At 66.8% G+C, this 57,671-nt stretch carries 46 protein-coding genes and 1 pseudogene (1 of these 47 running past the window's edge); 18 read left to right on the forward strand and 29 right to left on the reverse strand.

What is annotated here, in order from left to right:
• Nucleotides 1–186: 186 nt before the first annotated feature.
• From CVV68_RS15055 to CVV68_RS15075, 5 genes are read right to left on the reverse strand one after another with little or no spacing between them, the layout of a single operon-like run.
• Nucleotides 187–1,638 carry an aldehyde dehydrogenase (NADP(+)) gene (locus CVV68_RS15055; protein WP_110501830.1) on the reverse strand — a complete coding sequence of 484 codons (1,452 nt, stop codon included), beginning with the start codon at nt 1,636–1,638 and terminating at the stop codon, nt 187–189.
• A 13-nt stretch (nt 1,639–1,651) separates the two neighbouring features.
• The gene (locus CVV68_RS15060) at nt 1,652–2,734 is read right to left on the reverse strand and encodes a mandelate racemase/muconate lactonizing enzyme family protein (protein ID WP_110501831.1); all 1,083 of its coding nucleotides are present in this window, start codon (nt 2,732–2,734) and stop codon (nt 1,652–1,654) included.
• A gap of 13 nt (nt 2,735–2,747) precedes the next feature.
• Entirely contained in the window at nt 2,748–3,671 is a 924-nt protein-coding gene (locus CVV68_RS15065; RefSeq protein WP_110501832.1) for a 5-dehydro-4-deoxyglucarate dehydratase, read from the reverse strand.
• Between the two features lie 9 nt (nt 3,672–3,680).
• On the reverse strand, nt 3,681–4,616 hold the full coding sequence (locus CVV68_RS15070; protein WP_110501833.1) for an NAD-dependent epimerase/dehydratase family protein: 936 nt from the start codon (nt 4,614–4,616) through the stop codon (nt 3,681–3,683).
• Nucleotides 4,617–4,619: 3 nt separating this feature from the next.
• Entirely contained in the window at nt 4,620–6,056 is a 1,437-nt protein-coding gene (locus CVV68_RS15075) for a Gfo/Idh/MocA family protein (protein ID WP_110501902.1), read from the reverse strand.
• A gap of 229 nt (nt 6,057–6,285) precedes the next feature.
• Here CVV68_RS15075 and CVV68_RS15080 point away from each other — a divergent pair, with 229 nt between their 5' ends.
• Entirely contained in the window at nt 6,286–7,368 is a 1,083-nt protein-coding gene (locus CVV68_RS15080; RefSeq protein WP_110501834.1) for a LacI family DNA-binding transcriptional regulator, read from the forward strand.
• Nucleotides 7,369–7,552: 184 nt separating this feature from the next.
• Nucleotides 7,553–10,972 carry a family 78 glycoside hydrolase catalytic domain gene (locus tag CVV68_RS15085; RefSeq protein WP_110501835.1) on the forward strand — a complete coding sequence of 1,140 codons (3,420 nt, stop codon included), beginning with the start codon at nt 7,553–7,555 and terminating at the stop codon, nt 10,970–10,972.
• Nucleotides 10,973–11,064: 92 nt separating this feature from the next.
• Here the strand turns inward: CVV68_RS15085 and CVV68_RS15090 are convergent, their stop codons facing one another.
• Both CVV68_RS15090 and CVV68_RS15095 read right to left on the reverse strand, forming a co-directional pair.
• Nucleotides 11,065–12,324 (reverse strand): NAD(P)/FAD-dependent oxidoreductase, encoded by a 1,260-nt coding sequence (locus tag CVV68_RS15090; RefSeq protein ID WP_110501836.1) that lies wholly within the window; start codon nt 12,322–12,324, stop codon nt 11,065–11,067.
• Between the two features lie 102 nt (nt 12,325–12,426).
• Nucleotides 12,427–13,404, reverse strand: a complete 978-nt coding sequence (locus CVV68_RS15095; RefSeq protein ID WP_110501837.1) for an acetylxylan esterase — start codon at nt 13,402–13,404, stop codon at nt 12,427–12,429.
• A 267-nt stretch (nt 13,405–13,671) separates the two neighbouring features.
• Between CVV68_RS15095 and CVV68_RS15100 the strand changes: the two genes are divergently transcribed.
• The gene (locus CVV68_RS15100; protein WP_110501838.1) at nt 13,672–15,741 is read left to right on the forward strand and encodes a beta-galactosidase; all 2,070 of its coding nucleotides are present in this window, start codon (nt 13,672–13,674) and stop codon (nt 15,739–15,741) included.
• 31 nt (nt 15,742–15,772) lie between these two features.
• On the opposite strand, the gene CVV68_RS15105 is transcribed toward CVV68_RS15100, so the two are convergent.
• The 4 genes from CVV68_RS15105 to CVV68_RS15120 all read right to left on the reverse strand — a co-directional run bounded on the left by CVV68_RS15105 (nt 15,773) and on the right by CVV68_RS15120 (nt 21,203).
• The gene (locus tag CVV68_RS15105; protein WP_110501839.1) at nt 15,773–17,206 is read right to left on the reverse strand and encodes an amino acid permease; all 1,434 of its coding nucleotides are present in this window, start codon (nt 17,204–17,206) and stop codon (nt 15,773–15,775) included.
• Nucleotides 17,207–17,792: 586 nt separating this feature from the next.
• Nucleotides 17,793–19,133: an NADP-specific glutamate dehydrogenase gene (gene gdhA / locus CVV68_RS15110; protein ID WP_110501840.1), complete on the reverse strand. Its 1,341-nt coding sequence runs from the start codon at nt 19,131–19,133 to the stop codon at nt 17,793–17,795.
• Nucleotides 19,134–19,315: 182 nt separating this feature from the next.
• Entirely contained in the window at nt 19,316–20,017 is a 702-nt protein-coding gene (locus CVV68_RS15115; protein ID WP_110501903.1) for an ArsR/SmtB family transcription factor, read from the reverse strand.
• A 37-nt stretch (nt 20,018–20,054) separates the two neighbouring features.
• Nucleotides 20,055–21,203: an acetoin utilization protein AcuC gene (locus CVV68_RS15120; RefSeq protein WP_110501904.1), complete on the reverse strand. Its 1,149-nt coding sequence runs from the start codon at nt 21,201–21,203 to the stop codon at nt 20,055–20,057.
• A gap of 221 nt (nt 21,204–21,424) precedes the next feature.
• Between CVV68_RS15120 and CVV68_RS15125 the strand changes: the two genes are divergently transcribed.
• Genes CVV68_RS15125 through CVV68_RS15145 form a run of 5 tightly spaced genes read left to right on the forward strand, consistent with a single transcriptional unit; the run spans nt 21,425 to nt 25,319 of the window.
• Nucleotides 21,425–22,771 carry a TrkH family potassium uptake protein gene (locus CVV68_RS15125; RefSeq protein WP_110501906.1) on the forward strand — a complete coding sequence of 449 codons (1,347 nt, stop codon included), beginning with the start codon at nt 21,425–21,427 and terminating at the stop codon, nt 22,769–22,771.
• Between the two features lie 4 nt (nt 22,772–22,775).
• Nucleotides 22,776–23,450: a potassium channel family protein gene (locus CVV68_RS15130; protein WP_110501905.1), complete on the forward strand. Its 675-nt coding sequence runs from the start codon at nt 22,776–22,778 to the stop codon at nt 23,448–23,450.
• A gap of 47 nt (nt 23,451–23,497) precedes the next feature.
• Complete coding sequence (locus tag CVV68_RS15135; RefSeq protein WP_110501841.1) at nt 23,498–24,010, forward strand: methylated-DNA--[protein]-cysteine S-methyltransferase; 513 nt, start codon at nt 23,498–23,500, stop codon at nt 24,008–24,010.
• Nucleotides 24,007–24,651: an RNA polymerase sigma factor gene (locus CVV68_RS15140; protein ID WP_438502646.1), complete on the forward strand. Its 645-nt coding sequence runs from the start codon at nt 24,007–24,009 to the stop codon at nt 24,649–24,651. Before CVV68_RS15135 ends, CVV68_RS15140 begins: the two co-directional genes overlap by 4 nt.
• Nucleotides 24,648–25,319, forward strand: coding sequence for a methylated-DNA--[protein]-cysteine S-methyltransferase (locus CVV68_RS15145; RefSeq protein ID WP_110501842.1), 672 nt, complete (start codon nt 24,648–24,650; stop codon nt 25,317–25,319). Before CVV68_RS15140 ends, CVV68_RS15145 begins: the two co-directional genes overlap by 4 nt.
• A gap of 195 nt (nt 25,320–25,514) precedes the next feature.
• Here the strand turns inward: CVV68_RS15145 and proC are convergent, their stop codons facing one another.
• The 6 genes from proC to CVV68_RS15175 form a co-directional block, all read right to left on the reverse strand.
• A complete protein-coding gene (gene proC / locus CVV68_RS15150; protein ID WP_110501843.1) occupies nt 25,515–26,351 on the reverse strand; it encodes a pyrroline-5-carboxylate reductase in 837 nt (278 codons plus the stop codon).
• Nucleotides 26,352–27,052: 701 nt separating this feature from the next.
• Complete coding sequence (locus tag CVV68_RS15155) at nt 27,053–27,910, reverse strand: sugar phosphate isomerase/epimerase family protein (protein WP_110501844.1); 858 nt, start codon at nt 27,908–27,910, stop codon at nt 27,053–27,055.
• Between the two features lie 6 nt (nt 27,911–27,916).
• Nucleotides 27,917–28,903: a Ppx/GppA phosphatase family protein gene (locus CVV68_RS15160; protein WP_110501845.1), complete on the reverse strand. Its 987-nt coding sequence runs from the start codon at nt 28,901–28,903 to the stop codon at nt 27,917–27,919.
• A gap of 49 nt (nt 28,904–28,952) precedes the next feature.
• Nucleotides 28,953–31,703: a type I DNA topoisomerase gene (gene topA, locus CVV68_RS15165; protein ID WP_110501846.1), complete on the reverse strand. Its 2,751-nt coding sequence runs from the start codon at nt 31,701–31,703 to the stop codon at nt 28,953–28,955.
• Between the two features lie 166 nt (nt 31,704–31,869).
• Complete coding sequence (locus CVV68_RS15170) at nt 31,870–32,619, reverse strand: MgtC/SapB family protein (RefSeq protein WP_110501847.1); 750 nt, start codon at nt 32,617–32,619, stop codon at nt 31,870–31,872.
• Nucleotides 32,616–34,403, reverse strand: coding sequence for a DUF7059 domain-containing protein (locus CVV68_RS15175; RefSeq protein ID WP_110501848.1), 1,788 nt, complete (start codon nt 34,401–34,403; stop codon nt 32,616–32,618). Before CVV68_RS15175 ends, CVV68_RS15170 begins: the two co-directional genes overlap by 4 nt.
• 97 nt (nt 34,404–34,500) lie before the next feature.
• Between CVV68_RS15175 and CVV68_RS15180 the strand changes: the two genes are divergently transcribed.
• Nucleotides 34,501–34,818: a YrhK family protein gene (locus CVV68_RS15180; protein WP_110501849.1), complete on the forward strand. Its 318-nt coding sequence runs from the start codon at nt 34,501–34,503 to the stop codon at nt 34,816–34,818.
• Nucleotides 34,819–34,916: 98 nt separating this feature from the next.
• Here CVV68_RS15180 and trhO read toward each other — a convergent pair whose 3' ends face one another.
• A complete protein-coding gene (trhO, locus tag CVV68_RS15185; RefSeq protein ID WP_110501850.1) occupies nt 34,917–35,810 on the reverse strand; it encodes an oxygen-dependent tRNA uridine(34) hydroxylase TrhO in 894 nt (297 codons plus the stop codon).
• Nucleotides 35,811–35,885: 75 nt separating this feature from the next.
• On the opposite strand from trhO, the gene CVV68_RS15190 reads away from it, so the two are divergent.
• Nucleotides 35,886–36,602, forward strand: coding sequence for a GNAT family N-acetyltransferase (locus tag CVV68_RS15190; RefSeq protein WP_110501851.1), 717 nt, complete (start codon nt 35,886–35,888; stop codon nt 36,600–36,602).
• Between the two features lie 78 nt (nt 36,603–36,680).
• Nucleotides 36,681–39,008: a DEAD/DEAH box helicase gene (locus CVV68_RS15195; protein ID WP_110501852.1), complete on the forward strand. Its 2,328-nt coding sequence runs from the start codon at nt 36,681–36,683 to the stop codon at nt 39,006–39,008.
• A 3-nt stretch (nt 39,009–39,011) separates the two neighbouring features.
• Here CVV68_RS15195 and CVV68_RS15200 read toward each other — a convergent pair whose 3' ends face one another.
• From CVV68_RS15200 to ssd, 7 genes are all read right to left on the reverse strand, one after another.
• A complete protein-coding gene (locus CVV68_RS15200; protein WP_245933566.1) occupies nt 39,012–39,365 on the reverse strand; it encodes an Rv3654c family TadE-like protein in 354 nt (117 codons plus the stop codon).
• A complete protein-coding gene (locus tag CVV68_RS24300) occupies nt 39,362–39,892 on the reverse strand; it encodes a TadE family type IV pilus minor pilin (RefSeq protein WP_245933567.1) in 531 nt (176 codons plus the stop codon). The genes CVV68_RS15200 and CVV68_RS24300 overlap by 4 nt, the downstream gene beginning before the upstream one ends.
• A 222-nt stretch (nt 39,893–40,114) precedes the next feature.
• Nucleotides 40,115–40,396: a DUF4244 domain-containing protein gene (locus CVV68_RS15210; protein ID WP_110501853.1), complete on the reverse strand. Its 282-nt coding sequence runs from the start codon at nt 40,394–40,396 to the stop codon at nt 40,115–40,117.
• A 206-nt stretch (nt 40,397–40,602) separates the two neighbouring features.
• Nucleotides 40,603–41,184 carry a type II secretion system F family protein gene (locus CVV68_RS15215; protein WP_110501854.1) on the reverse strand — a complete coding sequence of 194 codons (582 nt, stop codon included), beginning with the start codon at nt 41,182–41,184 and terminating at the stop codon, nt 40,603–40,605.
• On the reverse strand, nt 41,184–42,134 hold the full coding sequence (locus CVV68_RS15220; protein ID WP_110501855.1) for a type II secretion system F family protein: 951 nt from the start codon (nt 42,132–42,134) through the stop codon (nt 41,184–41,186). The genes CVV68_RS15215 and CVV68_RS15220 overlap by 1 nt, the downstream gene beginning before the upstream one ends.
• Entirely contained in the window at nt 42,122–43,414 is a 1,293-nt protein-coding gene (locus CVV68_RS15225; protein WP_110501856.1) for a TadA family conjugal transfer-associated ATPase, read from the reverse strand. Before CVV68_RS15225 ends, CVV68_RS15220 begins: the two co-directional genes overlap by 13 nt.
• On the reverse strand, nt 43,411–44,601 hold the full coding sequence (gene ssd / locus CVV68_RS15230; RefSeq protein WP_110501857.1) for a septum site-determining protein Ssd: 1,191 nt from the start codon (nt 44,599–44,601) through the stop codon (nt 43,411–43,413). The genes CVV68_RS15225 and ssd overlap by 4 nt, the downstream gene beginning before the upstream one ends.
• A gap of 192 nt (nt 44,602–44,793) precedes the next feature.
• On the opposite strand from ssd, the gene CVV68_RS15235 reads away from it, so the two are divergent.
• Nucleotides 44,794–46,485 carry a bifunctional 3'-5' exonuclease/DNA polymerase gene (locus CVV68_RS15235; RefSeq protein WP_110501858.1) on the forward strand — a complete coding sequence of 564 codons (1,692 nt, stop codon included), beginning with the start codon at nt 44,794–44,796 and terminating at the stop codon, nt 46,483–46,485.
• 84 nt (nt 46,486–46,569) lie between these two features.
• On the opposite strand, the gene CVV68_RS15240 is transcribed toward CVV68_RS15235, so the two are convergent.
• From CVV68_RS15240 to CVV68_RS15250, 3 genes are read right to left on the reverse strand one after another with little or no spacing between them, the layout of a single operon-like run.
• A complete protein-coding gene (locus tag CVV68_RS15240) occupies nt 46,570–47,250 on the reverse strand; it encodes an NUDIX hydrolase (protein WP_245933568.1) in 681 nt (226 codons plus the stop codon).
• On the reverse strand, nt 47,247–48,140 hold the full coding sequence (gene nth / locus CVV68_RS15245) for an endonuclease III (protein ID WP_245933569.1): 894 nt from the start codon (nt 48,138–48,140) through the stop codon (nt 47,247–47,249). Before nth ends, CVV68_RS15240 begins: the two co-directional genes overlap by 4 nt.
• 12 nt (nt 48,141–48,152) lie before the next feature.
• Nucleotides 48,153–49,538, reverse strand: a complete 1,386-nt coding sequence (locus CVV68_RS15250) for a hypothetical protein (protein ID WP_110501860.1) — start codon at nt 49,536–49,538, stop codon at nt 48,153–48,155.
• A 334-nt stretch (nt 49,539–49,872) separates the two neighbouring features.
• Here CVV68_RS15250 and acs point away from each other — a divergent pair, with 334 nt between their 5' ends.
• Entirely contained in the window at nt 49,873–51,849 is a 1,977-nt protein-coding gene (gene acs / locus CVV68_RS15255) for an acetate--CoA ligase (protein WP_110501861.1), read from the forward strand.
• A 285-nt stretch (nt 51,850–52,134) separates the two neighbouring features.
• Here acs and CVV68_RS24775 read toward each other — a convergent pair.
• Nucleotides 52,135–52,590: pseudogene (locus CVV68_RS24775) on the reverse strand (substrate-binding domain-containing protein); the annotation flags it as partial.
• A 326-nt stretch (nt 52,591–52,916) separates the two neighbouring features.
• Between CVV68_RS24775 and CVV68_RS15265 the strand changes: the two are divergent.
• The 5 genes from CVV68_RS15265 to CVV68_RS15285 form a co-directional block, all read left to right on the forward strand.
• On the forward strand, nt 52,917–54,239 hold the full coding sequence (locus tag CVV68_RS15265; RefSeq protein WP_110501910.1) for an ABC transporter substrate-binding protein: 1,323 nt from the start codon (nt 52,917–52,919) through the stop codon (nt 54,237–54,239).
• A 216-nt stretch (nt 54,240–54,455) separates the two neighbouring features.
• Nucleotides 54,456–55,430, forward strand: a complete 975-nt coding sequence (locus CVV68_RS15270; RefSeq protein WP_110501862.1) for a carbohydrate ABC transporter permease — start codon at nt 54,456–54,458, stop codon at nt 55,428–55,430.
• Nucleotides 55,430–56,329, forward strand: coding sequence for a carbohydrate ABC transporter permease (locus CVV68_RS15275; protein ID WP_110501863.1), 900 nt, complete (start codon nt 55,430–55,432; stop codon nt 56,327–56,329). Before CVV68_RS15270 ends, CVV68_RS15275 begins: the two co-directional genes overlap by 1 nt.
• 74 nt (nt 56,330–56,403) lie before the next feature.
• Nucleotides 56,404–57,195, forward strand: coding sequence for a DeoR/GlpR family DNA-binding transcription regulator (locus CVV68_RS15280; protein ID WP_110501864.1), 792 nt, complete (start codon nt 56,404–56,406; stop codon nt 57,193–57,195).
• Between the two features lie 34 nt (nt 57,196–57,229).
• Nucleotides 57,230–57,671 carry the beginning of an alpha-galactosidase gene (locus CVV68_RS15285; protein WP_110501865.1) on the forward strand. 1,697 nt of this gene lie beyond the right edge of the window, so only the first 442 of its 2,139 coding nucleotides appear in the window; it begins with the start codon at nt 57,230–57,232; its stop codon lies beyond the right edge, outside the window.

The following is a 57,671-nucleotide window of genomic DNA, read 5'->3' on the forward strand; positions in this document are numbered from 1 at the left end:
CTACAATTATTGGTATAAAAGTGGCCCTTTCCCCGGGATCCAGCGAGAAACCGGGGAAAGAGCCTACGTAACTTCAGCTTAGTCTTGAGGGGACCCACCCACCGATCCGGGCCTCGACGGCCTCGACCACCGGAAGGGCCCGACCACATTCGTGGTCGGGCCCTTCCCTGTTGTCTCAGTGCAGCCTCAACCCAGCTGGAGCACGCCGTCTACGCGACGCCGGATCCCCAGCGGGTTGTCCTCGCGCAATGCCTCGGGCAGCAGCGCCGCCGGGGCATCCTGATAGGCGACGGGGCGCTGGAAGCGGCGCACCGCCGTCGCACCCACCGAGGTGAACAGGGACGTCGTGGCCGGGTACGGCCCGCCATGCTGCTGGGCCCAGTTCACGGCCACGCCCGTGGGCCAGCCACCAAACAGCACGCGACCGGCGAGGCCGGTCAGCTGGTCCACCAGCGGCGCCACGTTCTCGCCGCCCGCGGCATGGACGGTGGCCGTCAGGCTGCCCGGCACCAGCGCCAGCGCAGAAGCCAGCTCGGCCTCGGATCCGTATTCAATGAGCAGGGCGGCAGGCCCGAAGCACTCCTCCAACAGCTCGTCCGGGCGCTCAATTACGTTGGCCGCCGTGGTGGAAAACAATACGGCGGACGCCCCGTCCGCCGCCGCGTCCTGTTGGGTGGTGCCGCTGAGCACCGTGACGCCGGGCTGCCCGGCCAGGCCGGCCAGCCCTTGCGGGTAGGCGGAAGCAATGCGGTCGGTCAACATCGGAGCAGCTGCCCTGTCTGCACATTCGGCCGCCACCTCGGTGCCGAAGCTGGTCCCGGCCGGGATGAACACCAGGCCGGGCTTGGTGCAGAACTGGCCGGCACCCATCGTGAAGGATGCGGCCAGTCCTGCCGCAAGGCCGGAGCTGCGGGCGGCCATGGCACCGGCGGTAATGACCACGGGGTTCAGGCTGCCCAGTTCGCCATAGAACGGAATGGGGTCCGGCCGGGACACGGCCAGGTCAAATAGGGCCCGGCCGCCAGGGATGGAGCCAGTGAAGCCCACAGCCTTGATGTGCGTATCCTGCACCAGCGCGGTTCCTGCCTCCCGGCCGGCGACCAGGGCAAACAGGCCGGCGGGAGCACCGGCGTCGTTCAAGGCCTGGGACACAATCTCAGCGGTGCGCTTGGACAGTTCCAAGTGGCCGGAGTGCGCCTTGACGATCACGGGGCAGCCCACGGCCAGCGCGGAGGCCGTATCGCCGCCTGCCACCGAGAAGGCAAAGGGGAAGTTCGACGCCGAGAACACAGCGACCGGGCCCACGGGACGCAGGATGCGGCGCAAGTCCGGCGACGGCGGCGTGGCGTCCGGGTTGGCGTGGTCAATGACGGCCTCCAGGTAGGAGCCTTCGGTGATGACGCGGGCGAACAGTCGCAGCTGTCCCGTGGTTCGGGCCACCTCACCGGTCAGGCGGGCGGTGCCGAGCCGGGATTCGGCGTCGGCGATTTCCACGAGTTCGGCCACGTTGGCGTCGAGGGCGTCGGCCACTGCCAGCAGCCAGGTAGCGCGCACGGCGTCGCTGGCGGCTGCGGCCGGTCCGGCTGCCGCGTGGGCGGCAGCCGTCAGGTCTTGAAGGTCTTGCGTTGCGGTCTGCACGAAAATGATTCCTTTAGTTGGGGGTGACGCTGTCGACGAAGTCCAGGCCGAGCCCGGGGCGCCCGGTTCCGGAAAGCCGGCTGTCGCGGATGGTGACCGGGGACGGCCCGGTCAGGATGCCGAGCTGTTCAAAGGAGGAGTCCTCCACGTCCTCCACGGCAACCGGGCTGGCCAGGGTCAGCGCCAGCTGCCCGGACAGTTCCGGCAGCAGGTGCGGGGCCACGGCGATGCTGTGGGTGCGGGCCAGCTCCACGATCCGGCGGAACGGCGTGATGCCGCCCACCCGGACAATGTTGGGCTGGATGACGTCCACCGCCTCTGCGTCGATGAAGTCGCGGAAGCGCTGGATGGTGTGCACGTTCTCGCCCAGGGCGATCGGCACGGGCGAGTGCTTGCGCAGGCGCCGGTAGGCCCACAAATCATCGGCGCGGATCGGTTCCTCCAGCCAGTGGAGGTTGAACTGCTCCAACCGCGTCAGGGCCCGGATAGTGGTGGGCAGGTCCCAGCGCTGGTTGGCATCAATCATCAGCGCCCGGTCCGGGCCGATGACGCTGCGGACGGCGGCCACCCGCTCCACATCCTCGGCGATGTCCGGCTTGCCCACCTTGATTTTCACCGCGGAGTGGCCGGCCGCAACCCAGCGTTGCGCCTGCGCCACCAGTTCCTCGAGCGTGTAGTGCAGGTTCACTCCCGAGCCGTACACCTCCACGGACTCCCGGCGCTGCCCCAGCAGCCCCGGCACGGACGTGCCGGCATTGCGGGCGGCCAGGTCCCACAGGGCCAGGTCCAGCCCGGCCATGGCGATGGTGGTCAGCCCGCCGCCACCGGCCTCGTGCAGGCGCAGCCACAGCGCATCCCACAACGGTTCCGGCTCCGCAGGCAGGCCCACGGCAAAGCTGGCGATGTCGTTGTCCAGCAGCGCCCGCACGGCCTGGGGACCAACGGTCGGTGTCCAGGAAAACCCATGGCCGGTGCCGCCGTCGTCCGTTTCCACGGTGGTGGCAATGATGTGGTTCTCCGGCGCATCCACACCCCAGCTGCGGCGCAGGGGCACCGTCAGCAGGGCGGTGCGCAGGGCGGTGATCTTGGCGCTCATCGGGCGGCCATGGTCAGGCGTTGGCCAGCGTATGGCTGGCGGCAAGCTCGTGGCCCTTGGCCAGGATGGCGGCCAGGCGTGCTTCCTGTTCGGCCGTCGGGTTGACCAGCGGAGGCCGGACGGAACCGACGGCGAGCCCGGACTGGCGCAGACCGGCCTTGATGAGGGAGACGCCGAACCCCGGGGTTTCGTCGCGCAGGCGGACCAGCGGGGCGTAGAAGCCGGCAATCAGCTCTTCGCGGCGTTCCTCGTTGCCGTCGATGTAGGCGCGGTAGTAGGCCGTGGCGATCTCCGGGGCCATGGCGAACGCGGCCGAGGAGTACAGCGGCATGCCCAGTCCGCGGTACGCGCCCTGGGTGAGCTCGGCGGTCAGCAGGCCGTTGAAGAACAGGAAGTCCTCGCGGCCCGTGGCGCGGACAGCGGAGACAATTTCCTGGGCCAGGCCGACGTCGCCGATCCCGTCCTTGAAGCCGATGACCTTCGGGTTGCCGGCCAGCGCGACCATGGCTGCGGCCGTGAACTTGGCATTGGCACGGTGGTAGACGATCACCGGCAGCCCCGTGGCGCCGGCAATGGCCTCAATGTAGGCGACGAGGCCTTCGACAGGGGCACCGACCAAGTACGGCGGCAGCACAAGCAGGCCGTCGGCACCCGCTTCCTCGGCGGCACGCGCAACGTCCAGGGCGTGGCCCAGCGGACCGCCCGCACCGGCGATGACGGGCGCCGCGCCATTGACAACCTCGACGGCGGCGCGCACCACGGTCCCCACCTCGGCCAGGCTCAGGGCATGGAATTCGCCGGTGCCGCAGGCGGGGAAGATGCCGCCAGGACTAAAAGGCAGTCGTGAGGCGATGTGCTCCTTGAGCAGGGCAACATCAACGTGGCCGTCCCCGGTGAACGGGGTGACGGGAAAAAAAAGAATGCCTTCGAAGTTCATGGTGGTCTCCTACTGTGAGTCGGCGGCGACAAAGTCCGCGCGGTTGGTGTCGACGAGCTCGGTGCGCCAGCTGCGTTGCGGCGTCCAGCCCAATACACGTTGTGCCTTGGCAATGGAGAATGCTGGGCTTGCGCCGGTGAGCCCGGCGGCCAGTTCCCCGCAGCCGGGCAGGAATTCGGGCATGAGTTTGGCCAGGGGTTCAACGGCGAGCGCGTCCGCGGCGCCCACAAAGAACGTTTGGGCGTTCTCGATGGTGTCCATCCTCTCCAGCAGCACGGCCAGGAAATCGGCCACGTCACGGGCGTCCACGTAGTTGAACAGTGCCGGCGCCGACAGTGCCGGGTCGGCCAGGCGCTGCGCCAGGGTGTGGCCCTGCTGGGTGGGGGCGCCTTCCCATTCCTCCGGTGAGATGACGTAGCACGGCCGGAACGCGGCATAGCGGATGGCGTCCCCGTGGGCGGTGGCGAACATCCGCATGACCTGTTCGGCCACCAGTTTGGACAGGGCATAGGCGTTCCACGGCTTGGGCGTGGTCCGTTCGTCCAGCGGGAAACCTTCGGGCAGCCAGCCCCGCGGGTTGCCGTAGCCCAGGACCGTGGGGCTCGAGGCGGTGACAATCCTGCCCACGCCGGCCTCGGTGGCCGCGTTGATCACATTGAACGCCAGCATGGTGTTCGTCTTAAGTATCACGTCTTCGGGGGCGCTGAACGGCACGGCGATGGCGGCCAGATGGATGACCGCGTCGGGTGCGTGCCGGCGCATGGCCGCACCCACGGCTCCGGCGTCGAGGAGGTCAACGGTTTCCTGGGCGACGCTGGCAAACGCCGGCCCGGCCGGCAGGGCATCGCGGTCCACGGAGACCACGCTGTGCCCGGCCGCGGCAAAGCCGGCCACAACGCTGCGGCCCAGCCGCCCGGAGCCGCCGGTGATGAGAACCTTGGTCATGCCCTAGTCCTTTCCGGAGTGCAGGGGTGCGGCCTTGGCCAGGTCCGCGCCGAGTCCAAGTTCCGGAACGCGAACGGGCAGGCCGGTGGCCAGGGACTCATTGCCGGCGATGCCCACGGCCACCGCGCGCAGGCCGTCCAGGATGCCGGACGGACGGCCCAGCGGGTCTTCCCCCGGGCCGTTGAACAGATCGGAGAGCAGCAGCACGTCACCGCCGCCGTGTCCGCCGTCCCCGTTGACGATGGGCACCTCGTAGGCGGCCTCCCAGTGGCGCTGGACCACCAGGCGCTCACCGTTGCGGCGCACGGCGTCGTCCTCCTCGACGGGAGTGGCGCTGGGGTCCACCACGTTCTTGGTGTCGGTGCTGTTGAGCACGGCAGCGCGCTCCACCACCTCCAGCTCGGCCCGGCCCTCGGTGCCGTTGACGCTGACACGGTAGCCTTCCCACGGGCTGTGGGCGTTGAGGGAGTAGCTGAGGGTGGGGCCGCCGTCGTAGTCCACGGTCAGGGCCATATTGTCCTCGATGGTGATGCCGCCGGAGAATACGTCCTGGTCGCGGAGGTAGCCGTCGAACTTCTCATTGTCCAGGTACAGGGCGCGCAGTTTTTCGTCCTCACGCAGGTCCAGGGCAAAGGGGTCCTGGACGTTGCGGTCAACCGTGCCGCGGGCCGGGCGCGCGCCCAAACCGCGGGCGGCGGCGTTCTCCGCACCGTAGAAGCGCAGGCCGCCGGAGGCGTAAACGCGGGCGGGTGAATCGTCGATCCACCAGTTGACCAGGTCAAAGTGGTGGGAGGCCTTGTGGATAAGCAGGCCGCCGGAGTTCTTCTTCTCGCGGTGCCACCGGCGGAAGTAGTCCGCGCCATGGACGGTGTCCAGCACCCAGCTGAAGTCGATGCTGGTCACCTTGCCGATCACGCCGCTTTGGATGATCTCCTTCAGCGCGCTGTTGCGCGGCGAGTAGCGGTAGTTGAAGGTGACGACGACGTTGCGCCCCGTCTCCTTGATGGCGGCGGTGATGCCGCGGCAGCCGTCCACGTTGATGGTCAGCGGCTTTTCCACGACGACGTCGGCCCCCGCCCTGAGTGCCTCGACAATGTAGTCGGCGTGGGTGTAGTCCGGGGTGGTGATGATGACCCGGTCAATGGCATGGGCCTGGATGTAGGCGGTCAGTTCGGATGGCTCAAAGCTGTCCAGCCGTGCGGCTCCGCCGTCCGCGCCGCCATCGGCCCCGAGGCCGGCGGCCAGGGCGCGGTAGTGCTCCACACGGCCGGGGTTGACGTCGCTGATGGCCACCAGTTCGGCCACGTCGGCGTGCGCCCCCAAGACGGCGCGAATGTACATTTCGGAGCGGGAACCCGTGCCGACCAGGACGAGCCGGGCCTTGGCCTTGCCGCCTGCTTCCTCTGCGGGGATCTGCGGGGACGTCGCAAGGATACTCATGAGCTTCAACTGCCCTTTCATTTCTGCTTACGCTGCGGTTGGCTTGCCCTTGCGCCGGCGGAACTTCTTCGTTGCGGGGACGAGCGATATGGGGATGATTGAGAAAGCGTTTTCTCAATCCGTTATATGCTTTGTATCAACACTCTGGGCACCACGTCAAGGAGCACAGCCAATTGGCGTTGCTCCGCGAGGCGGCGCCCTGGAACCCAACTCGAACGCAAGGAGCATCATGGCGAAGCGAGCCCGGACCACCCGTGTCGGCATCTCCGACGTAGCCACCAAGGCCGGAGTTTCCCTGGCGACCGTCTCGCGGGTCATGAATGGGAACTTAAGCGTGGATCCGCAGATCGCCAAGCGTGTGCGCGCGACGGCGGCCGAATTGAAGTACCTGCCGAACCCGACCGGCCGGAACCTGGCGCGCGGCAAGACGGACACCATCGGCGTGGTGGTCCCGGACCTGGGCAACCCCACCTTCCAGGCCGTGCTCCGCGGCGTGAGCCGCGCCGCTGCGCAGGACGGCTACCGCGTCCTGATCGCCGACTCCTCCGAAGTCTCAAGCGAAGAGGCCATCCTGGCCGGCGAGGCCCGCCGCCGCTGCGATGGCGTGGTGCTCTGCGCGCCCCGCATGGGTGCGGCGGAGCTTGAGGAGCTCGCGCCATCGCTGCACCCCATGGTGCTGGTCAACCGGGCTACCAACGCCACCGGAAGCCCCAGCGTGATGGTCGACTACGGCAAGGGCATCCAGGACCTGGCAGCACACCTCGTGGAACTCGGCCACACGCGTCTCGCCTACGTTGCCGGTCCGGCCAGCAGCGCCTCCCACGGACTTCGCCTGGCGGGGCTGGAAACCTTCAAGCGCTCGCACCCCGGCATTGAGCTCAAGGTCCTGCCCAACGGCTCCACCTTCGAGGACGGCTACAATTCCGCGGACGCCGTGGTGGCCTCCGGGGCAAGCGGCATCATGGCGTTCAACGACCTCACCGCCATGGGCCTGCTCAGCAGCCTCAATGAGCGCGGCATCAGGGTTCCGGCGGACATGTCGGTCACAGGCTTCGATGACATCCCGTTCGCCCGCTACACCACCCCGGCACTGACGACGGCGGCGGTGCCGATAGTGGATGTGGGTGAACAGGCCTGGCGGCAGATGCGGGAACTCCTCAACGGCACCGCCGGGGGCGGCACCTCAGCGACGCCTGGCCAGGCTGGATCCGAGGTGGCGGCGGGCACGACGGCGGCGCCCACAACCAGCATCTTCACCCCTACCCTGGTGGTCCGCGGCAGCACGGCCGCCCCGCCTGCCACCGGGCGGTAGGTCCGTCGGGGCGCCGAACATTGCCAGGGGCGGCGCCCCGTTGCGGCGCCCCGTTGCGGCCCCAGGGAATGGCGTGCCCTTGCGTCACGCTTCCCTACACCGACGCGGGCACCGGCCATTGACCACCGGCCATTCGATTGATACGTTTCACTGAGAAAGCGTTTTCCATTTGAAGCGAGGGCCCTTGAGCAAGCCTGCCTCCCACCCACCAGTCATCCAACTAGCTGCCGTCCAGCCCTCAGCTGTCCGGGCCGGTGCCGCCCGGGCCGGTGCCTTCCAAGCTGCTGCAGACCAAGCTGTTGCGAACCAGTCCGAATCCGCCCACACCGGGGCAGCCGCGCCAGTTCGCGTTTCCCTCCTGTTGACCGACGGCCGGCGCTGCCCGCTGACCGTAACGCTCACCCCGACCTTCAGCTGGCAGCTGGCAGGGCAGGGCCGGGCTGCCCGGCAGGACGGCTTTCAGCTCGCGGTGTTCGACGCTGCCGGCACGCCCCACTGGGGCTCCGGCCTGCGCCCGGGCGGGAGCCAGTGCTGCCGCTATGACGGCCCGCCGCTGGAACCGGATGCCGACTACACATGGCAGCTGCGCCTCCGCGACGGCCGCGGCGCTTTTTCCCCCTGGTCGGAGCCCGCCGCTTTCGGTACGGGCCCCTCCAACTTCGGCGCAGCCTGCGAAGCCGCGGCACCGGGCGCCCGCCACGCAGCCGTGGAGGCTGCAGGCAGCAGCCGGGCCACCTGGATTTCGCGGGAGCCGGGAGGACGCGCAGCTGTGTCGATCGCCGACGGCAACTTCCGGGTTGCCGCCGTCGAACTGCTCCGAATTCCCCTTGGCCCCGCGGCAGACTTCACGCTGCGGACCAGGCTGCGCGTTTCAATGGGCGGACTGACGCTGCTGCTGCGCGCAACCGGCGGCGGCATCGCCACCACCACCCACACCGCTCGCACCGGGGCCGCCGCCGGGGCAGCTGCGGATGACGCCTCACCGGACGGCATCGCGCTGCGGCTCACCGGAACGCTGCAGTGCAGCTGGGAGGACATCCCGGGGACTCCCCGGTTGGCCGAACCACAGGAGGCGCCGGTTTTTGTGGGCCTGGATGGCAGTCCCGGCTGGCACGAACTTGAGGTCCGGGCCGCCGGCAGCCTCCTCACGGCCGCCGTCGATGGCAGCATTGTCTCGACCTTCCACTCCGACATTGCCGGCCCGGGATTCCTCGCCATCCGGCAGGCACCGCGGGAACAGGCAGAGTTCAGCTCGCTGGCCCTGGAGACAGCCGCTGGAACGCAGGAGCTGTCCTTTCCGCAGGCGGGTCTGGACGGCTGGGATCTGACCACGCCCGGTCGGGAGATCGACGAATGGACCCTGGCCCGGGGCACCTTTCCACTGACCGGGCGGGTGGCTCGCGCCCGCCTCTACGCGGCCGGCTGCCACCTGTATGAGCTCCACGTCAACGGCCGCCCGGCGGGCCGGGGCGGCACCTTCAGCTACGCCGGCGAAGGCAGGTATCAGGCCTTCGACGTCACCGAACTGGTCCAGAACTCCCCTACCGTCACCCTGGCCGCCCTCCTGCACTGGTCTGGTCCCGGCCAGGGCCGCGCGCCCGGCACTCCGGGCCTGCTGGTGCAGCTGTGCGTGACGTACGACGACGGCACCCGGGCGGCCTTTGGCACGGGAGCCGGGTGGCTGGTGGCTCCAGGACCCTACGAACAAAGCGGCTACCGCAATGACGAAGGCGATCCCGTGGAGCACCTCAACGCGTTGCGCTGGCCCGGCGGCAGCCCGGAGGCGTGGCGCCAGTCCGGCTTTGACGATTCCGGCTGGCAGCGCGCCGTGGTGGCGGCACCGCGGGAAGCGGCCGGACTCCTGCCGCAGGAAACCATGTTGGCCGAAGAATTCGTGGCCGCCGCAAAGATCCTGTGGGCGGCCGACGGCACGCCCGTGGCCGACTTTGGCCGGGTGCTTCCGGCCCGGCCCGTCGTGGAGTTCCTGGACGGCACCGCCGGCCGGACCGTGTCACTTCGCGCCGGCTACACGCTTGGCCCGGACGGCCGGGTGAACCGGGACAAGCTGCAGACGCAAAACACGGACATGTCCTTTCCGTACACCCAGGCGGACGGCCCCCAACAGTATCGGGCGTTCACCCACCTCGGCTTCCGTTACCTGGAGATCCCGGGCATCGCCGCCGGGGAGCTGGGAGCCGTGGGCGCCGTCGTCGTGCACGGCAGGCAGCCGTTTGACGGCGTGCTGCGCAGCTCGGACCCGGGCCTCAATGCCGTCATCAAGCTGCTGGCCGACTCCACGCTATACGGTATCCAGGAGCAGTTTGTGGACACGCCCACCCGGGAAAAGGGCCAGTTCCTCGCCGACGCCGTCAATATTTCCTACGCGGCCATGTCCCTTTTTGGCGACCGCGCCTACACCCGGACGGCCCTGCTTGAATTTGCCGCATCCGCCCGGCGCTACTGGTCCGGTGCACAGGAGCGCGGCCGGTACAACGCCGTGTACCCCAACGGCGACGGCAAGCGGGACATCCCCGACTTTTCCCTGCAAATGGTGGAGTGGGCGCTGGAATACCACCGGCAGTCCGGTGACGCGGCACTCCTGGGCGAGCTGTACCCGCAGCTGAGGGACACGGCCGAGTATGTGCTGCGCCACCTGCCGCAGGACGGGCCCACGGCTGGGCTCGTGACGGATTTGGGCGGCGGCTCCGGCCCCTACCTGCACGGGATTGTGGACTGGCCGGCGCCCGGACGCTTCGGCTACGACATGGACACGGCGGCCCGGACGACGGTCAACGCGCAGGCGCACGGCGTCCTCGACGGAGTGGCCCTGATTTCCGAACTGCTGGACCGGCCTGCGGGCGAGACCGCGGACTACCGCCGCGCGGCGCAGGCCCTGGCTGCGGCCATGAACGCCAGGTTGCGGGTGGCCGGGCGTTTTGTGGACGGACTGCACGCCGACGGCTCCCCCAGCACACACGCGTCGTCCCACGCGACGTCATTCCCCCTGTCGCTGGGCGTGACGGATCCGGAGTATTGGGAGTCCGACGCCGGATACCTCGCCTCCCGCGGCATGCGCCAGGGCCCCATGACCGTGCACCGGCTGTTCCGCGCGCTGCTGCGCGCCGGCCGGGTGCAGCCGGTGGTGGACCTGCTGACCAACGCGGACGGGCCCGGCTGGATGCGCATCCTGGCAGCAGGAGGGACGTTCACCTGGGAGGCCTGGGACTTGGTGGAGGGCACGGACTACAGCCAGTCGCACGCCTGGAGCGCATCGGTCCTGCGCGAAATTGTGGAGCACCTGCTCGGCGTTCAGGTGTTGGAACCGGGGGGCGCCTGCCTGAGGCTTTCCCCGCCGCTGTGCTCGCTGACTGCCTTTGCCGGCACCGTGCCCACCGGGCGCGGTCCCGTCTCACTGGCTTGGGAACGTGACGGGGACGCCCTGCGCATCTCAGCCAGCCTGCCGGCCGGAACAACGGCCACCCTCGAGGTGCCCGCGGGAAGGTACCGTGTTGGCGGAAGCGGGAGGCAGGAGCCGTATTCGTACGAATCAGGGCCGGAAATCGAGTTGCCGCCCGGAAGCTGGGACATTCAGCCGGTGGGATAGCCTGCCGCCGTGGCGCTGGCTGTCCGGGCACACCCTCTGGCGGCCAACGGGTGTGCCCGGAAACTGCCGGCCGCGGTGGGGCGAGGGTTGGGTCAGCGCAGCGGGTTGAAGTGGCGCATGATCGCCGGCGGTGTGGTGCCGGTCAGCCCGGCGGCTATCATCTTGCCGGTCAGCGGCCCCAACGCGATGCCCCACATGCCGTGCCCGCCGGCCACGTGGACACGTGGCGACCTCGAGGCGCCGACCAGCGGGAAGCCGTCAGTGGTGCAGGGGCGGGCTCCCACCCATTCCTCGGCGCGGTCCTCCCAATTGATGCCCGTGAACATGGGCGAGGCGGCCTCCACGATGGCCTTGATGCGCCGCGGGTCCAGCGGGGCGTCGACGTTGCGGAACTCCATCATGCCGGCCACCCGGAACCTGTCACCGAGCGGCGTGCAGGCCACCCGCTGGTCGGGGAAGTAGATGGGGTGGCTGGGCATGGCCTCGGGCACCACGGTGAAGCTGTAGCCGCGGCCCGCCTGAACCACCCGCTTGACGCCGAACTTGCGGGCCAGGGCACCCAGCCAGGCACCCGTGGCGAGGACAACGGCGTCGGCCTGCAGGGAGCGGCCCTCGGAGCCAATGACTTCCACTCCCGTGCCGGTGTCGCGTACGTCCACCACGTTAAACGCGCCCGTGATCGTGGCGCCCCGGGACGTGACGGATTCTGCCAGCGAGTCCATGAACGCCGGCGGGTTGATGTAGCGCTGGCCACGGATTTTAATGCCGGCCACCACGGCAGGGCCCAGGGTCGGTTCCAGTGCACGGAGCTGTTCGCCGGACATCAGCTCATAGTCCACGCTGCCGCCGGTTTCGCGGATGACGTTGAACTCCCTTACCAGGGCGTCACGGTCCGCCACGGAAGCGAAGCCGGTGAGAAAGGGCTCGGCCGGGTGGGTGGGTTCGGCACCGGGCCCGGCGGCCTGGGCGATCTCATCAAAGGCGTCCAGGCCGGTGTGGCCCACCTCGGCGAAGACGCCCATGGCCGCACGCCATTTGCCGGGCGTGCAGTTGCGGGCAAATCCGGCCAAAAACTTCAGCAGCGACGGGTCCGCGGAGAACGGGATGTACAGCGGCGACGCCGGGTCCAGCATGGCCTTGAGTCCAGTCCTCAGCACGGACGGCTCGCTCAGCGGCAGGGTTAGCGCCGGGGTCAGCCAGCCGGCATTGCCCCACGAGGAGCCGCTGGCAACGCCACCGCGGTCCACCACGGTAACTTTGATGCCGTGCTCCTGCAGATACCAGGCCGTGGATAATCCAATGATCCCCGCACCAACCACCACCACATGTCCAGGCGCCTTTGCACTGACCACGATTCACACTCCCTAGACGTTGGCCGGCGTCTTTGGCGCCGGCACCATCCCCAGCGTATCCGCAGTCCCACCGGGACTGGAATCAGGAGCCGGCGCAGGCAGTCAGGCGCCAAAATGGGCGGCGAGCCACCCCAGCCGTTCCAGTTCGTGGAACTCCTGCCCGCCCTCGTGCCCGTTGTAGGGGTAGACGCGGATTTCCTTCTCGCGGTGGCCCCAGGCGTTGAAGCTGGCGAACACCGTGGAGGGCGGGCAGGTGACGTCCATCAGCGCCACGGAAAACAGGGCGGGCACGCGGGCCAGCGCGGCGAGCGCCGTACCGTCAAAGTAGGACAGGGTCCCGAACACCGCTTCCTCACGATTCCGGAAGCGGCGCAGATAGGCGGCAATTTCGGCGTAGGGGAGGCTGTCGGTCACGGTGGCGGCACGGCGGAAGTGCTGCAGGAACGGCACGTCCGGCATGGCTCCGGTGACGCGCTGGGAGAGGGCAGCCGCGGCGATGGCGATGCCGCCGCCCTGGCTGACCCCGGCCACCACAATCCTTTCCGCATCCACCAGGGGGTGCGCGGCAGCTGCGTCCACGGCGCGGACGGCATCGGCATACACCCGGCGGTAGTAGTAGTCGCGCGGGTCCATGATTCCCTGTGTCATGCGTCCGGATACGGAGTTTTGCCCGGCCGCGGGGTGGTCATCGGGGGTATCCCCCGCCGAGCCTCCGGCACCCTGCCCGCGCGTGTCCATGATGAAGTGTGCATATCCGGCCTGCGCATACAGGGTGCCCTGGTGGGCCAGCCCGCGCCCGCCGCTATAACCCACATATTCCACGACCGCCGGCAACGGCCCCTGTACACCTGCCGGCACTTTCAGCCAGCCCTTGACCCGCGTGCCGCCAAAACCGGTAAACGTCACGTCGTAGCTGTCGATGAGTGCCAGGGAGTTTTCCACCAGGGCAAACTCCACGGTGTCAGCAGCAGCCGGAATGCCGCTGAGCGTCTCCTCCCAGAACGGCACAAGATCGGCCGGAACGGCAATGTCCGGCCGGTAACTGCGCAGTTCCTCCAGGGGAAGGTCAAACAGGGCCATGATGCTCTTTTCGTGAAGATCGGCGTCGCTGCGGGGAAAGTGTTTTCGAACTGACCCTACGACGGCGGACCGCCCCGGGCAAACGGACCGGCGCCACGTTGCGGACCATTGCGGCACGGTCCGCAGACTGCCGCAGGCACTGGAATTGTGACGGCCGACACGGCTAGACTGACAGCTTATGAATCCTTTCAATTCCTGATTTCCCTGACTGCCGCGCACCCATGACTGCCGCGCACCGCTGGGGCGCACAACCGCAAAAGGATCCCCATGCCGTACCCATCGTCTGATACCCCCGCTGCCAACCCAAGCCCGGCGGATTCCCGCGCCGCCCGCCTGTGGGAAGCCTTGCCCGGGCTCTCCTACGGCGCCGACTACAATCCGGAACAGTGGCCCGAGGACATCCGACGGCAGGATGTGGAACTGATGAAGGAAGCCGGCGTCACTGTACTGAGCGTCGGCATCTTCTCCTGGGCCTGGCTGGAGCCGTCCGAGGGCCGCTACGACTTCGCGTGGCTCGACGGCGTCCTGGACAGCCTGGCGGACGCCGGCATCAAGGTGGCCCTGGCCACCGCCACGGCAGCCCCGCCGGCCTGGCTGGTGCTCAAGCACCCGGAAATACTCCCGGTCGCCGCGGACGGAACCACGCTGGGACCGGGCTCACGGCGGCACTACTCGCCGTCGTCGTCCGTCTACCGTCGGTACGCGGCCCGGATGACGCGCGCCCTGGCGGACCGCTACGGGGACCACCCGGCGCTGGCCCTGTGGCATGTGGACAACGAACTCGGCTGCCACATTTCCGAATACTACGGTCCGGAGGATGCGGAGGCTTTCCGCGGCTGGCTGCGGCGGCGCTACGGCAGCATCGAGGCCTTGAACGATGCCTGGGGCACCGCATTTTGGTCCCAGCGCTACGGCGGCTTTGCCGAAGTCCAGCCGCCGGCGCCGGCGCCCACCACCTTGAACCCGACCCAGCAGCTGGACTTCCAGCGTTTCAGTTCCTGGGCGCTGATCGACTTTTACAACATGCTGGCCGCCGTCATCCACGAGGTCACCCCGGACGTCCCGACCACCACCAACCTGATGGCCTCCAGTGCCACCAAGTCGATGGACTATTTTTCCTGGGCCAAGGACCTGGATGTCATTGCCAACGACCACTACCTGGTGGCCGCGGACACCGAACGCCACATTGAGCTGGCCTTCAGCGCCGATCTGACCCGCGGCATAGCTGATGGAAAGCCGTGGATGCTCATGGAGCATTCCACCTCCGCCGTGAACTGGCAGCCGCGCAACCTGCCCAAGCTCCCCGGCGAGATGGCGCGCAACTCCCTGGCCCACGTGGCGCGCGGATCGGACGCCGTCATGTTCTTCCAGTGGCGCCAAAGCCGGCAGGGCTCGGAGAAATTCCACTCCGCCATGGTCCCCCACGACGGGACGGCCACCCGCGTTTGGAGGGAAGTGGTGGAACTCGGAGCCGCCCTGAAGGCGCTGGCACAGGTCCAGGGCTCCCGCGTGGAGTCACGCACCGCCATCATCTTTGACTACGAGGCATGGTGGGCCAGCGAGCTCGATTCCCACCCCAGCCAGGACGTGAAATACCTGACGCTGCTGCGCGCCTTCCATCGGGAACTTTTCCTGCGCGGCATCACGGCGGACCTTGTCCAACCCGGCGCCGACCTTTCCGGCTACAGCCTGATCCTGGTGTGCACGCTGTACACGGTCACGGATGCCGCGGCGGCCAACATCGCGGCCGCCGCGGAGCGCGGGGCCACGGTGCTCGTCAGCTACTTCAGCGGCATTGTGGACCAGCACGACGCCGTCCGCCTGGGTGGCTACCCCGGCGCCTTCAGGGAACTGCTGGGCATCAACTCCGAGGAGTTCCACCCGCTGCCCCAACACGGCACCGTGGGGCTGGACAACGGCTGGAAAGGACGGATCTGGAGCGAAAACGTCCGCCTGGCCGGCGCCGAAGCGGTGGTGTCCTTCACCGGCCACCCCTTGGCCGGGGTTCCGGCTCTGACCCGGCGCGTCGTGGGGAGCGGGGCAGCCTGGTACCTGGCCACGTTCCCGGACGACACCAGCCTGGCCGGCCTGCTCGATTCCCTGCTGGCAGAATCCGGTGTAGCCGCACCGGCGACGGCGCCTGCCGGGGTTGAGCTGACACGCCGCCTGGGTGCCGGCGGGGCAAGTTTCCTGTTTGTCATCAACCACACCGGCGCCGAGGCGGACGTGGCCGCTTCCGGAAGGGAACTGGTCACCGGAACGCAGTTCTCCGGAGTCGTCCAGCCAGGCGCCGTCGCAGTGATCGTGGAAGACGCCCCGGGAGGCCAGCCAGGTTAATAGCCGGGTCACCGCCGTATTCGGGCTGACATCAGCCCAGGGAGTTGGACCCTTCGTCGGACAGGATACGGCGGCCACCCTCGGGCGCCTCCCCCGAAGCCAGGGACTCCGGCACACCAGCGCCCTTCCGGTAGCGGTAGACGCCGATGGCAACCACCACGGCAGCCAGCGCCACTGAGGTCAGCAGTGCCTGCCGGGTATCGGAAACGATCACCATGCCCACCAACAGCGCCACGATGGTGACGATGGACAGCCAAGTCAAGTAGGGAAAGAGCCACATCTTCAAGGCGAGATCCTTCGCTCCCGCACCCATCCGGCGTCGCAGGATCAGCTGGGAGATGGCGATGACGAGCCACACGAAGAGGGCGATGGCACCGGAGGTGTTTACCAGGAACAGGAACACCGCTTCCGGGGCAAGGTAGTTCAGGCCCACCGTGATAAAGCCAACCACCGTGGAGGCGAGTACGGCCGTCGCCGGCACGCCGCGCTTGGAGATCTTGCGCCACGACTTCGGGGCGTCGCCGCGGGTGGACAGGGAGAAGACCATGCGGCTGGCCGTGTACAGGCCCGAGTTAAGGCAGGACAGCACCGAGGTCAGCACCACAATGTCCATGATGGTGCCGGCACCGGGGATGCCGAATAGGTCGATCACCGCAACATAAGGGCTCTTGGCCACCGACGCGTCATTCCACGGCAGCAGCGTCACCACCACGGCGATGGAACCGATGTAAAAAATCAGAATGCGCCAAACGGTGGACTTCACAGCCTTCTTCACCGCATCCACGGGGTTCTCCGACTCCCCGGCGGCAATGGTGGCAATTTCTGCGCCGAAGAAGGAAAATACCACTACCAGGATTCCGGCCAGGACCGCGCCGGGGCCGTTGGGGAAGAATCCGCCGTTGCCGGTCAAGTTGCTCAGGCCCGGAGCGGCTACGCCGGGTATCAGGCCGAGGATGGCCGCGACGCCCAGAAGGAGGAACAGGATAATGGCGACCACCTTGACGGAGGCAAACCAAAACTCAAATTCGCCGTAGGACTTCACCGAGGCAATGTTGGTCAGCGTCAGCAACACCATCAGGACCAGCGCCCACTCCCATTGGTCCACCGCGGGCACCCATCGGTGCATGATCGCGGCACCGGCGGTGGCTTCCACGCCCAGCACGATGATCCAGAACCAGGCGTACAGCCAGCCGATGCTGAACCCTGCCCAACGTCCCAGCGCCTTGTCGGCGTAGGTGGAAAACGACCCCGTTTCCGGGTTGGCCGCAGCCATCTCCCCGAGCATGCGCATCACCAGAATGACGACCACGCCCGCCGCCGCGTAGGCGACGAGGATGCCCGGTCCCGCCTGCTGGATGGCGACGCCGGAGCCCACGAACAGGCCGGCGCCGATGACGCCGGCAATGGCGATCATGGAAAGGTGCCGGGGCTTGAGCGTTTTTGATAACTGTTGGTTCTGCTGCACTCGCAATACTTCCTTTGGACTGGCATGGCCGCGGCCACATTGCCGCGGACCTCAGTGATCTGTCCCACGGAGACTATTCAGCTTAAAACTGGCAAAGTTTGAACCATTTAGACATTGACCCAGAATTGTGGAGCAAAACTAGACAAACGCACATTGCCACGCAGTGCTGGGCGCATTTGTTTACCATGAGAAAACACGCACTGCCGCGGCTCCGAAGACGGCGACGGTCCTACATCCCCGCGATCTTGCGGTGCAGACGCCGTGTGGGATCCACCCGGACCGCCCACGGCGGGGATCATTGGGGCAACTTGCCTCACCGGGCAAATCGCCCTTGTTACGGTAAATCCGGATGACTGTGACTCGCCGGTTCCTCGCACACGGCCACGTCCAGGAGGTCGCCGACGTTCCTGGACGTTCTTGGACGCGACAGGACCCCGACTACGTCCGGTGGGCCGAGCTGTGGGTGCCGGCCTGAAAGTTCCCGCCGGTGGCTTGGGATCCCCAAATACTTTCGGCGCGTCCCCCACGTGGGTGGGGAACACGCCGAAAGTACGTGGCCAATGGTGGGCCGCGAAAGTATGGAGCCTTAGATCAGGCCCTGGGCCAACATGGCGTCGGCCACCTTGACGAAGCCGGCGATGTTGGCGCCCACCACGTAGTTGCCCGGGGAACCATAGGTCTCCGCGGTCTCGGCGCAACGGTCGTGGATGCCGACCATGATCTCAGTGAGGCGCTGCTCGGTGTGCTCAAACGACCACGCGTCACGGCTGGCGTTCTGCTGCATCTCCAGAGCCGAGGTGGCCACGCCGCCGGCGTTGGCCGCCTTGCCGGGACCGAACAGAATACCGGCATCCTGGAAGACCGAGACGGCACCGCTGGTGGAAGGCATGTTGGCGCCTTCGGCAACCGCAATGAGCCCGTTCTTCACCAGGCGCGTTGCGGCTTCCGTGTTGAGTTCGTTCTGCGTCGCGCAGGGCAGCGCCACCGCCGTGTCAACGTCCCAGACGGAGCCGCCTTCGACGTAACTCACCGAAGCGCCACGGCGGACCGCGTATTCCTTCAGGCGGCCGCGCTCCTTTTCCTTGATCTGGCGCAGCAGATCCACGTCGATGCCGGCCTCGTCCACAATGTAGCCGGAGGAGTCCGAACAGGCCACAACCTTCGCGCCAAATTGCTGGGCCTTGGCGATGGCGAAGGTGGCCACGTTGCCGGAGCCCGAGACCACCACCCGCTGGCCGTCAAAGGAGGTGCCGCGGGTCTTGAGCATTTCCTGGGTGAACAGCACAGTGCCGTAGCCGGTTGCTTCCGGGCGTACCAGGGAGCCGCCCCAGCCAATTCCCTTGCCGGTCAGGACCCCGGATTCATAGCGGTTGGTGATGCGCTTGTACTGGCCGAACAGGTAGCCGATCTCGCGACCGCCCACGCCAATGTCGCCCGCGGGGACGTCGGTGTATTCGCCAATGTGGCGGTAGAGCTCGGTCATGAAGCTCTGGCAAAAGCGCATGACTTCGCCGTCGGACTTGCCGCGGGGGTCAAAGTCGGAGCCGCCCTTGCCGCCGCCGATCGGCATGCCCGTCAGGGCGTTCTTGAAGATCTGCTCAAAGCCGAGGAACTTTACAATGCCCAGGTACACCGAGGGGTGAAAGCGCAGCCCGCCCTTGTACGGGCCCAGCGCGGAGTTGAACTCGACCCGGAAGCCGCGGTTGATCTGCACGCGGCCCTGGTCGTCGCTCCACGGGACACGGAAGATGATTTGGCGCTCGGGCTCGCACAGGCGCTGCAGGACAGCGGCGTCAACAAATTCTGGATGTTTATCCAGTACCGGGCCGAGGCTTTCGAAAACCTCGACGACTGCCTGGTGGAATTCCTTTTCCCCGGGATTGCGGGCCAAAACCTGCTCCCGGATGGCTTCGAGCCTGGTGTCCATGAATCTCCTGAGAATGGTGGGGCGTCGAAATGTGACGCATAAATATGCTCAGTTGCAATTTTCCAGTCACACCGCGCCATTAAGCCAATTATTCTTGAGATTCGAGACTGCGTGCGTGATCCTGCAGATATTTGAGGATCACGGCTGTTTTTGGGGTCCGGAGGCGTGACGGCCCGGGCCGGTCAGTCCCTGCGGCGGCGGAACGCAGGCAGGTTTGCCAGCAGGTCCGCGGCCTTGTTGGCGGCCCGGCCCACGCTGCGGGTGATGTGCTGCTGCACGGACGGATCTTGTCCCCCGGCCGGCACGACGACGGCGGCCCTTGCGGCGTCTGCCGGGGCGGCGGCCCTCACGGCCCCGGTGGCCAGCGCTATCCCCGCTGCCGGTTCCAGTGCGGGCCTCGCAGCCGGTGCCGCCTGCGCCGCCGGTTCCAGGGCGGGCCGGGCTCCAGCCGGGTCGGTGCGCCCGTCGATGGCAGGCGACCGGGAGGGCCCACCGTCGTCAATTGTGGCGGGGCCGCCCGCCGGCGCACCATTGCGGGCAGCAACCGCTGTCCGCGCGGCAGCTGCCGGGGCGGCCCCCGAACCCGCGGCCGATCCAGCCGCAGGCCGCGCCCCGCGCGCCACCCCGGCACCGAGTCCGTCAAGCCATTCGGCGACCAGCGACAGCGGTTCCGTATTGATGCTGTAAAAACGTTTTTGGCCCTGGGCGCGCATGGTCACCACGCCGGCCTCGCGGAGCACGCGCAGGTGCTTGGAAACGGTGGGCTGGGAAACGCCCAGTTCCTCAACGAGCTGACCCACCGCCTTGTGCTCCCCCGCCAGCGCCTCCAGGATGTCCCTGCGCGTGCCCTCGGCAATGACGGCAAATACTTCTTCTACGACCATCACACCACCCTAGCGACATATGCCCGCCACGGCATCTTCAGTCGAACCACGGATCCAGCCCGTACAGCGGGAACACCGCTTTGCGCGTCGCCATGACGGTCCTGTCCAGCGCGTCGGAGGGGTTGTAGCCCACTTCCCACGACCTCCACCAGGTGTCGGCGTCTTCGCCCATCAGCAGCGGCGCCACCCTGCCGTGGCGCTCCAGCACATAGTCGCGCCAAGGTTGTGGCACGGGAGCGCGCAGCGGCACCGGCCGTCCGGCGGCAATGGCCATCAGGTGGGTCCACACGCGCGGCACCACGCTGACAATGTTGTAGCCGCCGCCACCGGTGGCCAGCCAGCGCCCGCCGCACACCTTGTCGGCCAGTGCCGCAATGGACAGGGCCGCCTCGCGCTGGGCGTCCACGCTGGTATTCAGGTGGGAGAGCTCGTCGTCGCGGTGCGAGTCGCAGCCGTGCTGGCTGACAATGACCTCCGGAGCGAAAGCGGCCACCAGCTGCGGCACGACGGCGTGAAAGGCCCGCAGCCAGCCGGCGTCGGAGGTGCCCGCCTGCAGGGCCACGTTGACCGCGGTGCCCTGCGCCTGCGGCCCGCCAATTTCGTTGGCGAAGCCGGTGCCGGGAAAAAGTGTCAGCCCCGACTCGTGCAGGGAGATGGTCAGTACCCGGGGGTCGTCCCAGAAGATGCTTTGGGTGCCGTCGCCGTGGTGAGCGTCGATGTCGATGTACGCAACCTTCCGCACGCCGGAGTCGAGCAGGCGCCTGACGGCCATGGCGGCGTCGTTGTAGATGCAGAAGCCGCTGGCCTTCTCACGGCTGGCATGGTGCATGCCGCCGCCAAAGTTCACGGCGCGCACCGCGGCCCCTGAGATAAGTGCATCCGCGGCGCTCAGGGATGCGCCTCCCAGGCGGGCGCTGGCCTCATGCATGCCGGCAAAGGCCGGATCGTCCTCGGTGCCCAGCCCGCGGTCCGGATCGGACAATGTGGGATCGGCCCCTACCCGGCGGACCGCGGCGATGTAGTCGCGGCTGTGCACGGTGGCGAGTTCGTCGTCGGACGCCACATGGGAGGCTTCCACGCTCACCTGCGGAAGGTCGAAGATGCCCAGCTCCCTGGCGAGCCGCGAGGTCAGCTCCAGCCGCTTTGGCGACATGGGGTGGCTGGGGCCAAAATTGTACGCAGACATGGCCGCATCGCAGACTATGCTTGTCGGGACGGCCGCGGGCCCGGTGCTGGCAATGGATGACATCCATCACAGGTTACCGAACTCCGTTCGACTTTGCCGTATCGGCGGGGTCGGGGCGGGAACGAATAGGCAAATCACGGGCAGGAGGGCTGGCAGACACCTTGGCCATTAAACCCACCCAGGCGCACGGCACGCGGCGCTGGCCCTTCACCCAAGTGGCAATGGTCCGCGACTTTGTGGACCGGGTTGCCAACAGCTCGCCCGCCCGGCTCGCATTGACCGTCTTTGCTCTGGTCATTCTGGCCTTCACCCTGGCGCTGACCCTGCCGGCAGCTGCCCGCGACGGTCAGGCCACCTCCTTCCACGACGCCTTGTTCACCGCCACCTCCGCCGTGTGCGTCACCGGCCTGACCACCGTCTCCACCGCCTTGCACTGGTCGTTCTTTGGCCAGCTGGTGATCTTGATCGGCATCTTTGTGGGCGGCCTGGGCATCCTGACGCTGGCCTCGCTGATGTCCCTGATGGTCAGCAAGCGGCTCGGTGTCCGGGGAAAGCTCATCGCCCAGGAGGCCATGAATGCGGGGCGGTTAGGCGAGGTCGGCACGCTGCTGCGCATTGTCATCAGCACCTCGGTGGCCATCGAGGTGGTGCTGGCCCTGGCGCTGGCGCCGCGGTTCCTGATTCTGGGTGAATCCCTGCCCGAGGCCATCTGGCATGCGACGTTTTACTCCATTTCCGCCTTCAACAACGCCGGCTTCACACCCCATTCCGACGGCGTGGTCCCGTACGAGGCTGACTTGTGGATCCTGGTTCCATTGATGGTTGGCGGTTTTATCGGCAGCCTGGGCTTTCCCGTGCTGATGGTTCTGCTGGCCACCGGTTTCCGCTTCAAAAAGTGGACACTGCACGCCAAGCTCACCATCGAGGTCTCGCTCATGCTGCTTGTCGCCGGTGCCGTCGCGTGGGGTGCCATGGAGTGGACCAACCCCGTTACCATCGGCAAGATGAGTGTGGGCGACAAGATCACGCACTCCATCTTTGCCTCCGTCATGACCCGTTCCCTGGGCTTCAACCTGGTGAACATGGACCAGATGCATTCTTCCACGATGCTGCTCACGGATGCCCTGATGTTTGTGGGCGGCGGTTCGGCATCCACGGCCGGCGGCATCAAGGTCACCACCTTGGCCGTGATGTTCCTGGCGATCGTGGCCGAGGCCCGAGGCGACACCGACGTGAAAATTCACGGACGCACCATCCCGCAGGGGAGCATGCGCGTGGCCATTTCCGTGATCATGATGGGCGCCACCATGGTCGCGGTGGCCTGCGGCCTGCTGCTGGCGATCAGCGGCCAGCCCCTGGACAGGGTTCTGTTCGATACCATTTCCGCCTTTGCCACCGTGGGCCTGAGCACCGGGCTGAGCTCCGAGCTGCCGCCCGCGGGCGTCTATGTCCTCACCGCCATGATGTTCATGGGCCGCGTGGGATCCATCACGCTTGCCTCGGCCCTGGCACTGCGCCAGCGCCGCCAGCTGTACCACTATCCGGAAGAGAGGCCGATCATTGGCTGACAAGATGAATTCCAGCGACCGCCCGCCGCACAACGCACCGGTCCTGGTGATCGGGCTGGGCCGTTTTGGCGCGTCCACGGCCCACCAGCTGGTCAAACAGGGGCGTGAGGTGCTCGCCATCGAACGCGACCCCGCCCTGGTGCAGAAGTGGGCCGGCGTCCTCACCCACGTGGTGGAGGCCGATGCCACCAACATTGACGCGCTCCGCCAGCTCGGCGCGCAGGACTTCAGCTCCGCCGTCGTCGGGGTGGGCACATCCATCGAATCCAGCGTGTTGATCACCGTGAACCTGGTGGACCTGGGGATCGCCCACCTGTGGGTCAAGGCCATCACCCAGTCGCATGGGAAGATCCTGACCCGGATCGGTGCCAACCATGTCATTTATCCGGAGGCCGACGCCGGCGTCCGCGCCGCACACCTGGTGGGCGGGCGCATGCTGGACTTCATCGAATTCGACGACGACTTCGCCATCGTGAAGATGTATCCGCCCAAGGAGACCCAGGGCTTCACGCTCGAGGAGTCAAAGGTGCGGTCCAAGTATGGGGTGACCGTGGTGGGCGTGAAGTCGCCGGGCGAGGACTTCACGTATGCGCAGCCCGGCACCCGCGTCTCCAGCCGGGACATGCTCATTGTCTCCGGCTATGTCGACCTGCTTGAGCGCTTCGCGGCCCGCCCCTGACCTCACGTTTTCGGGCCGGCCGGCGTCTACAGGGCATGGAGGTAAAAATGATGCTCAGGCACATAGTTTTTGACTCACCCATCGGTCCGCTGACCGCAGTGGGGAACGACGCCGGACTGGTGGCCGTGTACATGGCGGAGCACAGGCGCCGGCCGGGTTGGGAGACGTTGGGCGAGCGGGTTCCGGCATCCGATTCGCCGGTGCTTGCTGCCGCGGTTGAACAGCTGGGCGAGTATTTTACCGGCGGCCGCCGCGAATTTTCGGTGCCGCTGGCCCCCGCCGGGAACCCGTTCCAGCACCGGGTCTGGGACGCACTGCGCCAGATTCCCTTCGGGGAACTGCGCACGTACGGGGACCTGGCGGCCATGCTCGGGGACCGCTCCATGGCTCAGGCCGTGGGGTCCGCCAACGGCCGCAACCCCATCAGCATCATCGTCCCGTGCCACCGTGTGGTGGGCGCCGACGGTTCGCTGGTCGGTTACGCCGGCGGGCTGGAACGCAAGCAGTTCCTCCTGGAGCTGGAAAACCCGTCGCGGGTCCAAACTGAAGCGTTGTTTTGAGCCGGATTTCCGCCGCGGTTCCGCCGCCGTCGCAGGAGGGCGGAGCGCGTGCACTTCCGCCGTTCGAGTCCCTCGTGGCCTCCCACGGCCCGGCCGTGCTGCGGGTGTGCCGGGCACTGGTCGGGTTCCAGGACGCTGACGACGTCTGGCAGGACACTTTCCTGGCCGCCCTGCGCGTCTATCCGTCCGCACCGGTGTCCAACTATGAGGCATGGCTGGTGGCGATCGCACGGAACAAGGCGATGGACCACCACCGCAAGGCTGCAAGGCTGCCCGTCCCGGCTGGCTCCGGCGGTTCCGGCGAAACTGCCGGTGGCCTCCCCGGCGGCCAGCTTGCGGGCGGCCAGCTTGCGGGCGGCCAGCTTGGCGCGCCCCGCCCGGGCGGGGCGCAGGCGGCAGGAGGGGACGGCGTCGCACATGCCGTGGAGGCCGGTGAGGACGCCGCCGTGGTGTGGGCGGCGCTTGGTACGCTGCCGGCCAAGCAGCGCGGGGCCGTGGTGTACCACCACTTGGCCGGTCTCCCCTATGCCGAGGTTGCGGGGTTGCTGGGGAACTCGGAGGCGGCCGCGCGGCGGGCCGCGGCCGACGGGATGACGGCGCTGCGGAAGTTCTTGGCGCACGACGGAAAGGGACAACCATGACGAAGACACGATTCCCGGCGTCCGCGATCCTCCCCGCGGCGGCAGTCGGTTCGGGCGGATCCGGCCAACTGCCACCCGAACTGGCGCGGCTCGCGGGCGGGGAGCCGGAAACGTTGGCACGGCTGGGCGGGCTGCTCCTGGCCGCGGCGGGCAGGGACGGCCTGGTGGATGTGGCGTACCGGGTGGTCGACTCCCCCGTGGGGCCGCTGCTGCTGGCCGGCACGGATGTCGGCCTGGTCCGGATTGCCTTTGCCATCGAGGGGCACGACGCAGTGCTGGAGTCCCTGGCGGCCACCATCAGCCCGCGCGTGTTGCGCGCCCCGGCCCGGCTGGACGCGGCGGCCCGGGAACTCGACGAGTACTTTGGCGGGAGCCGGCATGCCTTCGACCTTCCGCTGGACTTGCGGCTGGCCAACGGATTTCGTCGCGAGGTGCTTGCGCACCTGCCGGAAATTGGCTACGGGCACACGGCCAGCTACGCAGCCGTCGCCGCGCTGACGTCCAGCCCCCGCGCCGTGCGGGCGGTGGGGACCGCGTGCGCCCGCAATCCGTTGCCGCTGGTGGTTCCGTGTCACCGCGTGGTCCGCTCCGACGGCGGCAGGGGCTCGTATCTGGGCGGGACCGCCGCGAAGGCGCTGCTGCTGGACCTGGAAGCGGCCGCCGAGTAGCCCCCTCCCGACGCCGTATCACCTTTGGTGGCAAATCCCACGACGCCGTATCACCTTTGGTCGCGATTCAAAGGTCGCCGTATCACTCCCCATGCACCTGCTCAGCCGGTGCGGTATTTGGTGATACAGCGTCCGCGATAAAGGGACCAAAGGTGATACGGCGTCGGCGAAAGATGCGCCAAAGGTGATACCGCGTTATTGCGCGGCGAGCTCCTTGGTGATTTCGGCGGCGCGTGCCGCGGCGGCCTTCGCTCCGGCACTCACAATGCCGGGCAGGCCCAGCTTCTCAAAAGTGGCGATGGCCTGTTCGGTCGTGCCTTTGGGGCTGGTTACGCCGCGGCGCAGCGCCTCCGCGTCCGCACCGGGCTCGGCGAGCATGAGGCCCGCCCCCGCCACGGTTTCGCGGGCAAGGACCTGGGAAGTCTCGGCGGAGAGCCCGAATTCCTGCGCAGCGGCCGCCATGGCCTCCACCAGGTAGAACGCGTAGGCGGGTCCGGAACCGCTGATGGCGGAGACGGCATCCTGCTGGTCTTCAGGAACGTCGAGCACCACGCCGGAACCGTCAAAGATCTCGTGGGCCGCAGCCAGGTCGTGTTCGTCCGCAGTGGTCCCGGCAGAGAGCGCCACCACGCCACGTCCCACCTTCAACGGAGTGTTAGGCATCGAGCGGACCACGGGCTGGCCCGGGCGCAGGGCACCTTCGAGCTGCTCCAGTGAAACGGCCGCGGCCACACTGACCACCACGGCACCGGGATCCAGGTGTTCGGCAATCTCGCGGCAAAGCGCTGCAATGCCAACTGGCTTGACTCCGAGAATCACCACGGAGGCGCCGGCCACTGCCTCCGTGTTGGCGTTGCTTTCCTCATTCGAGGCCAAGGCAGTAACTCCATGGCGTTGGGCCAGTTCCTCCGCCCGTTCAGCCCGGCGGACGGTGACGGTCACGGATTGTGGGGGCGTCCCAGCGGACAGCAACCCGGTCAGAATTGCCTCGCCCATGGAACCACAGCCTAGAAATACGATCTTTTTGCTCATGCCTCCATCTTTCTTGTCCGGCTCCCGGCATGCAACAACGGGCCAAACATTGGGCGTACATGTCGCCCCGCGATGGGATTGCCAGACTTCTCCCAGCCCGGTGGGGGTCTTTGCCCAGAAAGCCGGATTAGTGTCTTAAGTACCTCATAGAGGTGCGAGTGATGATGGACCGGCGGTTGTTTTCAACTGGTGGCCCGGAGCGCCGGAAGTGGCTAGGTATCCCCCAAGATCTAGCACTGCTTCCGGCGTTTCCCGCGCTTAAGGCCGAAGTTCCGAGGTTGGGGCGGGCGCCAAACACTTAAAGGCAAACGCACAGCCTGTGCCCCGGCTATTCCCAAGTGCGGCCCCTATTGTTTTAAGTACCTCATAAGGGTGCGAGTGATGATCGGACTGGTCTTGTCCTGAAGACCAGTCAAATCGCCGGAGAACTCGCCAGTGTTTCCCCCCATCCACTGGCATCAAGTTCTCCGGCGATTTCGCATTTAAGCCTCCGACGCCGATTGCGCCTGCCGGCCCCGCCATCTCAACCAGCACTGGTCAGCACCGTCCCAACGACAAACGCTCCCTTCGGGGCCAAAAGGGCAAACGCTCCCTCTCCCAATGAGGGAGCGTCCTGGATTTAACCCCCAGAGCTGCGGGAGCGTCTGTCAAAAAACACGCCAAGGGTGAGGGAGCGTCCGGGGCTCGATCGCGGAGCCCCGCTACGAAAGCGTCTGCCCCAAGTGCACGCGCGCGAATTCAAGTGTTTCGGCCAGCCATTCCTCGCGCTGCCCGGCGCCCTTGGCCTTGCGGGTGGAAATCTCCGCCACCACGGCGCCGTCGAAGCCGTTGCCGGCGATGTGCTGGAGCACCTCGACGCATTCCTGGGTGCCGTGCCCCGGGATCATGTGCTGGTCCTTCGTCGACGGCGAGGTGCCGTCGGTCAGGTGGATGTGCCGCAGCCGCGAACCAAGGGCGAGGACAGCGTCCAGGCTGGAGGCGCCGGCGGAGGCAGCATGGGAAAAGTCCCAGGTGACGTCCTTGTAGTCCTGCGGCACCGGGTCCCAGTGCGGCAGGTAGGCCAGCGCTTCGCGCCCGCGGACCCGCCAGGGATACATGTTTTCCACGGCGATGCGGATCCCGAACGCGTCGGCAATGTCGCGCACACCGTGCGCGAAGGTCTCCGCGTAGTCGTTCTGCCAGCGGAACGGGGGATGCACCACCACCACGTCGGCCCCCACGTCCACGGCCATCTGCGCGGAGCGCTGGACCTTGTTCCACGCACTACCCCACACCTGCTGCGTCAGCAGCAGCGTGGGCGCATGGATGGCCACAATGGGCTGGTCGTACCTTTCAGCCAGCGTGTTCAGGGCGCGGGCGTCCTGGCTGTCGCCGTTGTGCGTCACCAGCACCTCGACGCCGTCGTAGCCCAGGTCCGCCGCCACGGCAAAGCCGTCATGGACGCTCAACGGGTAGACCGACGCCGTGGACAGGGCCACCGGAATCCTGCGCCGGGGCACCTGCGTGCCGGCCGCCGTCGGGCCTTCGGAGGGGATGGGATCGGTTGGTGTTGTGTTCATGACCGCCTAAAGTGTCGCCGAATTGGTCAGCTTACCCACATGCGCGGGCCGATCCAACGGTCCGTCAAAGACCAGCTGGTCCAGGCGCCGCAGGATCAGGCCCTCGCGCAGCGCCCACGGGCTGATTTGCATGGACTGGACCTTGAACAACTCCAGGGCCGCCTGCGCCACGAGCGCCCCGGCCAGCACCTGTTTGGTCCGGGCCACGGAGACGCCCGGCAGGTGCAGCCGGTCCGCAGATGACATGGCGGAGAGCCGCTGGCTCCACAGGCCCAAGTCCGTCAGGTGCAGTTCGCGCTTGACATAGGGTCCCATGGACGACGGCGCCGCCCCCGTAATGCGCGCCAGCGCCCGGAAGGTCTTGGAGGAGCCCGTAACGATGTTCGGCGCCCCGAGCGCCTGGGTCAGGGCGACTGGCTCCTTCAGGGTGGCCCTGATGTGCCTGCGCAGTTCCTTCACGCTCTTGGCCGTGGGCGGGTCCTCGGTGAGCCAGTCGCGCGTGAGCCGGCCGGCACCCAGCGGCACCGAATGGGCCAGGTCGGGAAGTTCGTTGGAGCCCTGGGCAATTTCAAGGGAGCCACCGCCGATGTCCAGGTTCAAGATGGTGCCTGCGTCCCAGCCGTGCCAGCGGCGGACGGCAAAGAACGTCATGGCTGATTCCTCCTCGCCGGTCAGCTCCGTCAGCCGGATGGTGGTCTCGTGCTGCACACGCGCCAGAACCTGGGCACCATTGGTGGATTCGCGGATGGCGGAGGTGCAAAACGCCAGCAGGTCCTTCGCCTTGTGCTTGGCGGCGAACTCCCACGCCTCCAGAATGAACTCGATGAGTTCATGCTGGCCCTCGTCGGTGATGTTGCCGGCGGCGTCCAGGTACTGCACCAGGCTCAGCGCCCGCTTGTGCGACGCGTAAGGCACCGGCATTGCGCCGGGTCGGGCATCAACGAGCAGCAGGTGGACGGTGTTGGAGCCGATGTCGAGCACGCCTAATCTCATGTGCCCATTATTGCGCGTTCCAGTTCCCATGAGGCGACGGTCCCGTACGTTACTTCTTCGACGCCGCCTTGCGCTTGGCCGGCGCCTTGGCAGTTCGCTTGACGGGGCCGCGTTCGCGCTTGTCGGCCAGGAGTCCGACGGCGATTTCCCGGGTCAGTTCCTCCACCTCCGTGTCGCGGGGCACGGTGATGTTGGTGACGCCGTCGGTGATGTACGGGCCAAAGCGACCCTCCTTCACCACGATGTTCTTGCCGGAGACGGGATCCTCGCCAAACTCGGCCAGCGGGGCCACCGCGGCACGGGCACCGCGCTGCTTGGGTTGGGAGTAGATCTCCAGCGCCGCCTCCAGTGCGATGGTGAAGATCTCGTCCTCGCTGCCAATGGAGCGGGAGTCGGAGCCCTTCTTCAGGTACGGGCCAAAACGGCCGTTCTGGACGGTGATCTCGTTGCCCTCGGCATCGGCACCGAGCACGCGCGGCAGGCTCATGATGGCCAGCGCCTCGTCGAGCGTGATGGTGTCCACGGTCATGGTCTTGAACAGCGAGCCCGTGCGAGGCTTGGCCTTGACAGGCTTCTTGGCAGGCTTCGGCTTGCCGTTCTTGTAGTACTCCACCGGCTGGTTGGCGAATTCTTCCTCGGTCATCTCCGGGATGACCTCGGTGACGTATGGTCCGTAGCGGCCGTTCTTGGCCACGATGGTCCGCCCGGTGGCCTCCTCGACGCCGAGCACGCGCTCTTCCGGGGCGGCCGTCGCCATGAGCTCCTGCGCCTTGGCGGGCGTGAGCTCGTCCGGGGCCAGGTCCTCGGGGACGTTGGCGCGGGCCGCCTCGATGATCTCCCCGGTCTTGGGGTCCAGCGTGGGGACGGTGCTTTCCAAGTACGGGCCGAACTTGCCGACCCGCAGCACCAGGTCCTCGCCGATTTTGATGGAGTTGATGTCCCGGGCGTCGATCTCCCCGAGGTTGTTCACAATGGCCAGCAGGCCGGCGTCTGTGTCGTCACCAAAGTAAAAGTGCTTGAGCCATTCGGAGCCCTTGTCCTCGCCGTTGGCAATCCGGTCCAGGCCGGTTTCCATGCCGGCGGTGAACTTGTAGTCAACGTAGGAGGTGAAGTGTTGTTCCAGCAGGCGGATCACGGAGAAGGCAATCCAGGTGGGGATCAGGGCTGAACCCTGCTTGCGCACATAGCCGCGGTCCATGATGGTGGACAGCGTGGAGGCGTAGGTGGACGGTCGCCCGATGTCCCGCTCTTCCATTTCCTTCGTCAGCGACGCTTCCGTAAAGCGCGGCGGCGGGGAGGTTTCGTGGCCGTTGGCCGTGACGTCGGCCGCCTTCAGGGCGTCCTTTTCCTTCACGTTGGGCAGGCGCCGGTCTGAATCGTCCGCATCGTTGCGGGACTCGTCCCGGCCCTCCTCATAGGCGGCCAGGAAGCCGCGGAAAGTGATGACGGTGCCGGAGGCGGAGAACTCGGCGTCCTGCCCGGCGGCCGCGCCGCCCACGGCAGTGGCACCGAGCTTGATGGTCGCCGTCGAGCCCTTGGCGTCGGCCATCTGGGAGGCGACGGTGCGCTTCCAGATGAGTTCATACAGCTTGAACTCGTCGCCGCGCAGTGCGCTGGCCACCTGGGCCGGGGTGCGGAAGGAGTCGCCTGCGGGGCGGATGGCCTCGTGTGCCTCCTGCGCGTTGGAGCTCTTGTTGGCGTAGACACGCTTGGCCGCGGGAACAAATTCGGGGCCGTACAGTTCCGAGGCCTGGCGGCGGGCGGCGTTGACGGCCTCGTCGCTCAGCGAGGACGAGTCGGTACGCATATAGGTGATGTAGCCGTTTTCATACAGGCGCTGGGCGGTCTGCATGGTTGATTTGGAGGAGAAGCGCAGCTTTCGCCCGGCCTCCTGCTGGAGGGTCGACGTCGTAAACGGTGCGGCGGGCCGGCGCGTGTACGGCTTGTGCTCCATGGAACGGACGGCAAAGTCGGCGTGCAGCAGGCTGGCGGCCAGTGCCTTGGCGGCCACCTCGTCCAGTTGCGCCACGTTCTTCCCGGTGAGCTCACCCTTGTCGTTGAAGTCCCGGCCGGAGGCGACGCGCCTGCCGTCCAGGGCGGAGAGCTTGGCACTGAAGGGCTCGCCCGCGGAGGCGTCGGGGGTGAATGTGCCCAACAGGTCCCAGTATCCGGCGGAACGGAACGCCATGCGCTCACGTTCACGCTCAACCACCATGCGGGTCACCACTGACTGCACGCGGCCTGCGGACAGGCCGCGGGAGACCTTGCGCCAGAGCACGGGGGAAATCTCGTAGCCGTAGAGGCGGTCCAGGACGCGGCGGGTCTCCTGGGCGTCCACCAGGTCGGTGTCCAGCTCGCGCAGGTTGCCCAGGGCGCGCTGCAGGGATTCCTTGGTGATTTCCGCGAAGGTCATGCGGTGCACGGGCACCTTGGGCTTGAGCACCTCGAGCAGGTGCCACGCGATGGCCTCGCCTTCGCGGTCCCCATCAGTTGCGAGGTAAAGTTCGTCGGCGTCCTTGAGCTGTGCCTTCAGCTCCGCGACCTTCTTTTTCTTGTCCGGGGAGATGACGTAATACGGTTTGAAGCCGTTCTCCAGATCCACGGCAAACTTGCCGATCGGGGACTTTTTCAGGTCCGCGGGCAGGTCCGAAGGCTGCGGCAAATCCCGGATGTGGCCAATGGAAGCCTCGACGACGAATCCCTCGCCAAGGTACTTGGCGATGGTCTTGCTCTTGGCAGGGGACTCTACGATTACGAGCTTCTTGCCGGTCTTCGGCTTGCTGGCTGCCTTGCTTGGCACGGTACTCCTACAGGGAATGAAAGGTTGGGCTGGAGGCGCCCCCCATGTGCCTAGTTCACCATATTTTTACCGCGAACACGTATTGCAGGGGAAACGCGGGCATGATTGCGTCAATGTCGGGAGGTCGGCGGCGGAGCGTGCGCGCGGCGTTCCGGGAGGCGCGCGGCTACTCGATTTCGTCGTCGAAGGTCACTGCGGCGATGGTGGGCAGCCGGGCCAGTTCCGCGAGCAGGCCGGTCTTCGCACCGAGGCCCTCAATTTCAAGTTCGACTTCCACCAGGCTGGCCGAGTCCGGCATGGATTCGGCGTTGAAGAGCCGCCCCATGGTGCTGGCGCCACCCTCGGAAACTGTCCTCGTGCTGAAGCCGAGGATCTGAAAACCCTGCTGTGTGCAGGCCTGCAGGATCTCCCGAAGGGCGCCTGTGCCGTCCACGTACTGCACCTGCAGCACGTGGTAGCGGCGGCCGGACAGCCGCCCGCGCTTCAGGACCTTTGAATACGCCACCACCACCAGGAAGTACGCCGCTGTGACGAACGCCGCATACAGCACCAGCCCGGAGCCGGCGGCCGCCCCCACCGCGGCCGTGAGCCAGACGGATGACGCCGTGGTGAGCCCGCGGACCTTGTTCCGGCGCACAAACACCAGGCCGGCGCCGATGAAGCCGATGCCGGAGACGATTTGGGCGGCCACGCGGGAAGGGTCCAGCGTAACGGTGCCGGTGGCGACGACGTCGGAAAATCCATATTTGCCGACCACAACGAACAACGCAGCGCCCAACCCGACCAGGGCGTGCGTGCGCATCCCGGCCGACTTGTTGTTGATCTGCCGTTCCAGCCCGATCAGCGTGGGGAGCACGACGGCGGCCGTGAGGCAGAGCAGGATGGCCCACCACGGCGCGTTGGCGGCGAGGATCATGGCGCCGCCTCTTCCGAGTCCGCCGTGTCCGCGGGGAGGAGGAAGCCGTCGCGGACCAGATTGCGAACTTCGGCTTCCAGACCGTCAACAAATTCCGGGTCCGGGCGCTCCAACAACGCGGCAAGGGCGCCGATGAGCTGGCCCACCGTCAGTTCACCGTCGCTTGCGGAGACAAAGCCGGCCAGTTCAGTGCTCAGGAGGTTGGTACGGCGCAGCCCCGAGCCCTGGCGGAGCAGGATGACGCCCGGGTGCTCGGCCCCCGGCTTTTGGTGGCGCTCCTCGGTGACGTCCCCGGCCACCACAAAGTACTCGCCCAGGATGGAGTCGCGGGCGTCCAGCCAGGCTTCACGGTCCAGGGTGGCGGCCAGATGCGGGCCCACGGGCTGTTCGATCGGGTACAGAATTTCCTCAAAGCGGGTGGAGGTGTTCAAGGGGTCCGGCGTGCTGCCGGAGGCGGCTGCGCGCGGATCCGTCCCCTGTGCTGCGTCCTGAGCGGCGCCCCGGGCCGCGTCCGGCTTGCGCAGCAGAATGTAGCCAAAGCCGATCCCGGCCACGTTGCGGGAGGTGAAATCGTGCAGATAATCAGCGTAAGCACTGGCGTAGGCGTCCGCATCCCGGCCCTGCGAGGCATCCTGCAGCCAGGTTTCGGCGTAGGCACCGGGGCTGACTTGCTCACGCTGAATGAACCAGGCCTGCACGTCCTCCGCGAGCCACCGACTGGGGCGGGCGGCCCACTCAAGGTCCGTTCCGGCGTCGCCCTTCACCACTTCCCAGTTGCCGAGCATCTGGGCGATACCGCCCGGGGCCAGGATGGTCGGGAGGCCGCGGACCAGGGTTTCCACGATGGCGTCGCCAGCCAGCCCGCCGTCGCGGTAGGTGAACTGTGTCCCGGAGTCCTCGCCGCGGTGCCGGGGCGTGATGACGAAAGGCGGGTTGGAGACCACCAGGTCGAAGGTCTCCCCGGCCACCGGTTCCAGCAGGCTGCCCAGGCGCAGGGAAACGCGGGCGTCCTGATTGTTGGGGTCAAAGTCGGCAGCGGACAGTCCCAGCGCCGCGGCGTTCAGAACCAAATTGAAGCGGGTGAACGCCAAGGCACGTTCGGAAATGTCCGTGGCCACCACGGTGTTGGCGTGGTGGAGCAGGTGGAAGAGCTGGATGCCGCAGCCGGTGCCCAGGTCCAGCGCACGGCCCACCACGCGGCGGATGGTGCCCTGAGCCAGGGTCAGCGACGCCTGGCCAATGCCCAGCACGTGGTCCTTGCGCAGCACGCCGGGGCGCTGGTGGGCGCCGAGGTCACTGGCCACCCAAAGGTCTGTGTCCGCACCGCCGGGGGTTTCGGCGGGCCAGCCGTAGGGGCGCAGGTCCACGGCGGCACGCAGCAGTGCCGGGCCCCGGGCCGCGGCATTTTCGGCCTCGCTGGCGGACTGATCCACAGCTTCACTGACGGCTTCAGGCGCGGCTTCCGACTCGGCTTCGACCAGGCCCAGGGTTGCGAGCGCGTCCAGGCCCACCCGGGGCAGCGCTTCGGCGAGCGCTTCCGGGGTAACGGCCTCGGCCAGGAGCCACAATCTGGCGACGGTAGCCAGCGGCTCCGTCCGCCCATGCAAGGCAAGCGACGCCGGCACCGTCTGGTCCCGGCCAAGCGCCTGGTGAGCTTCCGCACCGAGGAGCCCCGCCACGCCGTCGACCGTGTAGTCCAGGGCGGCCAAATCGGCCGCGAGTGCCGCCAGGACGGCAGGGTTGTCGCTGCGTGGGGCATCCGGGACGGTGGCAAAATCGTTCATGCCCCCAGCCTAACGAGTACAGAGTGGGCGCTGGGCACTGGCCACTGGCCACTCGCGGAGCGACTTGCTGACTGGGGCACCGCGGTAGGGTTGGGCCATGAATGCGGCTTCTGATCGAGACGGTGGGGGCGCTTCGGGCACCCCGTTGATTCTGCACTTGGGGCATGAGGAACTTGTCATTCGCCAGCGCTACGAGACGGTCAGCATCGTGAACGACCTGTTGATCGGTGGCTGGTTTCTGGTGGGGAGCTTCTTCTTTTTTTCGCCCGCACTGACCCATGTCGGCACGTGGCTGTTCGTACTGGGCAGTATTGAAATGCTGATCCGGCCTGCCATCCGCTTCACGCGAAGGGTGCACTTGCGCCGCTACCACCCGGATGTCCCCGGAATTGGCGACGGCGGCCACGACTTTTAGCCGGACGTTGCGTTGTAGCGCGACGAGACGGTTCATGCGCGGGCCCCACTCCACACAGAACCCGGGAAGCTCTTTGCGAGCTGGCGAATGTGCCGGGATCAGTCGGCGCAGCCTTGGGGGCATTGCAGCGTGGCGGGATCGGCGGAGCACCTGGCGCAGTACAGATTTAAGTTGCGGCAGTTCGGATTGGCACAGTTTTCAAACTTGTTGGTGGGGCTTTCGCAGCGGATGCAGCGGCCGATTTCCTTGGCCTCGTCGCTGAACTCCATGTGCATGCGTTTGTCGAAGACGTAGAGGGATCCTTCCCACAGGCCCTCGTCCTTGAACGTTTCGCCGTAGCGGACAATGCCGCCGTCCATCTGGTAGACCTCCTTGAACCCGCGGTTGACCATCAGGGAACTGAGGACTTCACAGCGGATGCCACCGGTGCAGTAGGTGACCACCGGCTTGTCCTTGAGGTTGTCGTACTTGCCGGAGTCCAGTTCGGCGATGAAGTCGTGTGTGGTGGCGACGTCCGGGACGATGGCATTTTTGAACTTGCCGATCTGGGCTTCGAAGGCGTTGCGGCCGTCAAAGAAGACGACTTCCTCGCCGGTACTTTTCTTGGCTGCGACCAGTTCGTGGAGTTCCTCCGGCAACAGGGACGTCCCGCCGCCCACCACGCCGTGCTCGTCCACCTTTAGTTCGCCGGGGGCACCAAAGCTGACGATTTCGTCGCGGGCCTTTACGCTCAGCCGTGGAAAATCGTCGCCGCTGCCGTCAGACCACTTGATGTCGATGTCCTTGAAGCCGGCGTATTCGCGCGTTGTCTTCAGGTACTGCTTGAGGTTCTTGATGTCCCCGCCCACTGTGGCGTTGATGCCGTCCTTGGAGATGAGGATGCGGCCCTTGAGATTGAGTTTCTCGCACAGGGCACGCTGCCAGAGCCGCACCGCGTCCGGGTCCAGGACCGGGGTAAAGCCGTAGAAGAGCACAATTTTGTTCAAAGCCACGTATTTAAGCGTACGGGGTGGCGCCAAACCGAACACATCGTGGCTGCTCCGCTGACGACGGCATAGGCTGGTGGCATGACATCTGGTTCCACGGAGCTTGAGCAGCTGCTCGATGCTTGGTTTGCCGGTTGGACCGGACTCCGAAGCTACCGGACAGCCTTTGACACCGGACATCACGCCGCCTTGCGCCTTGACCGCAGCGGCGATTGGGAGTACTTCATCAGCGACCCGGCACCCGCCCCGTTTGCCGTTCTGGCGGCCGAGGTTGCCCAGTCCGAAAACCGGGCCATGAGCGTCGTGGGCCCTGACGTCCACCGCTACGTCAAGCAGGCGCATGCCGCCGGACTGGGCATGCTCTCGACGTCGGAACAAATGATGATGGTCGGGATGGAATCCCAGGACAACCAGGACCCGTTCCTAGGCGACCCCGACATTACCCTGCGCGTCACGCGCATGGGCGGGCGCCGCACGGCCTCGGCCTGTCAGGCCCGCCTTTCCGGCTCGATCGTGCGGGGCGGGACGGTCCTGGCCAGCGGAAAAGTGGCCATCTACGGCGACTACGCGGTCTTTGACCAGATAGAAACCCATCCCGGCCACCGCCGCCGCGGCTACGGGAAGCTGCTGATGCAATCACTGGCGGCGCGCGCGAAGGAATACCCGGTCACCACGGGCCTGCTGCTGGCCAGCACCGAAGGGCAGCGGCTCTACCACAAGATGGGGTGGCGCAGTGTCAGTGCCGTGACCGTGCTGGTGCCGCGGGCCCGGCTGGAACGGGAAATGGCCAGGCCATAGCCTGGCCGGCTGTCCCTTGGTGACCTGGTGCCGGCAGTGCCCGGCGGTGGGCCCGCCCGGCGGTGGCACAATGATGGAGTGCCTGCCACCAATTCATTGATCTCCCTTCTGGGCGGAGGTGAACACCCCGCCCAGCTTCAGCATGTCCGCCACATTCCGGCGCGGCAGGCCGTAACAGCTCCCTGGCCTGGGTGGGTCCATCCGGACATCGCGCAGGCGTATTCGATCCTTGGCGTCGATTCGCCGTGGCGGCATCAGATGGCCGGTGCGGAGGCCGCCCACAACGGTGAAAACGTAGTCATTGCCACCGGCACCGCCTCCGGCAAGTCGCTGGCCTACCAGCTGCCCGCCGTCGACGCCGTCCACCGGGCCGAACTGAGGGTCCTGGAGAGCCCCGGCAGGTTGGAACATGACGGCGCAGTGACCTTGTATCTCTCCCCCACCAAGGCGCTGGCGGCGGACCAGCTTGCCGCCCTGGCATCCCTCCACCTGCCGACGCTGCGCGCTGCCACGTACGACGGCGACACGGCTCCCGGGGACCGCCGCTGGATTCGGGACCACGCCAATTTCGTCCTGGCCAACCCCGACATGCTTCACTTTGGGGTGCTGCCCAACCACACCTGGTGGGCCAGGTTCTTTCGGCGCCTGAAGTTCGTGGTCATCGACGAGGCCCACAGCTACCGGGGCGTCTTTGGATCGCATGTGGCGGTGCTGATGCGGCGGCTGCGCCGTATTTGTGCCCACTATGGATCCAGCCCCGTCTTCATTGGTGCTTCGGCAACCTCTTCCGACCCCGGCGTTTCATTTTCACGGCTCATCGGCGCACCCGTGACCACTGTCACGGAGGATTTCTCACCGCACGGGGCCACCACAGTTGCCTTCTGGGAACCGGAACTCACCGAATTCAAGGGAGAGAACGGCGCAAAGACGCGGCGGACCGCCATTGCTGAAACTTCCCATCTCCTCGCCAACCTGGTCTCCGCCCGGGTACGCACGATTGCGTTCATCAAATCCCGCCGCGGAGCCGAGACCATTGCCAGCGTGACCCGGCGTCTGCTGGAGGACGTGGATCCCAGCCTGCCCGGGAGGGTCGCCGCCTACCGTTCCGGATACCTCCCGACGGAGCGGCGCGCCCTGGAACGGTCGCTGCGCTCCGGGGAGCTTCTCGGCGTCTCCAGCACTTCCGCATTGGAACTGGGCATTGACATTTCCGGCCTGGACGCCGTGCTGGTGGCCGGCTGGCCCGGAACGCGGGCGTCCCTGTTCCAACAAATTGGCCGCGCGGGCCGCGCGGGCCAGGACGCGCTGGCTGCCTTTATCGCCAGCGATGACCCGCTGGACACGTACCTGGTGCACCATCCGGAAGCCATCTTCGACGTTCCCGTGGAAGCCACCGTTTTCGATCCCTCGAATCCGTATGTGCTGGGCCCCCACCTGTGCGCAGCCGCCGCTGAACTGCCTCTCACGCGCGGGGACCTGGCACTGTTCCCGGACAACACCTTGAAGCTGTTGGACCAGCTGGTGGCTGACGGGTACCTTCGCAGGCGCCCCGCCGGATGGTTCTGGACCCATCCGCAAAGCGCCGCGGCCATGGTCAACCTGCGGGCCGACGGCGGCGGGCCCATTAACATCATTGAGGCGGACACCGGTGCACTCCTAGGCACCATGGACTCTCCCCAGTCTCATTACCAGGCCCACGCGGGTGCCATCTATGTGCACCAAGGGGAGCCGTACATGGTCTTGGAACTCAACGAACAGGACCATTGCGCCTTGGTCCGCCGCGGTAACCCGGACTACTACACCACGGCCCGCGACGTCACCCAGATCGCTGTGCTTGAATCTGAACAACACGAGGTGTGGGGACCGGTCGAGATGCACTTTGGCGAGGTCCAAGTCACCACGCAGGTGGTGTCCTTTCAGCGCAAGGCGTTCATATCCAACGAGGTGCTGGGCGAGGAACCCCTGGAGTTGGGTGCCAGGGACCTGTTCACCAAGGCAGTCTGGTTCACCATGGACAACCGCACCTTGCTGGACGGCGGCCTGGTGGAACCCCAATTCCCCGGCGCCCTGCACGCCGCCGAACACGCCGCCATCGGGCTGCTTCCGCTGGTGGCATCAAGCGACCGCTGGGATGTGGGCGGGGTTTCCACCGCCATCCACGCCGATACCGGCCAGCCCACCATTTTTGTCTACGACGGCCACCCCGGCGGAGCCGGTTTTGCCGAACGCGGTTTTGCCATGGCCCGCGTCTGGCTGGCGGCAACGCGGGACGCCATCAGTGCCTGCGAATGCGAATCCGGCTGCCCGTCCTGCGTGCAGTCCCCGAAGTGCGGCAACAAGAACAACCCGCTCGACAAGGCTGGGGCCGTCACCCTCCTCAGCGTCCTGCTCAAGCACGCCGGCTGACACTCACCGCTCTGGCGGGGGCCCAGCCCGCGCCAAGCCGTGTGCCGGCCAGGGCAGGCCGGTGCGCACGGTGACCTCAACCTGGACGGTGTCCGCCCAGGCACCCAGCACCTTGCATGTTGTGAGCGTGGCCCCGTGGCGCGCGGCCAGGTCCGCGGCCACCTGGCACGGGTCCCCCTCCGCCAGCCCGCGGGCGGCATCGGCTGCGGCGAGCGCCGCAAGGTCGGCGGCGGTGGCCGCCTTCCCTGCCGCTGTTGCAGCTTGGCCCAGACACAGCACGCCCACCAACAGCAGCAGCACGGCCATGGCCAGTCCGGCCGCCACTACCGTCCCTGCGCCGCTCTCCTGCGCACTCACGGCTTCCCTCCGCTCCACAGACGGCCGCCCCCGGGACCCAATTCCAGGGAACCGTCAGCCGTCAGCGCCCAATCCATCGAACCGCCATCAACAGCGGGCGCGCGGGCCCAGCGCCACAGGGCTGTCTTGCGCAGTGGAAGGGCAATCCCCACGCGCGGCCCCATGGCCAGCCCTTGGTCCGGCTCGAGGTCTTCAAGTCGCGCGGAGGCCCGGGCACTTTGTTGCCACGGCACCATTGCGGCCAACGGGCCGGACACCCTGCCGGTGAGCGTGACGGTGGCATAGCCGCCGCTCAGGTCCACCGACACCGCGGTCTCCCCGCCTGAAAGGCGCCTGGCAATTTCAGCAGCCTGGGCTGTGGATTCTCCCCTGGCCAGCGCCCGGGCACCCGCACGGGCTCCTTCTTCCAGACGGAGCTGCAGGACGCCGGCACCGGCTCCCAGCAACAACAGGGCCAGCAACGCTGTTACAGCGGGCAGAACCACGGCAAACTCGGCAGTGACGGAGCCCCTGCCGGACGACCGCATCCAGCCAAACCATCGGCCCGTCAGGACGCAAACACTGTGGCCCGCCAGACCGACATGGTCTTTGGACTTCCGCGGCTGGCTTCTTCCGTCCACGCTGGACCATGCCTCACCCTGCCCAGCGCCGCCCACACTCACGCTGTCCTGCACCCAATTGCATTGCCGCAGCCGCCACCACCGCATCTCCACCGCCTCCTTCCCTGCACTGACATCAGGGCGAACAACTCAGAAGCTCAGGGCAGTGCGAATGATGTTAAGCAGGAACCCCCGCACCTCGTCGCTTTTGAGAATGACCACGAGCAGCCCGGCAAACCCCACCGCGGCCAAAGTGGCAATGGCGTATTCCGCCGTGGCCATTCCGGCTTCCCGGCCCAGCCGCGACAGCCCCCGCCGGTCCTGCAGGCGTGCCCCGCTGCTGGCCCCGGGGAAGATCTCCCGCACGTTGTCCAGATCAGCGAACGGCGTTTGTGCTGGTGCCGCTGCCCCATGAAATTCGTTGCTGTACATCTCGACTCCTTGTGTTGGTTTTCACGTGTTGGACGTTCTTGCTGCTTCCGTCCGGCGGGCCACCGGAGCGGCGCCTGCCAACCACTTTTCCCGGTTCAGCCCCCGCATGAAAGGCCAATTCGTCCGTTCGTGGATCGGGCGGGTCTCAGGCTCCCTTGTGGAGGAAGCAAAGGGGAAAATCCGCTTCGCCTGGCCCGGTTCCGCCGCTAAAATGTCGGAACCATGGCGACGACCACAGGCACAACCCCGAGGCAGATGAAGGCGGGCAGCGAACAGAGGCCCAACGGCACCACGAGTTTGACACCCAGTGCTGCTGCCCGTTTCTCGGATTCCCGTTGGGCCTGCCGACGGCGCTGCCCGGCTTCGGCGTAGAGCAGCGGTGCCGCCGGCGCTCCGGTCAGCGCTGCAAAGCTCAGGGCAGCATGCAGCTGACCGACCTCGTCAATGTGCCGGACGCCTTCCCAGGAGTGCTCCCACGAGGCGCCGATCTGGAGCCCGGCCACGACGTGGGACAGGCCCGCGCGGATCTGGACCGTGGACACCCCTGCCACCAGTTCCAGCGCCCAAGGAATGGCCAGTCCGGCATCCAGCGCTGCACCCAGGAGTTCCAACAGGAGGGGCACTTCCGCGATCCCCACGTCGTCGGCAGTCTCGACAGGTCCGGTGCCTGAAATTCCGTGTCCCGTTTGGACAGTGGTGCTGAGTTCGTGCCAGCGCCGGGGCGCATCTGTCCCCAGGAGGCAGCCTGCGGCGAGGGTCAACAGGGCGAATAGGCCAACGGCTGCCATCACTTCGCACCTGTCGAAGCCGGCCGTCCCATGGCCACCGGCGTGCTTCCGCGAGGGACCCCTTCGTGGTGCGATGGTGGCCGGACAGCCGCCGAGATCAAGCGGCGGGACCACCACCGGCCGGCGGCCACCAGGGCCAGCCCCGCGGCAAGGCATGACCAGCCAGGCGGGGTCCCCAACAAGACGCCAAACGGATCGACCCCCATGGCCAGGCCCAGGCCGAGCCCAATGAACGGCAGCCAGGTCAACAGACGCACGGTGGCCCGCGGGCCGGCCAGTGCCGTCTCCCGCTGTTCAGCCGTGTCCAGTTCCGTCTCCAATCGGTCGGCCAGCCGGGACAGCACTGCTGCCACCGGCGCCCCGCTGGCCTCGCAAACTTCAAGGCAGGCGGCCAGGTCCTGCCATACCTCCACCTGGCCAGGCGAAAGTCCGGGCGATTTCCAACGCGATCGGCGGCTAGGAGTCGGAGCCGCGTTCTGCCGGCAGGCGTTCCTGACTGCTTCTGCAGTGGGCAAGCCCAGGGCGCTGGCGCGCTGCACTGCCAGAACGAGTGCAAGGGTGGGATGGTCCGCCGCCGCGGCATTCCGGCCAGGGAACTGGCCGGCGCCCAGTCCCGGAAGGTGGCCGGAGTTTAGCACAGCGACTGTGGCGGCAGACGCGTAGCCGGCAAGGGCATGCTCGGTGGCAAGGACTCCCGCGAGCGCCGCCCACAGGACCGGCCCGCTCCGTCCAGACGCCAACAAAGCGGAGAGCTGCCGGACCAGCCGGGGCATCGATACTTCCGCCCCTCCGCGGCGGACCGGCCAGAACAACCCAAGCTGTGCCGGGCCCACCCGGGCGCCGGCGAGCCGGCGCACCCTGTTGCCGTGCCCACCGGGCCAATGCCGCCGTCGAGCGGAAAACACCATGCACGCAGCCGCCGCCAGCCCAAAGACCATCACGGCTGCCATGGTTGCCTCCCCCCGGCCAATGAAGGGTCAAGTCCCAGCCGCAACGCCAGCTCCGGCCAGGCGGGGCCTGCGGCAAGCAATGGGTGCGCCGGCTGCGGCCCGCCCGAACCATTAATCCTGCCCAGTGCCACCGGCTCCATGCCCAGTGCCGGCACCACCTCCAGGTGCCCCCCGCGAAGGGCCACCACCCCAACTCCTGAGACCAGGCGGCCACTGGCGCCGCGATTAATGTGGATGACAACATCAAGTGCGCTGGCTGCTTGGAGGGCCACGGCTCCGGAGCTCATCCCCGCCAGCGCGCCCAACGCCGCCAGTCTGGCCGGCACATCCACCGCGCTGTTGGCATGGATGGTTCCGCCGCCTCCGCTGTGGCCGGTGTTCAGCGCCATCAGCAGCTCCCGGACCTCCGGGCCCCGGCACTCACCCACTATCAGCCGTCCCGGGTTCATCCTCAGGGCCTGGCGGACCAGTTCCTGAAGGTCGATGTTGCCTGCGCCTTCGGCGTTGGCATGCCGTGCCTCCAATGTCAGGACATGGGGGTGATTGGGTGCCAGCTCGGCGGCGTCTTCAATCAGCACCAGCCGTTCGGTGGGCCGGCAGAGACCCAGGAGCGTGGAAAGCAGCGTGGTCTTGCCGGCGCCGGTGGCACCGCTGACCAGGAATCCAAGCCGGGAGTCGATGACACTTCGCAGAACGTCGGCCACCACCGGATGCACGCAGCCCCCGTCCTGAAGTTCGGCCAGCGTGAAGGAGCGGCGGCGCCCGATCCTGATGGACAGCAGCGTACCTCTGGAGGAGATGGGTGGAAGCACTGCATGGATGCGGTACCCAGGGCTGATCTTGACGTCCACACAAGGTGAGCTGTCGTCCAACCGCCTGCCCCCGGCGGCGATGAGCCGCACGGCCAGGGCGCGCAGCGCTCCCTCGCTGTCAAAGGCCACGTTAACGGGTTCAGGACCGGCGCCGCGGTCCAGCCACACGGAATTGGGTGCGTTGACAAAAATGTCGGTCACGCGCGGGTCCAGGGCCAGGGTCTGCAGCGGACCCAGGCCGTTGAGTTCGGCGCTGATCCTGTCCATGGCCACGAGGGATCCGGCGGCACCCAGGAGCCGGCCGCTGTCGCGCACCGCGGCCGCCACCCGAAGGTCCGTTACCGGTCCCGCTTCGGCCAGCACCGTTTGCCGGACAGATTCCAACAGGGCGGGGTCCACCCCGGCAGCCGCGTGGGTGGCGGACCGCGCAGCTGCCGGGAACCCGTCCCCGACTACGTGCCGGCTCATCGGCCACTCCTTCGGGAGGACGCCACGTTTCCGTCCGGGGAGCCCTCCCCCTCCAGCCAGCCCAGGATGCCCCCGGCCAGCCTGCGCACCTTCCGCCCCTTGGCCACGTCCTGCAGGCGTCCAGCGTCCAGCGTCTCTTCCAGTCCCTTCAACTGGGGAAAGTAGCCCACACATGGCACCCCGACTGCGGCTGCCACCAGTTGTGGGTCGACGCCGTCGCGAAGCGGGCCCCTTGCCACCAGGCCCACGGGTGCGGCCGGCATGGCCTGCAACACGCGGCCCGACGCAGCTGCAGCACGCAGACGGCCGGGAACAAGCATCACAAATCCATCGCAGTGGACCCCAATCCCAGACAGCGATTCCGTGGACCTGCCCACGTCAACCACCACCAGTCCGTAGGCTTCACGGGCAGCCCGCATGACTTCGCCGGCCGCCGCGGCCGCCAGCGCATCGCCGCTTCCGCCATCGTCCGCGGCGCTCCACGACAGCAGCGATACGCCCGCAAATTGTGGCAGGGACGCGGCAAGCTGTTCCGGATTGATCGCCCCCGACGCATGCAACAGGTCCGGCCAGCGGAGCCCTGGGAGGTCGTCCGCCGCAACAACGGCGTCCAATCCCCCGCCCCACGGGTCCCCGTCCACCAGCAGCACCCGCGTCCCCGTTGCCGCGGCATGGCCGGCCACAAGTGCGGCTAGGGTTGACGCCCCTGTTCCCCCGCACCCTCCAACAATCCCCACGACGCCCGCACCCGCAGCGGGCTCCCGCAGCCGGGTGAAGTAATTGGCCAGCCACTGGGCGGAGTCCGGCAGGACGGCGACCCTGTCCGCACCCAACCGCGAAGCCTGCAGCCACATCCGACCGGCATCCTCAGCTGGCCCGACCACCACGGTGGGCCCGCGCCACCCGGACAGCCCTCCGGCCACGTCGCTGCCAATGAGGATGGCCGCCACATCGCCCCACCTCCCGCCGCTTTGTTCCACGGTTTCCGCAATGACCAGCCCGACGGCGGCTGCCGCACTGACCCTTCCCACGTCACCTTGAAGCGCCGGGGACCCTGAAATCACCATCACGGTTGTTCCGCGCCCGGGCAGCCACGGCATCCCTGCAACCTGCTGCCCACTCATCGGGGGAGGCTTGAGTCCGGCGCTTGCGCCGGGTCCGTGGCGGGCATTGGTTCGCGTAGTCATGGCACCACTGTCCGCCTCCAGATTCCCCTGTTCCAGCGGGCGGCTGGCGAATGTGAACAACCCGGCGCGGAGGTGTGGCTGTGGAGGAAGCGGGCTTACCCCGCGTCACCGTACTTTCGATATTTCACAATGAAGATCCCAGAGGGTCGTCTATATATTCGAAAACGGACCGGGGCAGTGGACAATGGAGGAATGTACGCGTTATTGGCCGCAGCACCCCGGAGCGCTGCCGTGCAGCTCCAGCTGTGGACCCCGGAAGGCACCCCCGCGGCCGCTGCGCAAACCGTGGCGCTTGAGTTCCTGGCCGGCGTCGTGCGCGGCATCGAAAAGGACCACCAGCCCCGCTGGGTGTGGGACCGGGCCCAGAACTGGTATCCGGCGCTGCTGGCGGCCGGTGTGCGGGTGGAACGCTGCCATGACCTGGGGTTGTGTCAGGCGATCCTGCTGCACTCCGCGTTCGCGTCGGCCACCGGCTACCGGCAGCGCGCGCCGGCCCTGCCTCCCGAAGCCGTTTCGTCGTATCCGGACACCAACTCCGCCCAGGGAAGCCTCTTCGAACAGTCTGTCGAAAATTCCGCCTGGGGCCTTTCCGCCGTGGCCGCCGAACTCGGCTCCCAAAAATCGGCCATTGCTTCCTCCACACACCCGGACAGGCTCGCACTTCTCCTAAGCGCGGAATCTGCGTGCGCTTTGGTGGCCGCGGAGATGCAGTATGAAGGCATCCCCTGGCGAGGGGACCTGCACAGGAGGCTGTTGGATGAACTCTTGGGACCTGAACCGCCGGACCATGTCCGTCCGCCAAAACTGGAGGCCCTGGCCCGGGACCTGCGGGCCGCCCTGGACGCGCCCACGCTGAACCCCGACTCCCCGCAGGACTTGATGCGGGCACTGCACCGCGCCGGGATTGATGCAAAGACCACAAGGTCGTGGGAGCTCCAGGAATTCCACCATCCATCCATTGAACCGCTGCTGGCCTACCGAAAACTAAGTCGGCTTTTCACCACCAACGGCTGGACATGGCTGGAGCAGTGGGTACGCGACGGCAGATTTCATTCCGAATACGTGGTGGGAGGGGTGGTTTCCGGCCGCTGGGCGTCCCGCGGCGGCGGCGCCATGCAGATACCCAAGCAGATCCGTGGAGCCGCGCTGGCCGATCCTGGACACAAGCTGATCGTGGCGGATGCCGCGCAGCTGGAGCCTCGCGTGTTGGCGGCGCTGGCGCAGGACTCAGCCATGGCCGCGGCCGGACGCGACAAGGACTTGTATGCGGGCATCGCCGCCCAGGGCTTTGGCGGTGAACGCGCCATGGCCAAGGTGGCGCTGCTCGGAGCCATCTACGGATCGACGTCGGGCGAATCGGGACGTTTGATGCCGCAGCTGACCCGCATGTATCCACGGGCCGTGGGCTTCGTGGAGGAGGCTGCCCGGGCGGGTGAACGCGGTGAGCAGGTGTCCACACGGCTGGGGCGCAGCACTCCCCCGGTTTCAGAGCAGTGGCGCGCAAGCCAGCGCAGCGGCACCGCCGAAGAGCAGCGCCGGGCCGAATCCGCGGCACGTTCGCGGGGCAGATTCACCCGGAACTTTGTGGTTCAGGGGACGGCTGCGGAATGGGCCTGCTGCTGGCTGGCGGAATTGCGGCGACGGCTGCGCGCCCTGTCACCCGCCGCCGGTGCTGGCACGGGCGCCGCAGCTGCGGCCCGCCCGGAATTGGTCTTTTTCCTGCACGACGAGGTGATGGTGCATTGCCCCGACGAGCTGGTAGTGGCTGTGACGGAGATGGTCCACGAGTCGTCCCGGGTGGCCACACGCCTGTTGTTTGGACAGATCCCCCTGGAATTTCCTGTCAACGTCACTGTGGTGGAGTCGTATGCGGACGCCAAATGAGGTGCGCGCGGACGGCGCCATCCGTTCGCAGCGGCACCCTCGCGTGGGATCGTTCGCGGCGGCGCCCAAGGGTCGGTGGCGGGTTTAGAGGGGTGCCGGAATCTCCCGGGAGGCATCCCACGGAACGGACCAGCCAAGCTCGTCGAAGACGTGGGTCAGGATTCCTGCGGTGAAGCCCCAGACCACCAGGCCATTAACTGCGAAAGCAGGTCCGCGGTACGTCTGGCCGGACCGCTCGAGGGTGGCGGTTACCCGGTTGTCGGGGTCCAGAAGATCACGTACGGGAACACGAAACACTTGGGCCGATTCGCCGTAGTCCACGACGTCTACCGGTGACTGTCGGGCCCACCAGCCCAGCACGGGCGTGACGATGAAGTTACTGACGGGGACCGGGACCTCGGGGAGCATGCCAAGGATTTCGACCCCGGAGGGGTCCAGCCCGGTTTCTTCCATTGCTTCCCGGAGCGCGGCCGCCACCACAGAGGAATCCATGGGATCGACACCGCCGCCGGGGAAAGCAACCTGCCCGGGGTGGTTCGTCAGCGTGGCGGACCGTTCAACGAGCAACAGGTCCAGATCCGCTGACGCGAGGGGTTCCAAGGACGCTGCCGGGACATCGTCCAGCGCGCCAAAGAGCAGCAGCACGGCAGCCGGACGCGCCGTTTTGCGGTCCATGGGAGAGTTCCACAAGGCGGCCCGGGAGGTGTGAAACTCACCGGTCCGGGCCCGCCCCGCCAACGCCTGAAGGTCGAAATAGGCGCTCACCGGCGAGTTCCGCCCGCGGCACCCGCCACGCCCGGGGCACCCCCGGGATCCGCGGCACGCCGTGTCGCGGCACCCCGCGCCGCAGGCCCCTGGCGTTCCACGTCCAACCGGGCCGCTCGCTGGGACTGCTGGCGGTATTCGGCCGCCCGGCCGACGTCGGCAAGCATGCGGGCCAGGAGATCTTCCTGTCCCGGCGCCATCTCATACTTCAACAGTTTGGCGGCCTTCACCGGATCCACTTCGCCGTCGCCGTAGGCGGGGCACAGGTGGGCAATGGGGCAGGCCCCGCAGGCGGGTTTGCGGGCATGGCAGATGCGCCGGCCGTGGAACACCACGCGGTGCGAGACCATGGTCCAGTCCCGGCGCTCGAACAAGGCGGCAACATCGGCCTCGATCCGCACGGGGTCCTCCGAGGAGGTCCAGCCAAAACGGCGGGCGAGGCGGATGAAGTGGGTGTCAATGGTGATGCCGGGGACGCCAAACGCATTCCCCAGCACCACGTTGGCGGTTTTCCGCCCGACCCCCGGGAGCGTGACGAGCGCTGCCAGTGTCCCCGGCACCACGCCGTCGTACTCGTCAACAATGCGGGTGGCCAAGGCCAGCAGGTTCGCTGCCTTGGCCCGGAAAAACCCCGTCGACTTGATCAGCGTTTCCAATTCCACGGTGGCTGCCTCGGAAAGCGCCAGCGGGTCGGGATAGCGGGCAAAAAGGTCGGGTGTGACGGCGTTGACCCGCACATCGGTGGTCTGGGCGGAGAGCACGGTGGCCACCAGCAGCTCAAAAGGATTCCGAAAATCCAGTTCCGCGTGCGCATAGGGGTACAGCTGGGCCAGCTCGCGGTTGATCTTCCGGGCACGCCGCTTGAGCGCCAGCACCGATTCCTGCCCCACCTCTTTCAATGCCTACTGGCCCTCCGGCGCCCGCTCAACTCCCACCAGGTCCAGCAGCAGGCCGGTCTTGCCGTGGCTGTCCTGCACCAGGAAGCTGCTGCCCCGGTCCTCCAGCGCAAGGATCCAGGACCCCGGGATCAGCTTGAAAACGAATTGGCGCGTGTGCTGGTCCACCACGTTCTGCGGACGGTCCACGGCAAACCAGAACGGATCGGCCACGAACTGCGCGGCGGCCTGCGGGTCCACCGTGGCGCCGATGCTTTCCGCGGGAGGGGCAGCATCAACCACCTTCGGGTTCAGCATGGTGGCCGGGGCGCTGTCGGCTGCATCTTCCGCTGAAGGCACGACGCCGGCATCCACCCCTGTGCCCTGCGGCACCGTGGTGCCATCCGAGTTGACGGCCGCGCGGACAAAGGCGTCCGTAGCCTTGGATCCGGCCGCTTCCGGTGCCCCCGTGGAATCGGGAATTTGTGCCGCTGCACCGTGGGCTGTTGCGGCTTCGGCCGCCTTCCGGCCCCCGGCATCCCCTGCGGCGGATTCAGCACCTGGCGTCGCACTGTCGGGCGTCAAAGCGTTTGACGACCCGGCGTTTGATCCTGCAGCATGTGATCCTGCAGCGCCGGGCGCCGCGGCATCCGGCGTTGACGCTCCGGTGCCTTGGCCGGAGGAAGCCGCATCACCGGCGGGAGTGAAAATCTGCCCGGCGGCCGTGTGGACGGGAGCCTGGACGCCGGAGTTCCAGCCCTGGCCCGCCTGCGCCTGGCCGGGAGCCTGTTGGAACTGGCCGGTTTGGTTCTGTCCCGGCTGGCCGGGCCGGGCGCCGGCAGCGGGTCCGGCGGACAGGGCTAGCACCGGCTTGGGTGCGGCCGGGCGGCGGGTGGCGGCAACGGCGTCGCGCGCCACTGAATGGGCTGGCGTCTCGGCGCGGCCGGCAAAGTCAGCGGCAAAGAGCGGGATCCAACGTGCCAGCACCGTCGCGGCCAGCAGCACCAGCGCGCCAACCAGCCCCACCAGGTAGGACACCTGGAAGCCCGTCACCACATTCACGAAGAAAAAAGCGGTGGAAAAACCGGCCACCACGGAGGCGAACTGGTCAGCGGAAAGCGAGCCGACACGCGGCTTCATTTCCGGGCTCAGCCGGCGGATCACAAACAGCACGGCAACAACCAGGGGCAGGATGACCCCGATGCCGATGAAGAACAATCCGAAAAAGTTCCACAGGTTGCCGGTGATGCCAAACCGGAACACGACGGGCAGCAGGGAGGCCACGAAAATCACCAGGACACCTGCGAGCGCCGTAATGTCGCGGGCCGTCAGCGGGCCAAGGAGGGCCTTGCTGACGCCGGGGCCCTTGCGTTCTGACGCCACCGCGGTGGTTGACGCATTTTGCTCTGTCATTGGGTCACTCCTCAAAGTCACGGTTCTGTTACAGCCTAATGACCGCCGGGGACCAACACTAGCCAGCCACAGCCAAAACAGCCCAAAATTGGCGTCGATGGGGACTCCTGCACATGGGCGCCAACCAGCAGGAATCCGCGCCGCCTCCCGCAGCTGGGCGCAGATCCGCCCCCGCTGGCCCCTTTTGGCTGTGACGGCAAACACGTTGGGGGTCCCGGCGCGATACAGTGAAAGCTGGAAAACAACGTTGTGCCGCCGCCTGCCTTCAAGCACTCGCAGCAGTGCGGACATGCAGGGGCACGGCATCCGTCAAGTAAGAATGAAGGGGTTATAGATGTCCGAGGACACTACCAAAGCGGCAGAAACGAGCGGCGACGCACTGGAGAATCTCTCCACGGAGAACCGCCAGTTCCCGCCGAGTGCGGAATTTGCCGCGAACGCCGTCGTCAAGCTCGGCGAATACGAGGCCGCGAACGCCGACCGCCCCGCATTCTGGGGAAAGCAGGCCCGCGAACTGCTGTCCTGGAGCAAGCCCTTCACGAAGACCCTGGACTGGACCAACCCGCCTTTTGCCACCTGGTTTGAGGACGGCGAGATCAACGCGGCGTACAACGCGCTGGACCGCCATGTGGAGGCTGGCAACGGCGAGCGCGTCGCCATCTACTTCGAGGGCGAGCCCGGCGACACCCGCACGTACACCTACGCCCAGCTGACGGACGAGGTCAAGAAGGCAGCCAACGCCTTTGAGGCGCTGGGCCTGGCAAAGGGCGACCGCGTGGCCGTCTACCTGCCAATGATCCCCGAGGCCGTCATCACCCTGCTGGCCTGCGCCCGCATCGGCGCCATCCACTCGGTGGTGTTTGGCGGATTCTCCGCCGACGCCCTGCGCTCGCGCATTGACGACGCCGAGGCCAAGCTGGTGGTCACCGCCGACGGCACGTTCCGCCGCGGCAAGCCCAGCGCACTTAAGCCCGCCGTGGACGAGGCGCTCACCGCACCGGGGCACTCGGTGGAGAACGTCGTCGTCGTCAGGCGCAATGGCCAGGACGTCAATTGGGTGCAGGGCCGCGACAAGTGGTGGGACGACACCGTCGGCGCCGCCTCCACTGAGCACGCCGCCGTCGGGCATGCCGCCGAGCACCCCCTGTTCATCCTCTACACCTCCGGCACCACCGGCAAGCCCAAGGGCATCCTGCACACCACCGGCGGCTACCTCACGCAGACGGCCTACACGCACAAGGCAGTGTTTGACCTGCACCCGGAGACGGATGTTTTCTGGTGCACGGCCGACGTCGGATGGGTCACCGGCCACTCCTACGTCACCTATGCCCCGCTCATCAACGGCGCCACCCAGGTCATCTACGAGGGCACCCCGGATTCCCCCCACCAGGGCCGATTCTGGGAGATCGTTCAAAAGTACAAAGTTTCCATCCTGTACACCGCACCGACGGCGATCCGCACGTTCATGAAGTGGGGGGAGGACATCCCCGCCAAGTACGACCTCTCCTCCATCCGCGTGCTCGGCTCCGTGGGCGAGCCCATCAACCCCGAGGCGTGGATGTGGTACCGGCGCGTCATCGGCGGGGACTTGGCCCCCGTGGTGGACACCTGGTGGCAGACGGAGACCGGCGCCATCATGATCGCACCGCTGCCCGGGGTCACCTCCGCCAAGCCCGGCTCAGCCCAGACGCCGCTGCCCGGGATTGCCGTGGACGTGGTGGACGAGCTAGGCACCCCGGTACCGGACGGGCACGGCGGCTACCTGGTGATCCGCGAGCCATGGCCGGCCATGCTGCGCGGGATTTGGGGCGACAACGACCGCTACAAGGACACGTACTGGTCCCGCTTTGATGACATGTATTTCGCCGGCGATGGCGCCAAGAAGGACGAGGACGGCGATGTCTGGCTCCTGGGCCGCGTGGACGACGTCATGAACGTCTCGGGCCACCGCCTTTCCACCACGGAGATCGAGTCCGCCCTGGTCAGCCACCCATCCGTCGCGGAGGCCGCCGTCGTCGGTGCCGCTGACGAGACCACCGGCCAGGCTGTCGTGGCGTTCGTGATCCTGCGTGGCTCAGCCGTGGAGGATGCCGACATCGTCACCACGCTGCGCAACCATGTGGGCAAGGAAATTGGCCCGATCGCCAAGCCGAAGACCATCCTGGTGGTTCCGGAACTGCCCAAGACCCGTTCGGGCAAGATCACGCGCCGCCTGCTCAAGGACATCGCCGAGGGCCGCGAGGCCGGCGACTCCTCGACCCTGGCGGACAACACCGTGATGAACCAGATCTCGGCGTCGCTCAAGGCCTGACCCCGCAATCTGTGTTGCAGTTGTTGGACCGAATTCGGCCTTTTGAGCCGTTTTGGGTCCAACAACTGCAACACAGATTTGTTTAAGGGCAGCCGCAGGAGCGGCGCAGGACCAGCTCCGACGGAATGACCACGTGCACGGGTTCCGTGGGATTGTGCGGGCCCAAAAGGGCACCGACCGCTGCCGCGGCCATTTCCCGTACGGGCCGCTTGACCGTTGACAGCGGGGCCAGCAATACTCGGCGTCGGCAGATCCGTCAAAGGACACCATCGCCATGCCGTCAGACACCGGTACGCCCGCTTCATTGAGCGCACGCAGGATGCCAACGGCCTGCATGTCCGAATTGGCGAAAACCGCCGTGGGCCTGCCGGCCGAGGCAAGCAGTCGCTTCCCGGCGGCGTAGCCGCCCTCCCGTGTAAACAGGCTGCGCACAATGGGGCCTTCCGGCAGCCCGGCCGCGGAGAGCGCATCCAGCCAGCCGAGTTCCCGTCCGTCGGTGTCCCCCGATACATTGCTGCCCATGGCCAGGGCGATGCTCGTGTGGCCGTGGCCAATGAGGTGTTCAACCGCGCCCCTTGCGCCAGCCCTCAGGTCTGTCCCCACCGCCGGGAATCCGGTGACTTCCCGGCTCGTGGCCAGCAGCACCGCCGGAATGTTGGCAACACGCAGGTCAACGCACTGTTCGCAAAGGAACTCTTCGCAAAATAGCAGTTCACAAAGCAACCGTTCACGAAACAACATTTCACAAGCAATCGCGCCGCGGCGCCGCCGTCCGGATTCACGGACGGCGGCGCCGCGGTGATGTCACATTGGCACATTCCGCCGTCATCTATCGACCCGGGTACCGCTGCCGCCGGCGCGGCCGGCGCCAGTCGTGGCCGAAAGAGGGCCGCGCCAGCACAGAGGGAAAGCCCTTACCCGCTGCGCGTGACGCAACGGGGGGACCCGCCCGTGATGGGAATGTGATCAAAAAGTTTTCTTTTTGACTATTGACGTTCCCTTTTGGCGGTTTCATGATTGATTCATGTGATCCACTTCACAGGATTGTGCTTTTCAAGGGAGAAATCATGTCAAGCAATGAAGATCGGCCCGCACACGGAATCCTCCGGCCGGGCTTTGACCGCCGCACCCTATTGAAGACCCTCGGCGTGGGTGCCGTCGGCGCCGCCGGCATCCCGCTGCTGGCTGCCTGCACCGGCGGCGCCGCCCCGGGCGCCTCGGCTTCCGCTTCGACCTCGCTGACCTTCGGGTCCGGCTCCTCGGACGACGTCCCCAAGGCCGCCTACAAGGCGGTTACCGACGCCTTCACCGCCAAGTCGAAGATCAAGGTCACTACCAATGTGGTCCCCCACAACGACTTCCAGAACAAGATCGCCACCTACCTCCAGGGCAGCCCGGACGACGCATTCACCTGGTTTGCCGGCTACCGCATGCAGTACTACGCGGGCAAGGGCCTGCTGGCCCCCGTCGACGACGTGTGGGAAAAGGTCGGCGCAAACTACTCCGACGCCATGAAGAAGGCGTCAACGGGCCCCGACGGAAAAATGTACTTTGTCCCGAACTACAACTACCCCTGGGGCTTCTTCTACCGCAAGAGCGTCTGGGCGGACAAGGGCTATGAGGTCCCCACCACCTTCGACGCACTGAAGACGCTGTGCGCCAAGATGAAGTCGGACGGGCTGATCCCGATCGAGTTCACCGACAAGGATGGCTGGCCGGCCATGGGCACCTTCGACTACATCAACATGCGCCTCAATGGCTACCAGTTCCACATGGACCTGACCGCGCACAAGGAATCCTGGGACCAGAAGAAGGTCAGCGACGTTTTTGACACCTGGAAGGCCCTGCTGCCGTACCAGAACCCGGGAGCGCTGGGCATGACGTGGCAGGACGGCGCCATCAACATGGGCAAGAAGAAGTCCGGCATGTTCCTGCTCGGGTCGTTTGTGACCCAGCAGTACACGGACAAGACGATCCTGGACGACATCGACTTCTTCCCGTTCCCGGAGATCGCCATGGAAGGCCAGGACGCCGTGGAGGCTCCCATCGACGGACTGTTGCTGTCCAAGAAAGGCGGCAACAACCAGGGCGCCCGTGACTTCCTTGCCTTCATGGGGACGCCGGAGGGCCAGGATGCCTACGCCAAGGTTGACCCGTCCAACATTGCCACCGCCAAGGGCGCGGACACGTCCGCCTTCAGCCCGCTCACCAAGAAATGTGCGGAGACCATCGCCAACGCCAAGAGCATCAGCCAGTTCTTTGATCGTGATGCACTGCCCGCCATGGCCACGAACGTGATGATTCCGGCCCTGCAGGGGTTCATCAAGGATGGCTCCATCGACGTCAAAAACCTTGAGTCGCAAGCCAAGGCGCTCTACGCCGCGCAGTAATCCCCACTCGCCGGCCGGAAGAACCGCTGGAGCGATCCTCCCGGAACCTGGCAAGCGTGGGCCCACCCACTCGCCGGCCGGAAGAACCGCTGGAGCGATCCTCCGGGAACCTGGCAAGCGTGGGCCCACCCACTCGCCGGCCGGAAGAACCGCTGGAGCGATCCTCCCGGAACCTGGCAAGCGTGGGCCCACCCACTCGCCCCAAGGAAAGAACCCATGAGCACGCCAACCGAGCTTTCCGAATCTGCCGCTCCCGGCTCCCGGGCAGGCAGCAACAAACCAGTGCGCCCGGCCAAGCCGGGGCGGGTCAAGCGGCTCTCCGGTCGGGACAAGGTGGTGCTGGGCATCATGGTGGGGATCCCGACCCTGGTGCAGCTTGCCTTTGTTTGGATTCCCACGCTGCTGTCCATCCTGCTGTCCTTCACCCGGTGGAACGGACTCGCACTCTCGGACATCCGCGCCGCCGGGCTGGCCAACTACAACTACGTATTCAACGACAGCCCCGCGTTTTGGCCGGCCGTCCAGCACAACATCCTATGGCTGCTGTTCCTGGCGGTGATTGCCACTCCGCTGGGCCTGCTCCTGGCTGTGCTGCTGGACCAGCAGATCCGCGGCAGCAAGATCTACCAGAGCATCTTCTTTGTCCCGGTCATGCTGTCCCTCGCCCTGGTGGGCATCATCTGGCAGCTGTTTTACCAAAAGGACAACGGCCTGCTGAACTTCCTCCTTGGCACGGCCGGGACCCCCCAGGCCGTGGACTGGTTTGGCGACTCCAACATCAACATCTGGGCGGCCCTGGTCGCTGCCACGTGGCGCCATGCCGGGTATGTCATGATCCTGTACCTGGCCGGGCTGAAAGGCGTGGACGCGACGCTGAAGGAAGCGGCATCCCTGGACGGCGCCAATGCAACCCAGACGTTCTTCCGCATCGTCTTTCCGGCCATGGCACCCATCAACATCGTCATTGTCGTGATCACCATCATCGAGTCGCTGCGGGCGTTCGACGTCGTCTGGGTCATCAACAAGGGGACCAACGGCCTGGAACTCATCAGCGCCCTGGTCATCACCTACTTGATCGGTGAAGGGCAGTCCATCGGTATTGGATCGGCCTTTGCCGTGATCCTGCTCGTCATTTCCCTGGTGCCCATCACCATCTACCTGTCCCGCACCTTCCGGAAGGAGAAGTTCTGATGTCTGCTTCCACCACCAAACAGGCCAGGAACAGCATTGGCCATGGCCGCAGCCGGCCGCACTACGGCACCCACATCTTCCTCACGGTCATGGCCGTCATGTGGATGGTTCCCCTGGGCTGGGCGCTGTTCACGGCGCTGCGGCCCAAGTCGGACACCGACAAGTACGGCTATTTCAGCCTGGGCGGCGCCTTTAACTTTGACAACTTTGCGCAGGCCTGGACCCAGGGCGGCTTTCCGCGTTACTTCATGAACTCGCTCATCATCACCGTGCCCACCATCATCCTGGTGCTGCTGTGCAGTTCCATGATGGCCTTTGCCGTCAGCCGCGTGAACTGGAAGTTCAACATTACGCTGCTGATCATGTTCACGGCCGGCAACCTGCTTCCGCCGCAGGTCCTGGCCACCCCGCTCTTTGAGATGTTCAAGCTGATCCAGCTCCCCTACTGGTTCAGTGATTCGGGCAGCCTGCTCAACACCTACTTCTCGGTCATCATTGCCAACACCGCCTTCCAGATCGGCTTTTGCACGTTCGTGCTTTCCAACTACATGAAGGCACTCTCGGCGGACCTGACGGAGGCTGCGCTCGTGGACGGGGCCGGAATTTGGCGCCAGTACGTCTCCATCATCATGCCCCTGTGCAAGCCGGCCATCGCCGCCCTGGCCACACTGGAACTGATCTTCATCTACAACGACTACTTCTGGCCCCTCCTGTTCATCCAAAGCGGGGACCGGCTGCCCGTCACCACGGCCATCAACAACCTGCAGGGGACGTTCCTGTCCAACTACAACCTGCTGGCCGCCGGCGCCACCATCACCGTCATCCCCACACTGGTCATTTACCTCGTGCTGCAACGGCAGTTTGTGGCCGGCCTGACACTCGGTTCCAGCAAGGGTTGAGCGTCCACGTGAGAGCCGAGAAGCACATGAGAAACGTGAGAGCCGAGCCCGTCCCGCGAACCGAGGAGGCGCCCATGCTGGCCGACGCCAGGCGCACCGAAATTGTGGCCACGGTTTCCCGTGAACGGGTGGTGCGGGCCTCCGACCTGGCCGAACTGTTCGGTGTCTCCCTGGTCACGGTCCGCCGTGACATCGAGGCCCTGGACGACGCCGGACTGGTCCAGAAAATCCACGGCGGCGCCAAGCTTCCCGGCGGGGCAGGAACGCACGAGCCGGGGTTCGAGCTCAAGTCCACCCAGGGCACGCTGGAAAAACAGGCCATCGCACAGGAGGCGCTGCTGCTGGTCCGGGACGGCATGGCGATAGGGCTCAGCGCCGGCACCACCACGTGGGCGCTGGCCAAGGCGCTGAGCACCCGCAAAAACCTCACCGTGGTGACGAACTCCGTTAAGATCGCCGATGTTTTCCAGGGTGCGGGATCCAGGGTTTCGGTGATTCTCACGGGCGGCGAGCGCACGCCGTCGGACGCCCTGGTGGGACCCATCGCCACACAGTCCGTGCGCTCGCTGCACCTGGACGTGCTGTTCATGGGCGTGCACGGCGTGGACGCGGACGCCGGCTTCACCACACCGAACCTGCTCGAGGCCGAGATGGACCGGGCGCTGATCGAGGCGGCCCGCAAGGTGGTGGTGCTCGCCGACCACAGCAAATGGGGCACCGTGGGCATCAGCACCATCGCCTCCATGGACGACGTGGACGAGGTTATCAGCGACGACGCCCTGGGCCTGGAGGCGCAGCGCATCCTGCGCGCACGTGTCGGCAAGCTGCGGCTGGTCAGCATCACCCCGCATTCACAGGTGTCATAGGACCCCTGCCCCTATGAAACGACAGGAGTCACCCGTGCCAGCAATTTACCTACGTCAGGGCGGAACATCGCTCGTCATCGAGCTCGACGGCGGTTCCCCGCAAGTCCTGCACTGGGGAGCGGATCTGGGACCCGAGCTGCCGGACCTGGGAATCCTGGGCGACGCCGTCCCCCACTCGGCCCTGGACACGCCGGTGGCGCTGGGCCTGATCCCGCAGGCGTCGGCGGGGTGGCGCGGGCGTACCGGTCTGCGCGGGCACCGCATGGTGGACGGGCTCCCCGGGCCCGGGTTCTCCCCGCAGCTGCGCCTGCACGGCTGGTTCCACTACGGTGCCGAGGCCCGCGTTGAGCAGATGGACGAGGATCTGGGCCTGTCCGTGGTCACCACGCTGACCCTGCACGACGGAGGCCTGCTGGAATTCCGCCATGAGGTGGGGAACCGCGGCGGCACGGACTTTGCGCTCGAGGAACTGGCCG

The organism is Arthrobacter livingstonensis (assembly GCF_003219815.1).
GTDB classification, from domain to species: Bacteria; Actinomycetota; Actinomycetes; order Actinomycetales; family Micrococcaceae; genus Specibacter; species Specibacter livingstonensis.

Bases quoted from the DNA above. Each gene is read 5' to 3' on its own strand.
- CVV68_RS15060 (WP_110501831.1), bottom strand. From the start codon at position 2,734: ATGAGCGCCAAGATCACCGCCCTGCGCACCGCCCTGCTGACGGTGCCC.
- CVV68_RS15065 (WP_110501832.1), bottom strand. From the start codon at position 3,671: ATGAACTTCGAAGGCATTCTTTTTTTTCCCGTCACCCCGTTCACCGGG.
- CVV68_RS15070 (WP_110501833.1), bottom strand. From the start codon at position 4,616: ATGACCAAGGTTCTCATCACCGGCGGCTCCGGGCGGCTGGGCCGCAGC.
- CVV68_RS15075 (WP_110501902.1), bottom strand. From the start codon at position 6,056: ATGAGTATCCTTGCGACGTCCCCGCAGATCCCCGCAGAGGAAGCAGGC.
- CVV68_RS15080 (WP_110501834.1), top strand. From the start codon at position 6,286: ATGGCGAAGCGAGCCCGGACCACCCGTGTCGGCATCTCCGACGTAGCC.
- CVV68_RS15095 (WP_110501837.1), bottom strand. From the start codon at position 13,404: ATGGCCCTGTTTGACCTTCCCCTGGAGGAACTGCGCAGTTACCGGCCG.
- CVV68_RS15100 (WP_110501838.1), top strand. From the start codon at position 13,672: ATGCCGTACCCATCGTCTGATACCCCCGCTGCCAACCCAAGCCCGGCG.
- gdhA (WP_110501840.1), bottom strand. From the start codon at position 19,133: ATGGACACCAGGCTCGAAGCCATCCGGGAGCAGGTTTTGGCCCGCAAT.
- CVV68_RS15115 (WP_110501903.1), bottom strand. From the start codon at position 20,017: ATGGTCGTAGAAGAAGTATTTGCCGTCATTGCCGAGGGCACGCGCAGG.
- CVV68_RS15120 (WP_110501904.1), bottom strand. From the start codon at position 21,203: ATGTCTGCGTACAATTTTGGCCCCAGCCACCCCATGTCGCCAAAGCGG.
- CVV68_RS15125 (WP_110501906.1), top strand. From the start codon at position 21,425: ATGGTCCGCGACTTTGTGGACCGGGTTGCCAACAGCTCGCCCGCCCGG.
- CVV68_RS15130 (WP_110501905.1), top strand. From the start codon at position 22,776: ATGAATTCCAGCGACCGCCCGCCGCACAACGCACCGGTCCTGGTGATC.
- CVV68_RS15135 (WP_110501841.1), top strand. From the start codon at position 23,498: ATGATGCTCAGGCACATAGTTTTTGACTCACCCATCGGTCCGCTGACC.
- CVV68_RS15145 (WP_110501842.1), top strand. From the start codon at position 24,648: ATGACGAAGACACGATTCCCGGCGTCCGCGATCCTCCCCGCGGCGGCA.
- proC (WP_110501843.1), bottom strand. From the start codon at position 26,351: ATGAGCAAAAAGATCGTATTTCTAGGCTGTGGTTCCATGGGCGAGGCA.
- CVV68_RS15155 (WP_110501844.1), bottom strand. From the start codon at position 27,910: ATGAACACAACACCAACCGATCCCATCCCCTCCGAAGGCCCGACGGCG.
- CVV68_RS15160 (WP_110501845.1), bottom strand. From the start codon at position 28,903: ATGAGATTAGGCGTGCTCGACATCGGCTCCAACACCGTCCACCTGCTG.
- CVV68_RS15170 (WP_110501847.1), bottom strand. From the start codon at position 32,619: ATGATCCTCGCCGCCAACGCGCCGTGGTGGGCCATCCTGCTCTGCCTC.
- CVV68_RS15175 (WP_110501848.1), bottom strand. From the start codon at position 34,403: ATGAACGATTTTGCCACCGTCCCGGATGCCCCACGCAGCGACAACCCT.
- CVV68_RS15180 (WP_110501849.1), top strand. From the start codon at position 34,501: ATGAATGCGGCTTCTGATCGAGACGGTGGGGGCGCTTCGGGCACCCCG.
- CVV68_RS15190 (WP_110501851.1), top strand. From the start codon at position 35,886: ATGACATCTGGTTCCACGGAGCTTGAGCAGCTGCTCGATGCTTGGTTT.
- CVV68_RS24300 (WP_245933567.1), bottom strand. From the start codon at position 39,892: ATGCGGTCGTCCGGCAGGGGCTCCGTCACTGCCGAGTTTGCCGTGGTT.
- CVV68_RS15210 (WP_110501853.1), bottom strand. From the start codon at position 40,396: ATGTACAGCAACGAATTTCATGGGGCAGCGGCACCAGCACAAACGCCG.
- CVV68_RS15215 (WP_110501854.1), bottom strand. From the start codon at position 41,184: ATGGCAGCCGTTGGCCTATTCGCCCTGTTGACCCTCGCCGCAGGCTGC.
- CVV68_RS15220 (WP_110501855.1), bottom strand. From the start codon at position 42,134: ATGGCAGCCGTGATGGTCTTTGGGCTGGCGGCGGCTGCGTGCATGGTG.
- CVV68_RS15225 (WP_110501856.1), bottom strand. From the start codon at position 43,414: ATGAGCCGGCACGTAGTCGGGGACGGGTTCCCGGCAGCTGCGCGGTCC.
- ssd (WP_110501857.1), bottom strand. From the start codon at position 44,601: ATGACTACGCGAACCAATGCCCGCCACGGACCCGGCGCAAGCGCCGGA.
- CVV68_RS15235 (WP_110501858.1), top strand. From the start codon at position 44,794: ATGTACGCGTTATTGGCCGCAGCACCCCGGAGCGCTGCCGTGCAGCTC.
- CVV68_RS15250 (WP_110501860.1), bottom strand. From the start codon at position 49,538: ATGACAGAGCAAAATGCGTCAACCACCGCGGTGGCGTCAGAACGCAAG.
- acs (WP_110501861.1), top strand. From the start codon at position 49,873: ATGTCCGAGGACACTACCAAAGCGGCAGAAACGAGCGGCGACGCACTG.
- CVV68_RS15265 (WP_110501910.1), top strand. From the start codon at position 52,917: ATGTCAAGCAATGAAGATCGGCCCGCACACGGAATCCTCCGGCCGGGC.
- CVV68_RS15270 (WP_110501862.1), top strand. From the start codon at position 54,456: ATGAGCACGCCAACCGAGCTTTCCGAATCTGCCGCTCCCGGCTCCCGG.
- CVV68_RS15275 (WP_110501863.1), top strand. From the start codon at position 55,430: ATGTCTGCTTCCACCACCAAACAGGCCAGGAACAGCATTGGCCATGGC.
- CVV68_RS15280 (WP_110501864.1), top strand. From the start codon at position 56,404: ATGCTGGCCGACGCCAGGCGCACCGAAATTGTGGCCACGGTTTCCCGT.